54 protein-coding genes and 1 tRNA gene (2 of these 55 cut by a window edge) are annotated in these 57,671 nt (G+C 48.7%); 37 read left to right on the top strand and 18 right to left on the bottom strand.

Translation table 11 applies throughout. The features are described from left to right. From B2Q61_RS08580 to B2Q61_RS08535, 10 genes are all read left to right on the top strand, one after another. Positions 1-974: the end of an EAL domain-containing protein gene (locus tag B2Q61_RS08580; protein WP_290618704.1), read on the top strand. 3,583 nt of this gene lie to the left of the window's left edge; the window shows 974 of its 4,557 coding nt (coding positions 3,584-4,557); its start codon lies beyond the left edge, outside the window; its stop codon occupies positions 972-974. Between the two features lie 127 nt (positions 975-1,101). After that, positions 1,102-1,950 carry a DMT family transporter gene (locus B2Q61_RS08575; protein WP_290618706.1) on the top strand — a complete coding sequence of 283 codons (849 nt, stop codon included), beginning with the start codon at positions 1,102-1,104 and terminating at the stop codon, positions 1,948-1,950. Between the two features lie 144 nt (positions 1,951-2,094). Then, on the top strand, positions 2,095-3,519 hold the full coding sequence (miaB, locus tag B2Q61_RS08570) for a tRNA (N6-isopentenyl adenosine(37)-C2)-methylthiotransferase MiaB (protein WP_290618708.1): 1,425 nt from the start codon (positions 2,095-2,097) through the stop codon (positions 3,517-3,519). A gap of 25 nt (positions 3,520-3,544) precedes the next feature. Next, positions 3,545-4,549 (top strand): PhoH family protein, encoded by a 1,005-nt coding sequence (locus B2Q61_RS08565; RefSeq protein ID WP_290619494.1) that lies wholly within the window; start codon positions 3,545-3,547, stop codon positions 4,547-4,549. Then, positions 4,549-5,010, top strand: coding sequence for an rRNA maturation RNase YbeY (gene ybeY / locus B2Q61_RS08560; protein WP_290618710.1), 462 nt, complete (start codon positions 4,549-4,551; stop codon positions 5,008-5,010). Before B2Q61_RS08565 ends, ybeY begins: the two co-directional genes overlap by 1 nt. Positions 5,011-5,043: 33 nt before the next feature. Then, a complete protein-coding gene (locus B2Q61_RS08555; RefSeq protein ID WP_290618712.1) occupies positions 5,044-5,922 on the top strand; it encodes an HlyC/CorC family transporter in 879 nt (292 codons plus the stop codon). Between the two features lie 32 nt (positions 5,923-5,954). Continuing rightward, positions 5,955-7,481 carry an apolipoprotein N-acyltransferase gene (gene lnt, locus B2Q61_RS08550; RefSeq protein ID WP_290618715.1) on the top strand — a complete coding sequence of 509 codons (1,527 nt, stop codon included), beginning with the start codon at positions 5,955-5,957 and terminating at the stop codon, positions 7,479-7,481. A gap of 312 nt (positions 7,482-7,793) precedes the next feature. Continuing rightward, positions 7,794-9,464 (top strand): S8 family serine peptidase, encoded by a 1,671-nt coding sequence (locus B2Q61_RS08545; protein WP_290618717.1) that lies wholly within the window; start codon positions 7,794-7,796, stop codon positions 9,462-9,464. Between the two features lie 159 nt (positions 9,465-9,623). Beyond that, a complete protein-coding gene (locus tag B2Q61_RS08540) occupies positions 9,624-11,114 on the top strand; it encodes a bifunctional metallophosphatase/5'-nucleotidase (RefSeq protein WP_290618719.1) in 1,491 nt (496 codons plus the stop codon). Then, positions 11,111-12,718, top strand: coding sequence for a GGDEF domain-containing protein (locus B2Q61_RS08535; protein WP_290618721.1), 1,608 nt, complete (start codon positions 11,111-11,113; stop codon positions 12,716-12,718). Before B2Q61_RS08540 ends, B2Q61_RS08535 begins: the two co-directional genes overlap by 4 nt. A gap of 9 nt (positions 12,719-12,727) precedes the next feature. Here B2Q61_RS08535 and B2Q61_RS08530 read toward each other — a convergent pair whose 3' ends face one another. Both B2Q61_RS08530 and B2Q61_RS08525 read right to left on the bottom strand, forming a co-directional pair. Continuing rightward, positions 12,728-14,641, bottom strand: a complete 1,914-nt coding sequence (locus B2Q61_RS08530) for a TIGR00341 family protein (RefSeq protein ID WP_290618723.1) — start codon at positions 14,639-14,641, stop codon at positions 12,728-12,730. Continuing rightward, complete coding sequence (locus B2Q61_RS08525; protein ID WP_290618725.1) at positions 14,634-17,024, bottom strand: Lon protease family protein; 2,391 nt, start codon at positions 17,022-17,024, stop codon at positions 14,634-14,636. The genes B2Q61_RS08530 and B2Q61_RS08525 overlap by 8 nt, the downstream gene beginning before the upstream one ends. Before the next feature lie 170 nt (positions 17,025-17,194). Between B2Q61_RS08525 and B2Q61_RS08520 the strand changes: the two genes are divergently transcribed. The 13 genes from B2Q61_RS08520 (at position 17,195) to B2Q61_RS08460 (ending at position 25,567) form a co-directional block, all read left to right on the top strand. Then, entirely contained in the window at positions 17,195-17,470 is a 276-nt protein-coding gene (locus B2Q61_RS08520) for a hypothetical protein (protein WP_290618727.1), read from the top strand. 77 nt (positions 17,471-17,547) lie between these two features. Beyond that, positions 17,548-17,970 (top strand): hypothetical protein, encoded by a 423-nt coding sequence (locus B2Q61_RS08515; protein ID WP_290618729.1) that lies wholly within the window; start codon positions 17,548-17,550, stop codon positions 17,968-17,970. Positions 17,971-17,973: 3 nt separating this feature from the next. After that, the gene (locus B2Q61_RS08510) at positions 17,974-18,828 is read left to right on the top strand and encodes a DUF692 domain-containing protein (RefSeq protein ID WP_290618731.1); all 855 of its coding nucleotides are present in this window, start codon (positions 17,974-17,976) and stop codon (positions 18,826-18,828) included. Continuing rightward, positions 18,825-19,628: a DNA-binding domain-containing protein gene (locus tag B2Q61_RS08505; RefSeq protein ID WP_290618733.1), complete on the top strand. Its 804-nt coding sequence runs from the start codon at positions 18,825-18,827 to the stop codon at positions 19,626-19,628. The genes B2Q61_RS08510 and B2Q61_RS08505 overlap by 4 nt, the downstream gene beginning before the upstream one ends. Positions 19,629-19,733: 105 nt before the next feature. Next, positions 19,734-20,372 carry a DoxX family protein gene (locus B2Q61_RS08500; RefSeq protein ID WP_290618735.1) on the top strand — a complete coding sequence of 213 codons (639 nt, stop codon included), beginning with the start codon at positions 19,734-19,736 and terminating at the stop codon, positions 20,370-20,372. Positions 20,373-20,426: 54 nt separating this feature from the next. Next, entirely contained in the window at positions 20,427-21,029 is a 603-nt protein-coding gene (locus B2Q61_RS08495; RefSeq protein ID WP_290618737.1) for a sigma-70 family RNA polymerase sigma factor, read from the top strand. Positions 21,030-21,033: 4 nt separating this feature from the next. After that, positions 21,034-21,741, top strand: coding sequence for a DUF3379 family protein (locus B2Q61_RS08490; protein WP_290618739.1), 708 nt, complete (start codon positions 21,034-21,036; stop codon positions 21,739-21,741). Positions 21,742-21,767: 26 nt separating this feature from the next. After that, positions 21,768-22,169 carry a hypothetical protein gene (locus tag B2Q61_RS08485; protein WP_290618741.1) on the top strand — a complete coding sequence of 134 codons (402 nt, stop codon included), beginning with the start codon at positions 21,768-21,770 and terminating at the stop codon, positions 22,167-22,169. Between the two features lie 234 nt (positions 22,170-22,403). Next, on the top strand, positions 22,404-22,673 hold the full coding sequence (locus B2Q61_RS08480; protein ID WP_290618743.1) for a hypothetical protein: 270 nt from the start codon (positions 22,404-22,406) through the stop codon (positions 22,671-22,673). 170 nt (positions 22,674-22,843) lie between these two features. Beyond that, positions 22,844-23,572 carry a hypothetical protein gene (locus B2Q61_RS08475; RefSeq protein ID WP_290618745.1) on the top strand — a complete coding sequence of 243 codons (729 nt, stop codon included), beginning with the start codon at positions 22,844-22,846 and terminating at the stop codon, positions 23,570-23,572. 17 nt (positions 23,573-23,589) lie between these two features. After that, positions 23,590-24,366, top strand: coding sequence for an SDR family NAD(P)-dependent oxidoreductase (locus B2Q61_RS08470; protein ID WP_290618747.1), 777 nt, complete (start codon positions 23,590-23,592; stop codon positions 24,364-24,366). Between the two features lie 24 nt (positions 24,367-24,390). Beyond that, complete coding sequence (locus B2Q61_RS08465; protein WP_290618749.1) at positions 24,391-25,059, top strand: penicillin-insensitive murein endopeptidase; 669 nt, start codon at positions 24,391-24,393, stop codon at positions 25,057-25,059. Positions 25,060-25,108: 49 nt separating this feature from the next. Next, entirely contained in the window at positions 25,109-25,567 is a 459-nt protein-coding gene (locus B2Q61_RS08460; RefSeq protein WP_290618751.1) for a nuclear transport factor 2 family protein, read from the top strand. Positions 25,568-25,924: 357 nt separating this feature from the next. On the opposite strand, the gene pnuC is transcribed toward B2Q61_RS08460, so the two are convergent. From pnuC to B2Q61_RS08430, 6 genes are all read right to left on the bottom strand, one after another. Continuing rightward, positions 25,925-26,515, bottom strand: a complete 591-nt coding sequence (pnuC, locus tag B2Q61_RS08455) for a nicotinamide riboside transporter PnuC (RefSeq protein WP_290618753.1) — start codon at positions 26,513-26,515, stop codon at positions 25,925-25,927. 54 nt (positions 26,516-26,569) lie between these two features. Further along, positions 26,570-28,027 (bottom strand): NAD-dependent succinate-semialdehyde dehydrogenase, encoded by a 1,458-nt coding sequence (locus B2Q61_RS08450; protein WP_290618755.1) that lies wholly within the window; start codon positions 28,025-28,027, stop codon positions 26,570-26,572. A gap of 175 nt (positions 28,028-28,202) precedes the next feature. Continuing rightward, positions 28,203-29,630 carry a sodium:proton antiporter NhaD gene (nhaD, locus tag B2Q61_RS08445; RefSeq protein ID WP_414631468.1) on the bottom strand — a complete coding sequence of 476 codons (1,428 nt, stop codon included), beginning with the start codon at positions 29,628-29,630 and terminating at the stop codon, positions 28,203-28,205. 145 nt (positions 29,631-29,775) lie between these two features. Beyond that, entirely contained in the window at positions 29,776-30,630 is an 855-nt protein-coding gene (locus tag B2Q61_RS08440) for a universal stress protein (RefSeq protein ID WP_290618757.1), read from the bottom strand. Positions 30,631-30,694: 64 nt separating this feature from the next. After that, positions 30,695-32,179, bottom strand: a complete 1,485-nt coding sequence (locus tag B2Q61_RS08435; RefSeq protein ID WP_290618759.1) for a SulP family inorganic anion transporter — start codon at positions 32,177-32,179, stop codon at positions 30,695-30,697. Between the two features lie 311 nt (positions 32,180-32,490). Next, a complete protein-coding gene (locus B2Q61_RS08430) occupies positions 32,491-32,979 on the bottom strand; it encodes a zinc ribbon-containing protein (RefSeq protein WP_290618761.1) in 489 nt (162 codons plus the stop codon). A 133-nt stretch (positions 32,980-33,112) separates the two neighbouring features. Between B2Q61_RS08430 and leuS the strand changes: the two genes are divergently transcribed. The 14 genes from leuS to B2Q61_RS08360 all read left to right on the top strand — a co-directional run bounded on the left by leuS (position 33,113) and on the right by B2Q61_RS08360 (position 46,396). Continuing rightward, on the top strand, positions 33,113-35,701 hold the full coding sequence (leuS, locus tag B2Q61_RS08425) for a leucine--tRNA ligase (protein WP_290618763.1): 2,589 nt from the start codon (positions 33,113-33,115) through the stop codon (positions 35,699-35,701). A 1-nt stretch (position 35,702) separates the two neighbouring features. Continuing rightward, on the top strand, positions 35,703-36,176 hold the full coding sequence (gene lptE, locus B2Q61_RS08420) for an LPS assembly lipoprotein LptE (protein ID WP_290618765.1): 474 nt from the start codon (positions 35,703-35,705) through the stop codon (positions 36,174-36,176). Next, the gene (holA, locus tag B2Q61_RS08415) at positions 36,176-37,219 is read left to right on the top strand and encodes a DNA polymerase III subunit delta (protein ID WP_290618767.1); all 1,044 of its coding nucleotides are present in this window, start codon (positions 36,176-36,178) and stop codon (positions 37,217-37,219) included. The genes lptE and holA overlap by 1 nt, the downstream gene beginning before the upstream one ends. Beyond that, on the top strand, positions 37,212-37,865 hold the full coding sequence (nadD, locus tag B2Q61_RS08410; RefSeq protein WP_290618769.1) for a nicotinate-nucleotide adenylyltransferase: 654 nt from the start codon (positions 37,212-37,214) through the stop codon (positions 37,863-37,865). Before holA ends, nadD begins: the two co-directional genes overlap by 8 nt. 63 nt (positions 37,866-37,928) lie before the next feature. Then, the gene (gene rsfS / locus B2Q61_RS08405; protein ID WP_290618771.1) at positions 37,929-38,249 is read left to right on the top strand and encodes a ribosome silencing factor; all 321 of its coding nucleotides are present in this window, start codon (positions 37,929-37,931) and stop codon (positions 38,247-38,249) included. Between the two features lie 6 nt (positions 38,250-38,255). Further along, positions 38,256-38,726: a 23S rRNA (pseudouridine(1915)-N(3))-methyltransferase RlmH gene (rlmH, locus tag B2Q61_RS08400; RefSeq protein ID WP_290618773.1), complete on the top strand. Its 471-nt coding sequence runs from the start codon at positions 38,256-38,258 to the stop codon at positions 38,724-38,726. Positions 38,727-38,728: 2 nt separating this feature from the next. Continuing rightward, positions 38,729-40,597, top strand: coding sequence for a penicillin-binding protein 2 (mrdA, locus tag B2Q61_RS08395; protein WP_290618775.1), 1,869 nt, complete (start codon positions 38,729-38,731; stop codon positions 40,595-40,597). Beyond that, a complete protein-coding gene (gene rodA, locus B2Q61_RS08390) occupies positions 40,590-41,711 on the top strand; it encodes a rod shape-determining protein RodA (protein ID WP_290618777.1) in 1,122 nt (373 codons plus the stop codon). The genes mrdA and rodA overlap by 8 nt, the downstream gene beginning before the upstream one ends. Next, a complete protein-coding gene (locus tag B2Q61_RS08385; RefSeq protein ID WP_290618779.1) occupies positions 41,704-42,513 on the top strand; it encodes a septal ring lytic transglycosylase RlpA family protein in 810 nt (269 codons plus the stop codon). Before rodA ends, B2Q61_RS08385 begins: the two co-directional genes overlap by 8 nt. Positions 42,514-42,568: 55 nt before the next feature. Next, entirely contained in the window at positions 42,569-43,732 is a 1,164-nt protein-coding gene (locus B2Q61_RS08380) for a serine hydrolase (protein ID WP_290618781.1), read from the top strand. A gap of 184 nt (positions 43,733-43,916) precedes the next feature. Further along, on the top strand, positions 43,917-44,198 hold the full coding sequence (ybeD, locus tag B2Q61_RS08375; RefSeq protein WP_290618782.1) for a DUF493 family protein YbeD: 282 nt from the start codon (positions 43,917-43,919) through the stop codon (positions 44,196-44,198). Between the two features lie 134 nt (positions 44,199-44,332). Beyond that, on the top strand, positions 44,333-44,926 hold the full coding sequence (lipB, locus tag B2Q61_RS08370) for a lipoyl(octanoyl) transferase LipB (protein ID WP_414631471.1): 594 nt from the start codon (positions 44,333-44,335) through the stop codon (positions 44,924-44,926). Beyond that, on the top strand, positions 44,919-45,884 hold the full coding sequence (lipA, locus tag B2Q61_RS08365; RefSeq protein ID WP_290618786.1) for a lipoyl synthase: 966 nt from the start codon (positions 44,919-44,921) through the stop codon (positions 45,882-45,884). The genes lipB and lipA overlap by 8 nt, the downstream gene beginning before the upstream one ends. Positions 45,885-46,030: 146 nt before the next feature. Continuing rightward, positions 46,031-46,396 carry a PilZ domain-containing protein gene (locus B2Q61_RS08360; RefSeq protein ID WP_290618788.1) on the top strand — a complete coding sequence of 122 codons (366 nt, stop codon included), beginning with the start codon at positions 46,031-46,033 and terminating at the stop codon, positions 46,394-46,396. A gap of 61 nt (positions 46,397-46,457) precedes the next feature. Here the strand turns inward: B2Q61_RS08360 and B2Q61_RS08355 are convergent, their stop codons facing one another. The 10 genes from B2Q61_RS08355 to B2Q61_RS08310 all read right to left on the bottom strand — a co-directional run. After that, on the bottom strand, positions 46,458-47,651 hold the full coding sequence (locus B2Q61_RS08355; RefSeq protein ID WP_290618790.1) for a hypothetical protein: 1,194 nt from the start codon (positions 47,649-47,651) through the stop codon (positions 46,458-46,460). Next, positions 47,638-48,534 carry a lipoprotein NlpI gene (nlpI, locus tag B2Q61_RS08350; RefSeq protein WP_290618792.1) on the bottom strand — a complete coding sequence of 299 codons (897 nt, stop codon included), beginning with the start codon at positions 48,532-48,534 and terminating at the stop codon, positions 47,638-47,640. The genes B2Q61_RS08355 and nlpI overlap by 14 nt, the downstream gene beginning before the upstream one ends. Before the next feature lies 1 nt (position 48,535). Then, the gene (gene pnp / locus B2Q61_RS08345; RefSeq protein ID WP_290618794.1) at positions 48,536-50,665 is read right to left on the bottom strand and encodes a polyribonucleotide nucleotidyltransferase; all 2,130 of its coding nucleotides are present in this window, start codon (positions 50,663-50,665) and stop codon (positions 48,536-48,538) included. A 191-nt stretch (positions 50,666-50,856) separates the two neighbouring features. Then, the gene (gene rpsO / locus B2Q61_RS08340; RefSeq protein ID WP_046554052.1) at positions 50,857-51,126 is read right to left on the bottom strand and encodes a 30S ribosomal protein S15; all 270 of its coding nucleotides are present in this window, start codon (positions 51,124-51,126) and stop codon (positions 50,857-50,859) included. Positions 51,127-51,225: 99 nt separating this feature from the next. Next, the gene (gene truB, locus B2Q61_RS08335) at positions 51,226-52,179 is read right to left on the bottom strand and encodes a tRNA pseudouridine(55) synthase TruB (RefSeq protein WP_290618798.1); all 954 of its coding nucleotides are present in this window, start codon (positions 52,177-52,179) and stop codon (positions 51,226-51,228) included. Next, positions 52,179-52,595 (bottom strand): 30S ribosome-binding factor RbfA, encoded by a 417-nt coding sequence (gene rbfA / locus B2Q61_RS08330; protein ID WP_290618800.1) that lies wholly within the window; start codon positions 52,593-52,595, stop codon positions 52,179-52,181. Before rbfA ends, truB begins: the two co-directional genes overlap by 1 nt. Positions 52,596-52,676: 81 nt before the next feature. After that, positions 52,677-55,361: a translation initiation factor IF-2 gene (gene infB, locus B2Q61_RS08325; protein ID WP_290618802.1), complete on the bottom strand. Its 2,685-nt coding sequence runs from the start codon at positions 55,359-55,361 to the stop codon at positions 52,677-52,679. Between the two features lie 25 nt (positions 55,362-55,386). After that, a complete protein-coding gene (nusA, locus tag B2Q61_RS08320) occupies positions 55,387-56,883 on the bottom strand; it encodes a transcription termination factor NusA (protein ID WP_290618804.1) in 1,497 nt (498 codons plus the stop codon). A 34-nt stretch (positions 56,884-56,917) separates the two neighbouring features. Then, positions 56,918-57,373 (bottom strand): ribosome maturation factor RimP, encoded by a 456-nt coding sequence (gene rimP, locus B2Q61_RS08315; protein WP_290618806.1) that lies wholly within the window; start codon positions 57,371-57,373, stop codon positions 56,918-56,920. A 241-nt stretch (positions 57,374-57,614) separates the two neighbouring features. Beyond that, a tRNA-Met gene (locus tag B2Q61_RS08310) sits at positions 57,615-57,671 on the bottom strand; it runs 177 nt beyond the window's last position.

Genomic DNA, 57,671 nt, shown 5'->3' with positions numbered 1-57,671 from the left:
CACGGAAAATGTTATCTGTGGTCAGTGAGCCAATGCAGCTGGGCCCGCATACAGTTGGGGTGTCACCCAGTATCGGTATTGCCTTGTATCCGGATGATGCGCTGACAGCGCAGGAACTGCTGAAACATGCGGACGTAGCGATGTACCATGCCAAAGAAGCAGGACGCAATAACTTCCAGTTTTTTACCACTGAAATGAATGAAAAAGCGCATATGCAACTGGCGAGGGAAACCCGACTGCGTAAAGCGCACCAGAATAATGAGTTTTTCAACGTATATCAGCCCATTGTCGATAGCAGTAAACAGCAAATGGTAGGGGTTGAAGTACTGATGCGCTGGCAAAGCTCAGATGGGATTGTCTCCCCGGTCGACTTTATTCCACTGGCAGAAGAGTTAAGGCTGATCGTCAGCATGACGCAGCAATTGCTGGAGCGGGCGCTGGCCGATTTAAGCAAGTGGCGCCAGGATGGCATCGACATTTATTTGTCGGTTAATTTATCAACTCAGCATCTGGAGCAAAGCAACCTGGCCAGCCACACCTTGGCATTACTGAATAAATATAAACTCCCAGCCAGCTGTCTGCGTTTTGAGGTAACAGAAAGTGCCCTGATGAACGATCAGCAAAGTGCTATCGAAACCATGCTGGCGTTAAGCACACTGGGTATTCAGTTGGCACTGGATGATTTTGGTACGGGTTACTCGTCGTTAAAATACTTAAAGCAACTTCCGATAGATGCTATAAAAATTGATCGCAGTTTTGTCAGTGACATTGGCATTGATAAAAGTGACGAAACCATTATCGACGCGATGCTAAGTATGGCCAGCAGCCTGGGCATGTACTGTGTTGCGGAGGGGGTTGAGACCAATGAACAACTGGCTTTTTTCACTGAGCGACACTGTTACTTCATTCAGGGTTACTTTTATTCCAAACCCCTGACGGCCGAACAGATCCCGCCATTTTGGCATCAGAAATAACCCGCTGCGTTGCACCCTGATAAGATAAGCTGGCAGCTCGCTGCGACCAAAATTTGCCGCTCACTCGTTTGACACAGCGCAGGCCTGTTATACTGCGCTGCCAAACTACCTCGCTGCCAGGATTGTTATGCAACCTCACCTGCTCAAAGGCGCCCTGCTGTTACTGCTGGCTGAAGCCTGCTTTGCCGGTATTGGTGCTGTTGTGAAATACAGTAGCGACCTGGCCAGCGAAGTACAAATCGTTTTTTTTCGGAATCTGTTTGCGCTGGTTCTGATGTTGCCTTTCTTGTACCGCCATGGCTTTGCAATGCTGAAAACCCACCGTTGGTACCTGCATTTAAGCCGGGCGCTGACAGGTCTGATTTCGATGTACTGTTTTTTTTACGTGTTATCACAGTTGCCGCTGGCGCAGGCGATGATGGTAATAATGCTTTCACCCTTTATTGTGCCAATCCTGGCGCGTTTCTGGTTGAATGAACGGCCGAGCCGCATTACCCGTTTTGGCATCGCGCTTGGCTTTATCGGGGTCATTCTTGCCCTGCCCAGCCCGGATCCCAGTTTAAATATGGTATTACTGCTGGCGCTTTTTGCCGCATTTTTAGTCGCGATTACTAAAACCACCATCAGGGCCATGGCCACTACCGAATCCGCCGTGCGCATCGTCTTTTATTTTTCGCTGCTAACGGCCATGCTTTCGGCCATACCGGTGCCCTTTTACTGGCAACCCCTTGGCAGCGAAGTATGGCTGGCATTTGCGGCAATGGGCGTGCTGGCCGCTATTGGTCAGCTGGCCATGACCAGTGCTTTTGCCGTTGCCCCTGCCAGCGATATAGGCATGTGGACCTACAGCAGCGTGCTGTTTGCCGGTGCTTTTGGTTACTTATTCTGGCACGAGCCGGTAACCTGGAGTTGGTTGGCCGGCGTAATGGTGATTTTTTACGCCGGGTATGTTACCACCCGCCAGCGCCTGTTTTAGCAAGATTTAGCAAGATTTGGCAACAGGTATGGCGAGTAAAAAAGCTTAGTATAAAGCTTTTGCCATCGACGCTGGCACTGTGGCGCCGAACAGGCTAAAATACGCTCCCTTTTTCAGACGCGACAACACAGGTAACGACCACCAATGGGCAAAAAACTGCACATTAAAACCTGGGGCTGCCAGATGAACGAGTATGACTCTTCAAAAATGGCAGACCTGCTGGATGCAACACATGGCTATACCCTGACCGACGAGGCAGAAGATGCAGATGTTATTCTGCTCAATACCTGTTCAATCCGGGAGAAAGCACAGGAAAAAGTGTTTCATCAACTGGGTCGCTGGCGTCCATTGAAAGAAAAAAATCCGGATTTAATTATTGGGGTTGGCGGCTGCGTTGCGTCGCAGGAAGGCAAAGCCATTCGTGAGCGTGCTCCCTTTGTCGACATTGTATTTGGCCCGCAAACTTTGCACCGACTGCCAGAAATGATCAATGCCGTTCGTGGCTCTCATTCACCAGTGGTTGATGTATCCTTTCCGGAAATAGAAAAATTTGACCGTCTGCCTGATCCTAAAGCAGAAGGCCCGACTGCCTTCGTGTCTATTATGGAAGGTTGTTCAAAATATTGTACCTTTTGTGTTGTCCCCTATACCCGCGGTGAGGAAGTCAGCCGGCCGTTAGACGACGTATTATTTGAAGTGGCCCAATTGGCCGCACAAGGCGTGCGGGAAGTTAACCTGCTGGGCCAGAACGTTAATGGTTATCGCGGCGACACCCATGATGGCAATATTTGCCACTTTTCAGAGTTATTGCGCTTAGTGGCGGCGATTGATGGTATCGACCGTATTCGCTACACCACCTCGCATCCGATTGAATTTAGCGACGATATTATTGAAGTGTACCGGGACGTACCAGAGCTGGTAGACCATTTACATTTGCCGGTGCAATCAGGCTCTGACCGCATTTTAAACCTGATGAAGCGTGGCCACACCGCGTTGGAATACAAGGCGCAAATTCGTAAACTGAAGAAAATCCGGCCAAATTTAAGCATGTCATCCGATTTTATTATCGGCTTCCCCGGGGAAGACGACACTGACTTCCAGGCAACCATGGACCTGATCCAGGCCATAGATTTTGATATGAGCTTCAGTTTTATTTACAGCGCACGTCCCGGCACCCCAGCGGCAGACTTGCCAGATGATGTCAGCGACGACACCAAAAAACAACGCTTGTATATTCTGCAGGACAGAATTAATCAGCAGGCGTTGAAAATTGCCCGTAATATGCTGGGCACTGAACAACGCATTCTGGTTGAAGGCCCGTCGAAAAAGAATATTATGGAACTGACCGGCCGTACCGAAAACAACCGGGTCGTCAATTTTGAAGGGTCGCCTGAGATGATTGGCCAGTTTGTAGACGTTAAAATTACTGACGTGTTTAGTAATTCATTGCGGGGTGATTTACTGCGCACAGAAACCGAAATGGGCTTGCGTCGGGAAATTGCGCCGGCCCAGATATTAGCCAGACAACCTAAAGCAGATCCTTTAGGTGTTACCACTTTTACGCCCTGAACCGGCCTTAACCGCGAGCGCACTATTGAACACAGACAACCTGAATGTAACTGAACTGGTACTGGAACCGGCCGACAATAACAGATTAAGCCTGCTGTGCGGCCCTTACGACGATAACTTAAAACATATTGAACGGCGTTTGCTGGTTGATATCAGCTATCGGGATAACCTGTTCAAAGTTGCAGGTCCGGATGTAAATGTTGCCGCCGCCGCTGATATTCTGCGCCAGTTGTTTCAACTGACCCAGGGCAAAAAGCAACAGGCGGAAGCCATTACGCCGGAACAGGTGCATCTGACCATCAGTGAGAACTTTGATATTCAGTATCAGCATGATCATGGTAGTACCGGTGACTTCAGCCTGAAAACCAAAAAAGGCTTAGTTAAAGCCCGCAACCCGAATCAGGCCAGTTATGTGGCTAATGTGCTCCGGCATGACGTGTGTTTTGGCATTGGCCCGGCTGGCACTGGTAAAACCTACCTGGCAGTAGCCTGTGCCGTTGACGCGCTGGAAAGCGGTTTGGTAAAGCGCATTGTGTTAACCCGCCCTGCCGTCGAGGCCGGTGAAAAACTCGGTTTTTTACCGGGCGATTTAGCGCAGAAGGTCGACCCTTACCTGCGTCCCTTGTACGATGCGCTGTTTGAAATGCTCGGCTTTGAAAAAGTTGAAAAGTATCTGGAACGTGGCGTCATTGAGATTGCCCCGCTAGCTTATATGCGCGGCCGCACCCTGAACGATGCCTTTATCATCCTCGATGAAAGCCAGAACACCACAACTGAGCAGATGAAAATGTTTTTAACCCGGATTGGCTTCAGTGCTAAAGCAGTGATAACGGGTGACATTACTCAGGTAGACTTACCCCGCGGCCAGTATTCCGGTCTGAAACATGCCATTGATGTGCTAAGCGATGTGGCTGAAATCAGCTTTAACTTTTTTAATGCCAAAGATGTGGTGCGCCACCCTATTGTCCAGCGTATTGTGCAGGCATATGAAGCTCATGAAGCAGAAAAGCTCAGGAGTATAGCTGAATAATGAGCACCACTCTGGATCTGCAGTTAGCCAGTGATGCTGGCGGTATTCCAACTGAAGCCGACTTCCAGTGCTGGCTTAATGCTGCGGTGCAACCCTTCCAGGCGAAAGCCGAAGTCACGGTTCGCGTTGTTGATAATCCTGAAAGCCAGCAACTTAATCTGCAGTACCGTAGCAAAGATAAACCGACCAATGTGCTGAGCTTTCCTTTTCAGGCCCCGGCAGGTCTTGAGCTACCGCTACTTGGCGATCTGGTTATCTGCGCTCCGGTGGTACAGGCCGAAGCATTAGAACAACATAAAACACTTAACGACCACTGGGCCCATATGGTTGTCCACGGTTGCTTGCATTTGTTGGGATTTGACCATATAAATGACGACGATGCGGCAGAGATGGAGGCAGAAGAAATTCAAATTCTGGCGGCTCTTGGCATCAATAATCCCTATTTATTGGATGATAACTAGGTTTCTTATTACTAATGGAGCATAAGTTCACTAATGAGTGACGACAACCCCCACTCTAGCCGCGGTTCTGCCGGCAAAACCTGGTTAGAGCGTATCGCCAGTATTTTTAGTGCAGAGCCACAGGACATATCAGACCTGGAAGATATCATAAGTGAAGCGGCCAGCCGCGAACTTATCGATAGTGATACCAAAAGCATGCTGCAGGGCGTGCTGGATGTATCGAAAATGCGGGCCCGCGACATCATGGTGCCACGCTCGCAAATGGCTACCATCGATATTGAACAGCCGGTCAGCGCGTTCTTACCCATTTTACTCGAAAATAACCATAGCCGTTATCCGGTCGTCAACGAAGATAAAGATCACGTTGAAGGTATTTTACTGGTTAAAGATTTGTTGCAATATGCCCTGGATCCGAATCAGACAGACTGGCATATCGGCGAGTTTTTGCGCCCGGCAGTGATAATACCGGAAAGTAAACGGGTGGATGCCTTGTTAAAAGAGTTCCGCCAAAAACGCTACCATATGGCCATTGTGGTTGACGAATACGGCGGCGTGTCTGGCCTGGTCACCATTGAAGATATTCTGGAGCAAATCGTCGGCGAAATTGAAGATGAACACGACGATGAAGAAGATAATGATATAAAAAAAATGGCGTCCAGAGTATTTCAGGTTAGTGCGCTGACCCCGCTGGATGAATTCAACGAAAGCTTTGGTACCGGCTTTGACGAAGAAGATGCTGATACCATTGGCGGTATTGTACTGCATGCGTTTGGCCATATGCCTGAGCGTGGTGAAAGCATCCAACTGGGTGATCTTACCTTTAAAGTCAGTAAAGCGAATAGCCGGCGCCTGCTGCAGTTGCAGGTAATTAAAGCCAAGCAAAATGTTGCTGCTGAGGACAACGGATCATAAATACCGTCATCATCACGTCTACTACGGTTAAAATGGCTTGCACCGGGCTACTGCTGGTAGCTGCCGGTGCGCTGAATACACTGGCGTTTGCCCCATTCACCCTTTGGTGGCTGCCCTTTTTCACCCTGGCACTGTTAGTCATGGTGATCAGTCGGGTTAGCCATTGGCGCCAGGCACTGCTGGCAGGTTTTTGCTATGGCCTGGGCTGGTTTGGTGTCGGTATCAGCTGGGTGCATGTCAGCATTGATCAATTTGGCGGCCTACCCCTGATTGCCAGTCTGGGGTTAATGGCACTATTAGTCAGCTATCTGGCATTGTTTCCGGCACTCGCGGCGCTGCTGACTTACCGGTTTACAGGCCAGCACAATTGCAGCCGGCTTGCGGCATTAATCTTTGCCGGGGTCTGGGTTGGTGTTGAGTGGTTGCGTAGCTTCCTGCTGACCGGTTTTCCATGGTTGTCTCTGGGCTATAGCCAGACTAGTGCAGGCTTAGCCGACTTCGCGCCGTTAATCGGCGAAACCGGCATCACCTTTATTCTGGCGGCCAGTGCAGCTGCATTGGCGCGGCTGTATCAGGGTGGCCCGGTATTACAACGCGTTGGCCCGGCAGTATTAGCAGGTGTCATAGTGATCAGTGCCCCCTTGCTGCAACAGCTAAGAGGATGGGATTATCAGACTAACAGTGCCAATATCGTGATGGTGCAAGGCAATATTAAGCAGGATTTACGTTGGCAACCTGAGCAGGAGTGGCCAACAATGCTCAAGTATCTGGACCTGACCCGGCCGCATTTTTCCAATGCTGATATCGTGATCTGGCCTGAGGCGGCAATTCCCCAACTGGAACCGATGGCCGAAGCCTTTCTGGACAACCTGAACAAAGCCGCATTTTACAATGATGCCGCACTGATAACCGGGATACTGGACTACAATCTGGCAACGAGCCAAGCCTGGAACAACTTAATTGTGCTGGGCAAAGACAGCGCTACCGCCACCGAGGGCCAGTATTTCTATGGTCATAGTAACCGTTTCAGCAAACACCATTTATTGCCAATTGGCGAATTTGTGCCCTTTGAAAACTGGTTGCGGAAGCTGGCGCCGATCTTTGATTTACCGATGAGCTCTTTTACCCGCGGCAGTTATATTCAGCCTAATTTACGGGCCAACGATTATCAGCTGTTAAGTGCCATTTGCTTTGAAATTGCTTTTCCCCGGCAAATACGTGCCAACTTTACCGCCGCTACCGATTTTATTCTGACCGTTAGCAATGATGCCTGGTTTGGTGACAGTATCGGGCCACATCAACATTTGCAGATTGCGCAGATGCGAGCCCGCGAGTTTGGCAGACCAGTACTGCGCGCGACAAACAATGGCATCACAGCTTCTATAAGCCCCGACGGTAGCATAGCCCGGCAGCTGCCACAGTTTGAAGAGGCTATCTTGGCAGATACCGTAGTGCTGAGCACTGGCCGGACGTTTTACAGTATTTATGGTGACTGGCCACTGACCTTTATTGTTATATTGCTGCTGATTGGCGCTTTAAAAAAAGGCCGTTTACACTAAATACCAGCCAGACCCCTTCATGCCCCTTGGCACTGACCCGCTGCAAAGAATCAGTCTTAGTTATACCGTTAAATGAAACTAAGATGCAGGCTTATTACATTTAGTTACATTTATGCCGTTAACTACTTTCACCAAAATTACAATTAACAGCCGTTTTCGGGAAGCTGACATTTACTGTTTGCTTTGCCTGTTTTTCTATGGCAAAACTAATTTGTGTTGAAATAGAAATAGCAACGAGCTAAAGCGCCAAAAGAGCGCGACAGTCTACAAAAATCAGCTGCAATAACTGATAAATCCATAGGAAGTATTTGAATGAAACTAAATAGATTATCCACTGTAGCTACCGCTACCTTACTCGCCATGGGCCTAACTGCCACTGCCGTAGCCTCCGACAGAGTTATAATCCAGGTTGATAACAGCAAAAAAGGCGTCGTTAAAGCGCTGGCTAAACAGCTTGGCGGCGAAGTGAAAGTTGATGCTGATGGTTTTATCGCAGCGCAATTTAGCGGCAAAACATTAAGTGAAATTAAAGGTTTATTAAATAATCCACATATAAAGTTGGTTGAAGCTGATGTTAAGCGTTATTCGATGGCGCTGTTCAATGATGACGCTGGCAATCCGGCAACCCAGCAGTTAACTCCGTACGCGGTGTATCAGTCACAAGCCAATCAGGTTAGCCTGAACTTAGGCAATGCGAAACGGGTTTGTGTTATCGACTCAGGCCTTGCCCGCGATACCGGAGAAACCGGTGGTGGCAATAACGATTTCGACTGGTCAAACATTACCGGTACCAGTGATTCGGTCTCTGGCGACTGGTTCCGCGACGGTGGCCCGCACGGTACCCACGTTGCCGGCACAATTGCTGCTGCCGATAACGGTATCGGTGTAGTCGGCATGGCACCAGGCAACCCGATGCACATTATTAAAGTATTTAACGCTGCTGGCTGGGCTTACTCGTCAGACTTAGCACATGCTGCCAACTTATGTGCTCAGAATGGCGCTAAGATTATCAGTATGAGTTTAGGAGGGGGCGGAGCCAACAGTACTGAAGAAAACGCTTTTAACACCTTCACGGCTAATGGCGGTCTGGTTCTTGCTGCGGCAGGCAATGACGGTAACACCACCCGCTCGTACCCTGCAGGCTATTCATCAGTAATGATGATTGGTGCCAACGACGGCAATAATGCGATTGCCAGTTTTTCACAATTTCCTAGCTGCAGCAGTGGCCGCGGTAAAAATGTGACTAACGACGAAACCATTTGTGTTGAAGTTACGGCAGGCGGTGTTGATACCTTGTCAACCTACCCAGCAGGCGGTACGTCACTCGTTACAGCAACTGCTGACGGAATTGGTTTTAGTTCAGCGCCTTCCGATAACACGGGTAATCTGAACGGTGCAACGTACCACATGGGTACAGCTGAAGTGACTGATGCAGCTGCAAACGGTAAAATTTGTACTATTGACCGTGGTAATGTCTCTTTCGCTGACAAAATTAATAATTGTGCTAACTCTGGTGGTATCGGCGCGATTGTAATTAATAACGTTGCTGGCGAAGGTCCGGTTTATATGGACGTTACGGGTTCAGCTAATATCCCCTCATACGGTGCAGCTTTAGAGGCTCGTAGCGATATTATTGGCGCTGCGAACATTACTATTTCATCTTCAGCCAGCGATTACGGCTTCATGAGCGGTACTTCGATGGCTACGCCTGCTGTTTCAGGTATAGCGGCGCTGGTCTGGTCAAACTTCCCCAGCTGCAGCGGTACTGAAATTCGAAATGCCTTAAAAGCAACAGCGCAGGATGCGGGTGCGGCGGGTAAAGATGACTACTTTGGCTATGGTATTGTTAAAGCGAAAGCGGCATATGACTACCTGACGGCCAACGGTTGTGCCGGTGGCGATACCGGTGGTGGTGATGGCGGCGACGGTGGTACTGATCCGGAACCTACGCCATGTAAAGGCGGCCCGAAAAAATGTGGTTAAGGTATTAATGTAAACACCAAGCCGGCTCATTGCCGGCTTTTATTATTTGCAACACATTATTACGTACGCACACTTTCGCTATGACTTTATTTTGCTGATCGCCTGCAGATCCATTAGACTAATTGCCAATGCTGAGTTTCAGGTGAAAATTAACCACTTATGACAGTTTTCTTCAGGTTAACGCTGCTCGCATTGTTGTTTAGCAATCCACTGTTATTCAGTCGCGCAGAGTCTGAGTTCACGATAATATACGCTGCCGAAATGGCAGAAGCCAATCATCCTGAAGCCAACTTTTCGCACTTGGCTACCTTATTAAAACAATCCCGTAGCAACAGTAGCCCCACTTTTTTTCTGTTTGGCGGCGGCAGTATTGGCCCCAGCCCACTCGGTTTTTTTGACCGCGGCGCTCACATAATAGACATTCTCAACAGTTTAGAACCAGATGCGATGGCGGTATCGCACCGCGATTTTGCTTATTTGTCAGAGGAACTGTCACAGCGGGCCTATGAGGCCGCCTTTCCACTGGTGTTAAGCAACCTGTATGATCCAATGACAGAGGATAATCTTGATGGTCTGGTGGACAGTATTCTGGTGCAGCAGGCCGACATTAAACTGGGTGTGATTGCGCTGGTTGCGCCGTACGTTGTTCAGCAGTATGCCCTGAACAGATTACACGTAACACCGGCCGAGCAGGCCATTAGCCGGCAAGCAGCCAGGCTAAAAGCTCAGGGCGCTCACCTGGTGGTATTAATGCATACTATCGAACTGGATTTTTTACCCGAGTTACTGACAAACGGCACCCTTGATCTGGCATTTCGCAATAATTATGATGGCCAGCAATTGTTGCGAGACCATCCACGTCTTGTTCTGCAACAACAACTTAATCAGGCCGTAGTAGTTACAGCTGAAGTAGACCTTGATTATCAGCTGGACAAGCTAACAACAACATATATTGATCTGGCAACATTGCCAGCAGACCCGGATATTGCCAGAAAAATTGTCGATCATACTCAGCGTTTGCAACTGTTATTGCAAGAACCGCTGGGGCGCACTGCAGTGAGTTTTACCACCCTGCGCCAGGAAGTACGCAACACGGAAAATGCGTTTGCTAATTTTGTTGCCGATACCCTGAAAAATTATACCGGCGCCCAATTGGCCTTTTTCAACAGTGGCACTATCCGTGGCGTGCAAGATTACCCGGCGGGAAGCATGCTTACCCGGGGCGATATTCTGGCCGAGCTACCCTTTCGCAATACGCCGGTACTGCTGCAGCTTAGTGGCCTGGATTTGCTCAGTATTTTTGAACATGGGCTTAGTGGCTTAGATAACCAACGCGGTTTCTTTTTGCAAGTCTCCGGTTTTACTCTGCTTTTTGACAGTACCGCGCCGATAGGTAGTCGGGTTATAAAGCTGCTGGTCAATGGTGATCCTGTTATCAACAGCAAAATGTATAACGTCGCCACACTAGAGTATCTGGCCGAGGGTGGCGACGGTTTTGAGATCCTCGAGAAACGCAGCAAGCTGAACTACTTTAACCCCAGCGATCGCAACATTGCAGATATTGTTGCCGCAGCGATTAAAAAACAGCAGACCATTAAGCTGATAAAAGATGGTCGGCTGCAAGACATCAGCAAACAGGGACAGCCATGAGTTCAGTCTCTAAACGTTACTACTCCAGCGCCAGATTGTTATTTGGATCTTTACTGCTGATCCTGCTGTTGTTTATTTTACTAAGTTTATTGTTTTATCATCGCCTGCACCAGGCGCAGCAAATTGTCAGCGATGTGGCAGAGCGAGCTGTTCCGGCAGTGCTGGAAGCCAGTCAGGTACATGATAAAGTTAAGGAACTTAATCTGCAGTCAGAGCTATTGCGCAATGCTGTCAGTCAGGCAGCCCGCGCCAGAGCTTCACAGCAAATACGTCAGATTATTGTCCAGATTAGCAGCCTTGACCATCAGCAATACGTGCAACATCAATATCAGCAACAACGGCTGCAACTGATTGCCGATGAGGCTCGCAGCCTGGACATGCTGATTGCCGAACGCCTGGTGTTACAACAGCAAAGCCGCAGGTGGCTGGACACACTGAGCCAGCTGCAACAGCAAAGCCTGCAATTAAACGCCAGCCAACCCTGGCTGCTGCATTATTCAGGGTTATTGCGCGATATTACGGCCCTTTATAGCATTGACCGCCTCTATAACCTGCGTCAGAGTCGCACTGAACTGAATAAGGCTCTGGCAAGCAACAAAGAAATACTCAAGCAGTTGCGCAGCACCGAACAACCTGCAGCAGACGTCCTCTACCAGCAACTACTGGATGCTTTATTCGCTGAGCGAGGGATCCTGGCGTTGCTGGACGCAGAATTAACCAACATCGCCAGAGCCACCGGCAAAGCAAACTTCTTACGCAGTCTGGTTACGGATTATGCCAGCGAAACCGAGCTCAATGCTTATCAATCCGCCGCGTCACTGATGAAGTTGAGTCAGCAGTCTTCGGATTCTCTCGCCCGACAAAACCAACTAAGTGCAGCTCTGGCACTCACCGCAATATTGTTGCTGCTGCTGATTATGTTTCATACCCAAAAACGCGTAATTAAGCGTTTGAAATTGCTTAATATGAAAGTACTGGCTGGCAGTGATTTTGTTGAAGACGACCTTTTATTCAGCAGCAATGATGAAATTGCCGAAATTGCCCGCTCTTTTACCCAGTACCGAGATACGGTGCGGGCTCAGCAAACTGCACTGGAACGCCAGTCATTAACCGATGGTCTGACCGGTATCGCCAATCGCCGGCACTTTGACACCCACTTGCAAAGTACCGTGGCGATGGCCAAAAGGATTAAGCAGCCGTTGGCGATTATCCTGTTGGATGTTGATCATTTCAAGGCTTACAACGACAGCTACGGCCATCTTGCCGGTGACGACACCTTAAAGGCGATAGCAAATACCATGGCAACGACGTTACAGCGTCAGGTCGATCTGGTTGCCCGTTATGGTGGCGAAGAATTTGCCTGTATCCTGCCTAATACCAGCCCGGAGCAAGCACTTATTATGGCGGAACAATTGCGCCTGGAAGTATTAGCCTTAATGCTCCCCCACCAGGCCAGCCCAACCGCCGGCTTTGTGACCATTAGCCTGGGTATTGCCTGCCTGAAAACCGGCCAGGATATTAGTGACAAAGTATTGCTGAATCAGGCTGACAAAGCGCTGTATCAGGCAAAAAGTCAGGGCAGAAACTGTACCGTAATGTTATAAACATCACGTTTAGCGGATCACCTTAACGCCTATTTCCAGCTCAACGCTCTGCTGCAGTTTCTGCTCAATACGCTGTTTTACCCTGTCCATCGTTGCATCGTCAACGGCGCTGCCAGATACCAGGGTCAGGCTGATCCGAAGCGGTGTGCCAGGCCGCACACTGACATCCCGCAGTTTAACTTCGTCCAGTTCTATGCCATCCAGCTGCTGCACTATCTGGTGCTCTGCTACCATATGACCAAAACCAATCGCCAGTGGAATACATAAAATAGCGGCCAGGATCAGGGTTAGCGCTAAACCTCGCTTAGCGCGGTGAAACGGGCTGTATCCCAGAAACATAAAGGTAACTACCGCCGCCAGAATAATCCCTACCAGATTAGTCAGAAACAGTAAGAACGCGCCCCAGAATACGGTGAAATCCAGCCACCCCAAGCCAATACCGGCAACAGCTAATGGTGGCACCAGAGCAACCGCTATCGCAACGCCTGCTAAGCTTTTTGCCACCTCTGCCCTGGCATGAGCATAAGCACCGGCGATACCGGAAATTACCGCTACACCTAAATCCAGCAAGGTTGGGCTGATCCTCGCAGCAATTTCGCTGTTAATCGTTGTCAACGGAATAAACCAGGTCGCTACCATCGCGCAGCCCATGGCTAAACCGGTACCTACGGCAATACTACGGCTGCTGACCAGCATTAAACTTTCGTCCTGGCGCAGCGTACCCAGGGCCATTGATATAATAGGCCCCATTAACGGAGCTAAGATCATGGCGCCGATGATGACCGGCGTCGAGTTGGCAAATAAGCCAAATACTGCCAGTAAGGTAGCGAGCACCATCAGGGTCAGATAAGACGGCGAGGCCTTTGCGCTCTCGCGCATGGCCATAAATAACTCTTTAAACTCATCAGTTGCCGCATGATGGATCCAGGGCAGCGGATACGTCACCAATTCGGTCTTGGCTTTACCAGCAGGCAACGCTTTGGTTCTAACCGCTTCTTTGCTTTCGACTTCTGCGTCCTCAAGTGCCAGATAACGCCCCGGTGCCAGCAGCAACACCTGAGGTTCAACTCGCAGCTGCAATACACTGTTTTTTTCAATCAATCCGTCATGGGTGTAACTTATCAGTTTCGGGCTGCTGATACTCAGGCTGCGGCTTTTGATATGGCCGACAAATGACGGGCTGTGATTATTCCAGTAGTCGCGCAGAAACAGCGAGGCAAATAAAAACCGCAGCATTTCAAATACACTGCGTGGCGCCAATACCAGCGCATGCAGCATACCGTCATTAACGCTGGAGTCCGCCACCAACCGCCTGGACAATACAGAGCTGCGACCATGCTCAACCACCACTATACCCAGTGCGGCGGTATCAACTATTTTTTCTTTATGAGTGGTAATTTTAAAGGCATTAAAAGTAACCTGACCAATCCCTTTTACCAGCCGGACAAACCGTTTCAGCCGCTTCGCCAGCGGCTCGGAGAGCGCCTCGCCCGGAGTTAATGTTAATGCATCTCCGATCACCACCGAGTTAAACACCGGCACGTCATTGCAAAGCAGTAAGTCCGCCTCGGTAGCTTTATTATTTAGCGCGTCGGTCAGCGCGTCTTCCATTTTGCCGGCAATGCCAAACCCATAGCGGGCATGTTTCATTTCCGGGTGAGGTAATAGCGCCAGCGTTAAAGGCTGACGCTGAATTTGCAGCACTAACTCGCGCAGTAGCTCATCGCTCAGGTAACATAGCAAACGGCTGCCGGCGATAAACCCGGCAGGCTGTTCAGGGTTAAAAACCTGAATTTTCAGTGAAGCAAAATCCTGCCCCATCCGGGCCCGTAATAGCGGCAACAATTGCTGCTGCACCCGCTGTTCATCCAAATCGGCATACAGCACGACAATCGGTTCATTTAGCACGATATTGCTATTCATCCAGAGCGCCATTAACCAGCTCGGCAATCTCAGCCAAGCGCTGCATTGCCCGGCCATTAACCGACTTTTTCGGATACTGACCGCGTCGATTCAGCTCGCCGGCCTCTTCGCCGGTTAACAACGCAAGTGCTTCGTCCACGGTTTTTACCACATAAATATGAAACTTTTGCTCTGCCACTGCGGCAATCACTTCATCGCGCAAGACCAGATTAAGCTGATTACTGGCTGGTATAATAACCCCTTGCTCGCCGGTCAGTCCGCGCGACTGACACAACCGGAAAAAGCCTTCAATTTTTTCGTTAACCCCACCAATAGCCTGCACCTGGCCATGCTGGTTAATGGAGCCTGTTACCGCCAGGCTTTGCTCAATAGGTATATCGGTAATGGCAGAAATAAGGGCACACACTTCGGCCAGCGATGCGCTGTCGCCATCAATATGGCCATAAGACTGTTCCATCGCAATATTGGCGCACAATGTCAGAGGGAAATTACGGGCATATTTGGCTCCAAGATATCCGGTCAGCAACAACACGCCTTTTGAGTGAATCGCTTTGCCCAGCTCCACTTCCCGTTCAATATCAATCACCCCACTGGAGCCGGCAAATACCGTCGCACTAACCCTGGCAGGGGTACCAAAGGCGGTATCACCAATCTCCAGCACCGTCAGACCATTAATTTTGCCGACCGCCATGCCCTCGGTATCAATTAATATCTGGCCTTCCTGGATATCTTCAAGAAACCCCTCACTTATCCGGCCAGTACGGTGCTGCTTGCCCTGCAACGCTTGCTGTACGTGATTTTCATTCAGGATGTCGCTATCGGCTTGTGCCGCGTAATAACAGGATTCGCGCACCAGCTCCAGTACATCGGCAAAGCGGGCAGACAATTTACGCTGGTGCTCTGCCTGTCGAAAACTGAATTGCAATAGCTGCCGCAGACCACACTGGGTGAGCTTGTTAATATTAAGCTGCTGCATTTGCAGCTGAATTTGCCGCGACATGTAGCTAAGCGTTTGTTCGTTATACGGTAAGTAGTGCTCGAAATCAGCCAGAACTCTGAACAGCTCGTTAAATTCTTCGTCGACTTCCTGCACCAGATAGTACAGATCACGCGAACCTAACAGCACCACTTTGACATTAAGCGGAATGGCCCGTGGGGTAATAATGGTTGAGTTGGTTACCGCATGTTCGCTTAAGGTATCAATCACCACTTCGCCACTTTTCAGGGCCAGCTTAAGCGCATCCCATACCGATGCCTGAGAGAGCAAACGGTCGGCATCCAGAATTAAATAACCGCCGTTCGCTTTATGCAGCGCACCAGGACGGATCATCCGGTAATTGGTGTAAAGTGCACCGCTGGACGAGTTATATTCCACCCGGCCAAACAAATTGCCATAACTGGGGTTAGGCTCAAAAATAATCGGTGCGCCGGACATCGTTTCATGATGCACCAATACATTAGGTACAAACTCTTCGACAAAAATTTCCCGGCTGTCGATTTCTTCCTGTTTTTCCGCATCTGATTCATCAGGCAGCAGTTCCAGTACCGCTTTTACCAGATGCGGCCGCATTTCTTTTAAGTACTTCAGAACACCCAGCTCGGTGCTGTAATCATGTTCCATATGTTTAAGCATCGGCTTAATAGCCTGTTCGATGGTGTCTTTGCGTAAGGTTCTCAGGTTTTCTGACAGCTCGCGTTTCCAGCGGGGTAATTCCAGCAACGCATCATTTAGCACCGTTTCCAGCTCAGAGACCACCGAGTAAAAGTACTGTCGTTGCTCATCAGTCATTGTGCTGAATTCACTATCTTCCAGCGGTTTGCCATCAATAATAGGCGAGAAGCTGACTGCACCATTGTCTTCGAACAGCACCACTTTTTTTTCCAATGCTGTTTTTTCTACCCGCTCAATTGCCTGGTCGTAGCGATCGTCGAACTGTCGGGCTATAGATTTTTTCTTGCGTTGATACCCCGGATTATCAAAAGCCGCCGGGAATGTATCCAGCAACTCATCAATTAATGCCTCCAGTTTTTTTACCAGAATACGGCCATCACCGGGCAGCAGTCGCAAGGTATTAGGTACCCGTTCATCATCGAAGTTATTAAGGTAGCACCACTCACTGGCCGTTGCCTTTTCAGCTGCAGCATGCTGCAAAATGTCCTGCACCAGGGTAAAACGACCCAGTGCCGGTTCACCCATTACATACAAATTATAACCCGGCATATCCATACCAATGGCAAATGCCAGTGCTGATTTCGCCCGGTCCTGACCAATAAAGCCAGGTATAAGCTCAGCAGTTGCCAGTGCTTGTTCAATTTGGTCATCTTGTAAAATCGGGCCTAGCTGGGCAGGGTCGAGCGCTAAAGGCAAACGGCTATGGGTCATGTCATCCCTTATTAAGAACAAAATTTAATGCAAACGCAATTGCCGACATACTACCAAAAAACCTGCTGTGCTGTGCTGGCTATTTTATTTTTTCAGTTACCCGGTTAAAGAATCCGGCCATCAGGCCGATATAAGCTTAGCAACAGAAATTAACCTTCGCCGGGGGCATTATGAACGAGCAAAATTGTCTGCAAAAAATCCGCAATCTTGGTGTTCGTTTGCAGGAACTGGAATTAGTGCAATTAGAGCCGGGCAAATCTTACACCGCTACGGCGCTGAACTTTTTATTCGCCGACCATGGTGCAACGCGCCCTGCCGGGATCCCACTGGATCATACGTTGCGTGCGCTGGGAGAGATTATCGTCGCCAACAGAAAAGTTCATTTCAGCCGGCTTGACCCGGACAGCATCATTGACTTTTTCTGTCGTTTTTACCGGGTTCATTGAAATATTCAAATTTTTGAAATACCTTTGTTATTGGTCGGGTCTTATAACTGACTATGACAACCAAAAGGTAAAATCTGATGAAATCACTTAATAAAACCCAACTATCTCTTGCACTTGGCGCCATGGCGTTAGGCTCTGTTGCCGCCGGTGCTGCCCATGCCGATACCAATCCTTTTGCTGCTGCTGAGCTGAGTATGGCGTATCAGCTTGCCGCAACCGAAGGTAAATGTGGCGAAGGTAAATGTGGTGCGGATAAAGCCAAAGACAAAGCTAAAGACAAAGCTGCCGAAAAAAGTAAAGAAATGAAATGCGGCGAAGGTAAATGTGGCGCTGATAAAGCCAAAGCAAAAGCCGAAGATAAAGCTGCCGAAAAAAGTAAAGAAATGAAGTGTGGCGAAGGCAAATGTGGTGCTGATAAAGCCAAAGCAAAAGCCGAAGATAAAGCTGCCGAAAAAAGTAAAGAAATGAAGTGTGGCGAAGGCAAGTGCGGTGCGGCTTAAGCTGTGACTGTAACAACAACATTAACCGGAGCAGGCCTTGGCCTGCGCCGGGAAATGCTAAGTGAAGTGCTCTCTGCCGACAACCCGGTGGCTGATTTTTTTGAAGTTGCTCCCGAAAACTGGTTGCCTTACGGTGGCAGACTGGCCAGTCAGTTTAAAGCGCTGACTGAGCGCCATGCTTTTGCTTGCCATGGTTTATCATTGTCAATTGGCAGCCCCGACCCCCTCGATATTGCTTTTATTAAACAATTAAAGGTTTTTTTTCGGCAACACAATATAAAGCTGTACAGCGAACACTTAAGTTATTGCTCTGCTGGCGGACATTTATACGACTTAATGCCTATACCCTTTACCGAAGAAGCAGCCAAATATGTTGCCGCCCGGGTACGCACGGTGCAGGATATTCTGGAGCAACCACTGATCCTGGAAAATGTGTCTTACTATGCCGCCCCTGGCCAGCAAATGAGCGAGCTGGACTTTATCCATGAAGTTCTAACGCAGGCCGATTGTCAGTTATTACTTGATGTAAATAACATTTATGTAAATTCGGTGAACCATGGCTATGATGCCAACACGTTTTTGCGGGCGCTTCCCTCGGAGCGTATCGCCTATTATCATGTAGCAGGCCATTATCAGGAAGCCCCGGATTTACTGGTCGACACCCACGGTGCCGATATTCCGGACCCAGTGTGGCAATTACTGCAACAGGCTTACCTGCAGCACGGCGTAAAACCGACCTTATACGAGCGCGATTTTAATATTCCGGCGCTGAGCAGCCTGCAGCACGAGCTGGACATGATCAGAGCCCTACAACACCAAGTGCCCAGCGCAAATATGCAACAGAACCTCGCAATATGAGTACTAAACCCAGCCACTCTGACAACGACAATAGCAACAGCGACGATTTCAAACAGGTGCAGCTGCAGTTTGCGGCTTACATTCGTGATCCTGGCAGCACACCGCCCCCGGCCGGGCTGGAAGCACGCCGGTTAAAGATATACCGCGAATTGTTTTTTAATAATGTTAAAGGCTTTTTAGACACTGCTTTTCCGGTGTTAAAAACCCTGTATAGCGACAGCAACTGGACGGCACTGGCCCGACAGTTTTTTCGTCAATATGCCTGTCACAGCCCTTACTTTTTGCATATTGCCGAGCAGTTCGTGGCCTTTTTGCAAGACTACCCGCCTACTGACACCGACCCGGCTTTTTTAACTGAGCTGGCACATTACGAATGGGCCGAGTTGTATATCGCGACCCTGGTCCCCAGCCAGCCCCAGCCTTTACTTGAAGCCGGGCAATTAACTGGCGCACAGCTCGAAAGTATCCGGTTACGGCTGTCTGAACTGGCCATGCTCTGCGCGTATCAGTGGCCGGTACAACAAATATGCGTTGATTTTCAGCCAACTGTGCCGGGGCAGCCGGTATTTTTTCTGCTGTACCGTAACGCAGATCATCAGGTGAAATTTGTGCAACTTAATCAGGCAACGCTATTACTGCTAAATCATTTAGCTGAGCAACCCGGCCTGACATTCCCCGCGCTGATCACCGCCATCAGTGCCCAATTGCCCGGCTTAACTGAGCAGCAATTACAGCAGGGCGCCCTGCCCTTGTTGCAGGATCTGGCTGGCAAAGGCGCAATCTGCGGTTTTCAGGATTAACTTTTTAAAATAAACCACATGCTGACGCAAAATATTGAAATAACATTCGTCAGGCCACGGTCTGGTTCAGTATCAGCATTTGAGACAGGTTAATGGGCAAGGTTTATGTTTAAACAAAGTTATTCGTTGTATCTGCAAACCACCCGCCATCTGGCGCAGGTAAGTGGTTTGGCTCTCTTGCTGTTCCGACTTATTCTGGCCCCGGTACTGATCCAGGCCGGCTGGAATAAGTTCAGCAGTTTTGACAGTACAGTTTCTTGGTTTGGCAACAGTGACTGGGGCCTTGGCTTGCCTTTTCCTGCCTTGCTGGTTGCGCTGGCCATTGCGGCTGAATTAGTAGGCGGTGTTTTGCTGCTACTGGGGTTATTAACCAGGCTGATTGCTCTACCCCTGATGGTAACAATGCTGGTCGCGATTTTTACCGTTCACCTGCCCTATGGCTGGCCTGCCATAGCCGATACCAGCAGCTGGCTGACCGATGGTACCGTTATGCTTAACGAGCGGGTGATGGCAAGCGGCGAAAAAATAGCAGCTGCCCGTAATTTACTGCAGCAGCATGGTAATTACGACTGGCTAACCTCAAGTGGCAAACTGGTTATTCTGAACAACGGCATCGAGTTTGCGGCAATTTATTTTGCCATGTTGTTAAGCCTGTTTTTTAGTGGTGGTGGCCGTTACGTCAGCGCCGACTACTGGCTAAATCATTACTGCCAGCAGCGTTATTCCATAGCTGCCAGGCACTGAAGCTTTCGGCCACCATCGCTTATAGATTAAATGATTGCTTTACAGGCTCAGCTTATGTCAATTACGCTTACGACCCATGCAACCAAGCAAAAGTCCCGATTAATGTCTACATCACGAAAGACGCTGTTTACTTTGCCGGTCTCTTTATTTAAGCGCAAGGCCCAAAGCAACAGCCAGCGCTATGAGCAGCTGGTGCGGCTATACCATGCTGACTTATATCGCTATGCCTTCTGGCTGTGCCGGGATCAGCATATTGCTGAAGACATTGTACAGGATGCATTTTTACGGGCCTGGAAAGCGCTGGATACCTTACTGGACGATAACGCGGCCAAGAGCTGGCTTATTACAATTTTACGGCGGGAAAACGCCCGGCGTTTTGAGCGAAAACAGCTGGATTACAGTGATGTTGAACAAGATACCTTAGCCGACGACTTAAATCCGGCATTAGAACAGCAATACGATAACGCCTTGCTGCAACAACAGTTAATGTTGTTACCACCAGAATATGGCGAGCCTTTGCTATTGCAGGCCCTGGCAGGTTTTAGCAGCGACGAAATTGGCCAGTTACTAAGTTTAAACGTCAATACCGTGAATACCCGCTTATTTCGGGCCCGGCACTTACTGAAACAGCGTTTGACCGCGCAAGAAAAGGGGTAATGCGATGGCTGATTTATCAATACGACAGGCACTGATTGCTGATCCGCTGGCCCGCTCCGGTGAGCTCGCTGCTGCCGTTGCCGCCGATCCTCAGTTGCAACAACTGCAACGCCAGTTACTACTGGACCAGGCTCGTATCAAGCAAGCACTTAGCCTTGAGGTACCCGATACGTTACCGATAAAGCTGTTGCGTCAGCAAATGCAGTTGAGTCAGCGTACTCAGACCAAACGTTTCAGCGGCGCCATTGCCCTGGCGGCGTCTATTGCCTTTGTTGCCGGCCTTACCCTGAACTGGTTTAACTATGGTTTTCCTGATATGACCTTAGGCCAGCATGCCCTGGCGCATGTTTATCACGAAGCCCCCTATATGGACCAAATGCTGGCACCGCAACCGCTGACTCAGGTTAACGCAAAACTGGCCAGCTTTGGCGCTGAACTTAGCGACTGGCCGCAATCTATTGTTTATGCCAATTTTTGTGATTTTCGCGGTACCCGTTCTTTACATTTGGTGCTGCAAACCGAACAAGGTTTGGCGACGGTATTTGTGGTGCCGGCGGATAATCAGCTGAAATTTGAGCATCATTTCTCTGATGGCACATACCGTGGTCGCAGTTTGGCCCTAAAAACCGCCGATTTAGTGGTGATAAGTGAAAATGAGCAGGATTTACAGCAATTACCGGCTAAACTTCAGCAACAACTTAAGTTTATTTAACCGCAATATCCGGGCAAGGAAGCAATATGACCGACAAGAATCAGGCAGAGTGGCTGTTAGTTCAGCAAAGCTATGACAAGCAAGAGCAGCAGGCATTATGGCTTAAAGTCGTCACCATTCTGGTATGGCTGTGGCTATTAAAAAGTGGCGCCGCAATTGAACTGCAACTCGGTGTTATCGGCTTGTTCTGGCTGCATGAGGCCATTCTTAAAACCTGGCAGCAACGCGCTGCCAACCGTTTGCTGCAACTGGAGCAAGCAATACTACAGGCACAGGATATTGGTTGTCAGTGGCACAGCCAGTGGCAATATCAACGCCAAAACCCGCTACAGCTAATCCTCGGCTATGCCAAGCAAGCCGCCAAACCCACCGTCGCCGTTACCTATCTGGCGCTCATAACGGCCAGCCTGTTACGGCTTTGGTTGTAGCTACGCCTTTCCTCACTCGCCCGGGCAATGCTCCCTGATGCCTTACGGCAGGTGTTCAGACACTCCCCGGCTCCTTCAAAAGAGGTTCAGTCCTCTGTGCCCCGTGTACCCATAAGTTATTGAAATTTTTGCATTAGCGGTGTAGTGTTCTGTACATTAAATGCACAAAGGCAGCTTAGTCCGTATTTAAGTGCGGGTCGACCCGCCCAATAAGCGTTAAATTTCGGAGAGAACATGGGTTTAGCCCAAGAAATTACCGTTGAGTCAGCCTCCGAGGCCCAGTTAGAAGCATTTATTGTAGATTTTTGCACTGATTTTAAGAGCCATAAGAAAAATGATACTTGGGTCATAACTGAGCATAATTCACATAAAATGAGTTTTGCGATGAAGATTGATGGCTCAAGCATACTCTGCCACCGCTCAGGAGATTACCTTGAAGTGTTTGGAATGTTTATTGAGCTTCTTAGTGGCTCATTTCCTTCAATCAAAGTGAGTGATGCGTGAAAAAGTGAAAAAGGGGTCGGAGCTAATAATTACAATACCTTTGCAAGGCACTGAATTGCATAGGGTTAACCTGGCGCGATTTTAATTAGCCCCGACCCCTTTTTCTCCGACCCCTTTTTCTTCAAGGCTAGGCATGGCGACGTTACACATATCAGTACATGGAAATTTTTATGCAGGATAAATTACATAAGTTTCATAGGTATGCATTAAGTAGACTAGTATGGACTCTATCCATATTAATTGGGTTATTGCTAGCTTATTTATGGTCACTAGCACCCGACAATTTTCTTAAAGGAATACTTGCACCGTTAACTTCTGCAGCGGTAATTGGTGGAATATTCTTATTCTCTGAAAAGCTTGTAAGGCAATCATTATGGCGAATTGCCTATCCAGAACTCGATTTTCAAGGTACTTGGCAAGGACATACTGAATATTGTTGTCAGTACTTAGACAGCCAAAATGGCACTGAGTCAAAATTCTCCCCTTTCAAAAAACTTCATGACATAAGTTTCAAGCAAGATTGTCTATCAATTAGGATAGATTATGCTGAAACAGATGCATTTCATGGCTGGAATTCAACGGTCGCTACTATCTCCTATGACAAGGGGATACCCGGCCTTAGATACGCATATGAGGTACAGTATAAACAGGGCATTGATAAGGACGAGAAACTACCTAAATCGTCAAAAGGGTTCGAGGAAATTCTAGTTGTTGGGTCTGAAGAAGGGAAAAGACCCTCAAAGGTAACAGGTACTTTTTCTCACTCTTGTGATGGTCCTAGACCAATGTACAGTGGGACCGTATCGTTCAGCAGAAATCTTGATGAAACTAAAAAAAATGTATTGAGTTGTTTTTTGTATATACTTGTTAAATTCTGGCTCAAGCCCCCTGCAGAGTGATATAAAAGAGAGCAATAATGTTAAATAATTTATTGGTTACTGGCGCTACTTCAGCTTTGGCTTGTTCACTGATAGAGAGCATATCATTGAAAAAAGGATACAAGGTTTTAGCCGTTTCTCGTGGAAAGAGAAAGCTCCCAGAGTTAGATGGTTTCAAAGACTTCCAATATATTTCAGGAATTGATCTCACTGATAAATCAGATTTATTAAAACTTGAAAGGCATGTTTCGGAGTTTTTTAATGACGGCTTTAATGTTGTTCATTTTGCAGGGGATTTTTGGAGGCACAAACCTCTCGTTTGTACTGATTTCGAAGAAATTACTAGTATGATAAATAGCCATTTCGTTTCCCTTTGTGGAGTAGCTAAAGCAGTTACACCTTCGATGATGAAATTCAAGTCTGGGCGGTTGGTTGCTTTTAGCTGTAATTCAGTAGGGTTTAACTACCCAGATATGTCTCCTTTTACTTCTTCCAAGGCCGCTGTAGAGGCATTTATTAAGTGCTATGCAAATGAAAAGGCTCCATATGGGATATCGGCTACAGCTATTGCTCTTCCTACTATGAAAACTGCGGAAATTCTCGAAGAGAAGCCTGGCGGCGATCATCAAAATTATATTGAGCCAAGTGAGCTATCGAAGTTCATATTGGAGAATGTTTTAGCACAACCAAGGATTGCCACAGGCAATATCGTTAGGTTAATCAATCATAGCCCTACCTTTTACGGACAGGGTTATTTTGAACGAAATCCTAGAAACGAAATGCATAACAAAACATTGCAGCAGGCAAGCAGCTGAATGCAGCGTTAGCGGTACGAATAAATGAAGTATCTATTTCTAATATTGGTCGTCGTGGCATTCTCGGTAACGGCACAAGAGAGTACTTGCTATGGCACTACTTCAGATGGAAGGTTAGCAAATGGCGTTAAGCTCTCTTATGCAGGTCCCAATTTCGTTGGGTATAGCACCGTCGCCAGGTTAGCAGGACGAACTTATGTTCACTCCCAGGTAGACAAAATCATAGTCGCAGCCTATAAAGATCTCGAAACAAGTCAGCCCGGAAAAGTTTTTAAATATGCAGAAACTGGCTATAAAGAAGGCGGACGGTTTAAGCCTCATAAAACTCATAGAAATGGGCTGTCGGTCGACTTCATGGTCCCGGTGATTGATGAAACCGGACAATCGGTTCATTTGCCAACCAGTCCATTGAACAAATTCGGCTATAACATTGAGTTCAGCAGCAATGGCGAGTACAAGAACTACACCATAGACTATGAGGCGATGGCAGCACACATAATTGCGCTTCATCGCGCGGCAAAGCGGCAAGGTCATGACCTATGGCGTGTAATATTTGATTCTGAGTTACAGCCTAATTTGCTCAAATCGAAGTATGGTGAGTACTTGGCTCAGAATATACAGTTTTCCAAAAAGCGTTCCTGGGTTAGGCATGATGAGCATTACCACGTGGATTTTGAAATACCTTGCAACTAAGCAGAGACGCGTCCTTTGGGCTGGCGGATCATCCAACTTGGAGTTACTTATGAGAAGTCTGGTTTTAATATTTATCATTTTATTTGCTAGACAAGTTGCAGCAGATGAACTTGATCTTAAAAAATTCGCTCAAATTTATTTTGATACCATGGTTGCAACTCAAGCGCCAGGCGCAACAAAGAGCGATTTAGAAAATTACTTTGCTTTACTCACTGATGACGTAGGACACTCACATTTACCGTGGGTAACTGATGATTCCAGATCACCCGATGGCAAAGAAGCCATGCGTAAAGGAATGTCTTTTTATTTGGGGGCGCATACTGAATATAGTGCTGAGCTGCTTGATGTATTTACTTTTAATAACTCAGCTATCGCTATTCGGTACAGCAACAGCGCAAAAGGTATTCACCCTGAGAGTAAGCAACCTATTGCTTATAATCAGGTAATGATGGAAGTTTTGGAAATTGAAAATGGCAAAGTTGCGGTAATTCGTAAATATCACGAGTAAAGTTCACATAACACAAATTAATCCTCCCGGAGTCAAAAAGTAACACCGCTTCTCTGGTCGCCCCAGCGGCAAGGCCCTTGCCCATCAGCACGACAAACTGTTTCATCTGTCATCATGGTTGCCAGGCAATAGCCTGCAACAACACTTCCGATGCCAAGTGTTAATAATTTGGGTAAAGGTTCTGGCAATACGTTGATTTCGCAGGGTAAGATACAGTCACCATTGGCATCCATAATACAAACATACAAAGAGCGGGCATGCAACTCAGTCGCGCAATAGTAAGGATGTTGTGCAGTTTAAAATTGCGTACCAATAGAAAGGACTCTGTTAGATGCTACCTAAGTGCTCAGGCCTTCGTTACTCTCGCACCAAGCGGGTAGTTGCGCGGCTTAACTTACGCCACAGATATAAACCATACCAGGCATTAAACCAGAAGCCGCAATAGACAATAGCGGTGACATACAACTCGCGGGAAATATACAGCGGGATGGCGATGGTATTGACCAGCAACCAGAACCACCAGGTTTCCAGTTTTCGGTTCATCAGCAAAAACTGAGCGATCAGGCTGAACATCAGAATGGCAGAGTCAACATAGGGTGCATAGCCATTGGTCAGGCTGTGCAACATAAAACCATGCGCAGCGGTAACAAACAGCGCCAGGCCGGTAAAGCGCAGTAATTTTTTCTGGCTGGTGGTGGTGACGTGCTTAATACCCCGTGCCCGGCCCCACTGATACCAACCGACCACATTGGTAATAATAAAAAACAGCATTAGCATGCTCTCGGCATACAGCTGCACCTGAAAAAACAACACTGCAAACAAGGCACAACCAATAATACCCAGCCACCAGGTGTGAATGCTGTTACGTGCAGCCAGAAACACCGCCAAAAGATAAAAGCCATTGGCGGCATATTCCAGATAATGAAGATTAATACTACTTAGCGTCATGTCAGCGCGCGCCATGACATTTACTAGCAATCCATTTTAGTGTTGGGCGGCAGCTCACTTATCTAAACCACCCAGGCACAGGTATTTAATGTCCATATAATCATCCAGGCCGTACTTAGACCCTTCGCGGCCATAGCCAGATTGCTTAACCCCGCCAAAGGGTGCAGTAGGGTTAGAGACCATGCCTTCATTGATGCCAACCATGCCATATTGTAATGCCTCGGCTACCCGCCAGATCCGGCCAATATCACGGCTGTAAAAATAGGCCGCTAAACCAAACTCGGTAGCATTAGCCAGTTGTATTGCTTGTGTTTCATCAGTAAAGCTTTGCAATGCAACCACCGGGCCAAATATCTCCTGCTGCGCAATATCCATCTGGTTAGTTACTTTGCTCAGCACTGTCGGCAAATAAAACAAGCTGTTATCAGATTGCCGCTTACCCCCGCACTTTAGCTGTGCCCCTTGCGCTACGGCAGTACTAATCAGTTCATCGACTTTGGTACAAGCCTCTGTGTTAATCAGCGGGCCTATGTCTACTTCGTCGTGCGTACCGTCGCCTATTTTTAGCTTACTGATGGCTTGCTGCAACTTTGCCGTAAACTCGTCCAGCACATTCTCTGCGACTAACACCCGGTTAGTGCAGACACAGGTTTGGCCGGCATTGCGAAACTTAGACGCCATCAGGCCATCAACTGCTGCATCCAGATCAGCGTCGGCGAATACGAGAAACGGGGCATTGCCACCCAGCTCCAGTGATACCCGCTTGACCGTGCCGGCACACTGTTTTGCCAGTTGCTTACCGATTTTGGTGGAACCGGTAAAACTAAACTTAGCAACTCTTGGATCTTCAGTGAGTACCTTACCAATCGCTTTTGCATCGGTACTGACCACCACATTAAATACCCCGGCCGGGATCCCGGCTCGTTCAGCCAGTTCCGCCATGGCAAGTGCCGATAAAGGAGTAAGTTGGGCAGGTTTAACCACAAAGGTACAGCCTGCGGCCAGCGCCGCGGCGGCTTTACGGGCGATCATCGCGTTCGGGAAATTCCAGGGGGTAATCGCCGCAACCACGCCTACCGGCTGTTTTATCACAATAATCCGTTGGTCACTGCTTTTAGCGGGAATAGTATCGCCGTACACTCGTTTGGCCTCTTCAGCAAACCATTCCAGATAAGATGCACCATACGCAATTTCGCCCTTGGCTTCTGCTAAGGGTTTACCTTGCTCCAGGGTTAACAGCAGGCCTAAATCGTCCTGATGCTCTAACATTAATTGCTGCCAGCGCATCAGTAACGTTGCGCGCCCGGCTGCAGGCCGTGCTGCCCAGTCAGCCAGAGCCGCATCGGCAGACGCCACCGCGTTCTCGGCGTCGGCAGCCGTGGCATCGGCTACTTTACCAATGACCTCACCATTGGCCGGGTTGGTAACAGTAAACTCGTTATCGGCCTTATGCCATTCACCTTGCCAGTAGGATGAAACTTTCAGCAAACCCTGATCGTGTAATTTGGTCATAACACCTCCTTATTCGAATAGCTGATACCTTAAACTTAACCAGCAGACACCTTAACAGCCACAGAGGTTCAGTCAGTCTGTGTATTACAGTGTAGCAGCTCTTAAGGTATTCAATATAAACAGGAAGGCTGACGCCTGATGCTACCGCAGCAGATCAGACGTCAGAAAGTGATAACTAGGTAAAGCTGGCCGCATTTAACCATAAATGCGTTGCGACGCTGGCAACGTAACCGAGCAAAATAACCGGGGCCCATTTCAGGTGCCCCATAAAGGTGTAGTAACCGCGGGCTTGTCCCATCAGTGCCACCCCGGCAGCAGAACCGATTGATAATAAACTACCGCCAACCCCGGCAGTCAGCGTTATTAACAGCCACTGGCCATGTGACATATCCGGCTGCATGGTCAATACCGCAAACATTACCGGAATATTGTCGATAACCGAGGACATTAAACCCAGCACCACGTTAGCAATCGTCGGGTTACCATTGGCGTATAAACTGGTCGATAACATTTCCAGATAACCGATATACCCTAACCCACCCACACACATCACTACGCCATAAAAAAACAGTAAGGTATCCCACTCGGCGCGGGCAATCCGGTTAAAGACATCAAAAGGAACTATCTGGCCCAGTGAGCGAATTCGCTCCTGATCGCCCTCCCGTTCTGCCATTGCCCGCTTACGCGCCAGCGAACCCGGTAAGGTTTTGCGCAGAAAATAGCCAAAAAACTGCAATAAGCCTAAACCGGTCATCATGCCAAGCACCGGCGGTAAATCCAGCCAGGAATGGTACAGCACGGCCAATGCAATCGTAGCCAGGAACAAGGTTAAAATTCGAAGGGCACCGCGCTTTAGTTCAACATCTTCCTGCAGTGCTGCCGGATAACGGCGCTCGACAAAAAAGCTCATAATAATTGCCGGTAGCAGGTAATTGACGACTGCCGGAATAAACAAGGTAAAAAACTCGTTAAAGGTGATAATACCGGCTTGCCATACCATCAGGGTGGTAATATCGCCAAACGGAATAAAAGCGCCGCCGGCATTAGCAGCGATAACGATATTGACGCAGGTAAGATTTATAAAGCGCTTGTCACCTTCGGCCACTTTCATCACCACCGCACACATCAACATGGCCGTGGTCATATTATTTGCAAAAGATGAAATCACAAACGCCAGCACACCACTGATCCAGAACAAGCTGCGATAGCTGAAACCTTTGCGGATTAACCAGGCACGCAAGGAATCAAACAAACGCCGCTCTTCCAGGGCATTGATATAGGTCATTGCCACCAGTAAGAATAACATCAGTTCGGCAAATTCAAGCAGAGTATGGCGAAACGCATCGGCGGTAACGCCGCTAAGATCGTCCTGCATATAACGCCAGGCGACCAGGGCCCAGATAATCCCGGCGGCAACCAGCACCGGTTTGGATTTACGCAGGTGGAGTTTTTCCTCTGCCATTACCAGCACATAGGCCAGTACAAACACGACCAGCGAAATAATACCCACCGGAGACAGGGTTAAATTAAGATCGCCGGTGACGGCAAGCGCCGCCGGAGAAAACACAGCACAAACTATCAGACACAGCAGCCACTGTCTCACACTTCTATCCTCAGTTACGTAACAGCATAAGATGTGGCAGACACCACACCACTTTTTGAATATTGATTTTTAAAAACGTTAAAGCACCAGGCATCACGTTGCGCATTCGAAAAAAAACCCGGGGATTAGCCGGGCATGTTGTCTGTCAGCGAAGGATCAGTAGGGAACACTTTGCCTTGCTAATCATAGCAGTAGTGGTACTGCCCACAATGAACTGACGAATACGGGAATGGCCGTAAGCGCCCATCACCATCAGGTCAATATGATGCTCTTGCTGGTATTGGTTTAATACCTCTTCTGGTTCGCCTCCCACTATAGCAACCCTGGTATCAAAACCGGCATTACGCAGAATTTGTGCTGCGGTTTCCATCTGCTGCTGCGCGGCCTCAATATTGGCGCCTGCCATCACCAGATGCACAGGTAACCCCTTACCCAACGGACTGGCAGCCAGCATCTCCAAACCTTTCAGCGCCGTGGCGCTGCCATCATAGGCCAGCATAATGCGTTGCGGTGCTTTGTAACTTTGCTGGGTTAACAGAATGGGTTTATGTACGCTGCGAATAACCCGCTCAACATGCAACCCCAGGTGACCATGGGCGTCGGCACTACTAAAGCCGCGCTTGCCCAATATCAGAAGCCGGGTTTCCTCTTCCAGTTCAACCAGGGTTTCGACCAGAGTGCCGTGGCGCAGCCGTTCATCAACAGCATCTACCCCGGCCTGCTCGGCCCGGCTTTTCGCTGCATCCAGCATCAGGCGGCCACGCTCCAGCGCCAGCTTGCCATGTTTTTCATCCAGTTCGGCTAACTGTTGTAACAATACCTCCTGCGAGCCAAGGCCAATACTGCCACTTAAATCCGGAGTATGGGTATGCTGTGCTTTGTCTAGCACATGAATAACGGCCATCGGCACCGACAAACGGTTAGCGGCCCAGACGGCATAATCACATACAGCTTCGGCATAAGGTGAGGCATCAATACACGCCATTACTTTTTTAGTCATTGTTTTTATCTCCTGTTGCCTGCAGCAATTTAGCCCGCACTAATGTTAATAACCTTACCTGAGATCAATGTCCCATCAACTTTTCTACTGCATCGGGTTGATTGTGCACCGCAAACTTATCGACCAGAGTGGCGCTGGCTTCATTCAGACCCGTTAATTCCACTTCAGTGCCTTCGCGGCGGAATTTCAACACCACTTTATCCAGAGAACTAATGGCGGTGATATCCCAGAAGTGCGCCCGGTTTAAATCAATTTTCACTTTCTCAACCGCTTCCTTAAAATCAAAGGCGCCAATAAACTGCTCTGCCGAGGTGAAAAATACCTGGCCGACAACCGTGTATTCACGTTGATGACCATTGGCCGACAGGGTAGAACCAATATACAAAATCTGGCCCACTTTATTGGCAAAGAACAGCGCACTTAATAACACCCCGACCAGTACACCATAAGCCAGATTGTGGGTCGCCACTACCACGATAACGGTCATGATCATCACTACTGACGAGCTTTTCGGGTTTTTGCGTAAGTCTTTAACGGAAGACCAGCTAAAGGTACCAATCGATACCATAATCATAATGGCGACCAGCGCAGCCATTGGGATCAGACCGACGTAATCACTGACAAAAACGATCAACATCAGTAAAAACACCCCGGCAAGCAAGGTCGATAAACGGGTGCGGCCGCCTGATTTGACATTGATAATCGACTGACCAATCATCGCACAACCGGCCATACCTCCAATTAAACCTGAGCCAATGTTGGCGACACCCTGGCCGACACATTCGCGGTTTTTATCGCTACTGGTGTCGGTTAAATCATCTACAATAGTGGCGGTCATTAGTGATTCTAGTAACCCCACCACTGCCAACGCTAAAGAATAAGGGAAGATGATTTGCAGGGTGGTAAAATTCAGCGGTACGTCTGGCCACAGAAAAATCGGCAGGCTGTCTGGCAACTCGCCCATATCGGCCACGGTGCGGATATCCATGCCAAAATATAAGGCCAATGCCGTAAGCACTATGATGCACACCAGCGGTGATGGCACTGCTTTAGTGATATAGGGAAATAAATAGATTATGGCTAACCCCAATGCCGTCATACCATATACGGTTGCCGTGCCATAGCTGCCACTTAATTCAGGTAGCTGAGCCATAAAAATCAGAATAGCCAGCGCATTGACAAAGCCGGTAACCACAGAGCGCGAGACAAAGCGCATTAAGTCGCCTAGCTTAAATAAGCCAAAAACAATCTGAATAACACCACACAATAGGGTTGCCGCCAGCAGATATTCCAGGCCTTGGTTTTTCACCAGGGTTATCATTAACAGCGCCATTGCGCCGGTAGCGGCTGAAATCATCGCCGGCCGGGCGCCAACGAAGGCGATGATCAAACAAATAGCAAAAGAAGCATACAAGCCGACTTTAGGGTCAACCCCGGCAATAATAGAGAACGCTATGGCTTCAGGAATTAGGGCAAGTGCTACCACAATAGCAGACAGAACGTCTCCTCTGATATTAGAGAACCAGTTCTGTTTCACGTTATTAATCATTTAGATGTCCAACAAATTATTTTACGACATTCAGCACAGACGCAATGTATAAACTGCGTTTAAAGTGATTTACCCAGGCAGCATCTTTCGCTATGCGCCCCGAACTTTATTTGCAATCTATTTGTGGTTCCGGGAGTTACAACAGCCTTACCTCATTGATTGTTTTTTATACAAGCCTGAAAAAACAGCGAGCATTATAAGGTTTCTAACGCGACAAAACCAGCTAAAACAACGTTTAGCTGGCTTGCAAGCCAATAAAATCTAGGTTTTAACAATTTTGCTCTGCTGCGGCTCTTCCTGCATGCTGTCGATTAAACCGGCAAACCTTCCCGGTAAAACTGCACTGCGCCACAATGGCTACAGGGTAGCAATTCACCAGGATGGGTGTAATCTATATGCTGATAACAGTTGCTGCAGCGATAGCGGCCCATCCCCACCATTTCGCCTTGGAAATACACGCCCTGATGTTTAAAGTCCTGAGCCAGTTCCTGCCATTCCAGCTGGGTTTTATCAGTGATACCGCTTAGTTCCTGCCATAATGCCTCTGGCCATAACGACGGCGCCTCCGAGGCTGACTCAGCATTTTTCACCTCACCTTGCTGTTGTTCATGCCACTGGCGTTTCAGCGTTTCAATAAACAGACGGGTTTCGTAAGCGCTGAGATCTTTACCCGCTTGCAGGTAATGTTTTAAGGTATCAATAAACTTAACCAGCTGATTATCGTAATTGTTCGGGTTTTGCTGCAAATTCTGGTTAAAGTCAGCTAACCATTTTTGATATTTCTTATTAAAATCACTCATATTGACTCCTTGCTGCTTTTTCCTAGTATAGACAACGCGCTTGCTTATTGTTGTCAAAACCGCGCTGCGGTATGCTATAGCCACTTTTCCCGGCATTGCCGGCCCTGCCAGAACTTATTCGTGGATGATGTAAATGCAACAACAATATGACCCGCAGCAAATTGAAACCGCTTTGCAACAACAATGGGAAGCAGATGACACCTTTAAAGTGACGGAAGATCCCAGCAAAGAAAAGTTTTATTGCCTGTCAATGTTCCCCTACCCCAGCGGGCGCTTACACATGGGTCATGTCCGTAATTACACTATTGGCGATGTGGTTAGCCGTTTTCAACGGATGCAGGGCAAAAACGTGATGCAACCGATGGGCTGGGATGCGTTTGGTTTGCCAGCTGAAAATGCGGCCATTAACCATAAAACCGCCCCTGCGAAGTGGACATACGAAAATATTGATTACATGAAAAATCAGCTGAAACGGCTCGGTTTTGGTTACGACTGGAGCCGGGAAGTGGCGACCTGCAAACCTGACTACTATCGCTGGGAGCAATGGTTTTTCACCAAGTTGTACGAGAAAGGCCTGGTTTATAAGAAAATGGCTACCGTTAACTGGGATCCGGTTGACCAGTGCGTGCTGGCAAACGAGCAGGTTATTGACGGTCGCGGCTGGCGTTCAGGTGCGGTGGTAGAGCAACGTGAACTGGCTCAGTGGTTTATTAAAATTACGGCGTATGCCGAAGAACTGCTGGCAGACTTAGAGCAGCTTACCGAATGGCCAGAGCAGGTTCGCACCATGCAGAAAAACTGGATTGGTCGTTCTGAAGGCGTCAATATCCGCTTTGATGTGGCGGCAGCCGAGACCAGCGAACTGGAAGTGTATACCACCCGCCCCGATACCCTGTACGGCGTAACCTATCTGGCAGTGGCTGCCCAGCACCCGTTGGCACGTCAAGCTGCCGCTACCAATCCGCAACTGGCCGCCTTTATCGAAGACTGCAAGGGCGGCAAGCTGGCCGAAGCAGAATTGGCCACTATGGAGAAAAAAGGCTGTGCCACCGGCATATTTGCTATTCACCCGCTAACTGGCGAACAGTTGCCGGTCTGGGTGGCCAATTTTGTGCTAATGGATTATGGCTCAGGTGCGGTGATGGCAGTGCCAGGCCATGATCAGCGTGATTATGAATTCGCCTCAAAATATGGCCTGAAGATTAAACAGGTTGTGGCGGCCAGCAGCGGCGAAGGCGCCGACTTAACTCAGGCAGCCTACACCGAGAAAGGCACCCTGATTAATTCGGCTGAATTTGACGGCCTGGATTTTGCTGCGGCCTTTAAGGCTATTGCTGACAGGCTGGCCAGCCTGAACAAGGGCGAAGTTAAAGTAAATTACCGGTTGCGGGACTGGGGCGTATCGCGTCAGCGCTACTGGGGTACTCCCATCCCGATGCTCAACCTGGCTGATGGCTCGGTTGTGCCGGTGCCAGAAGATCAATTACCCGTACGGTTGCCCGAAGATGTGGTCATGGACGGTGTCACCTCGCCGATTAAAGCGGATCCCCAATGGGCAAAAACCGAATATAACGGCGCGCCCGCTTTTCATGAAACCGATACCTTTGACACCTTTATGGAATCAAGCTGGTACTATGCCCGCTACTGCAGCCCGGATCACGATAAAGCGATGCTGGATCCGGCAAAAGCCAATTACTGGCTGCCGGTAGACCAATATATTGGCGGGATTGAGCACGCTATTTTACACCTGTTATACGCCCGGTTTTTCCACAAGTTGCTGCGTGATGTTGGCCTGGTGCAATGTGACGAACCGTTTAAGCGCTTATTATGTCAGGGCATGGTGCTGGCAGAGACGTTTTACCGCGAAACTGAAAACGGTGGCAAGCAGTGGTTATCACCACAGGATGTCAGTGTTGAGCGCGACGATAAAGGCCGGATAACCCAGGCTATTTTGCAAAGCGATGGTCAGAGCGTGCTGTCGGCAGGCATGAGCAAAATGTCTAAATCGAAAAATAATGGTATTGATCCGCAGCAGGTCATTAACCAGTATGGCGCCGATACCGTGCGCCTGTTTATGATGTTTACCGCCCCGCCAGAGCAAACCCTGGAATGGTCTGATTCTGCTGTAGAAGGCGCGCACCGTTTTATTAAGCGGGTTTATACTCTGGTAAATGACGTAAAAGCCGCTGGCGCACCAGGTGTGCTGGACATCAGCGCGCTGAACGGCGAGCAAAAAGCCTTGCGTCGTGAATTACACAAAACCATCTTTAAAGTCAGTGATGACATTGGCCGGCGTTACACCTTTAATACGGCAATAGCCGCCATTATGGAACTCAGTAATAAACTGCAACGGGCCCCTCTGGAAACCTTACAGGATAAAGCAGTGATGCACGAAGCTGTGCTGGCGTTGCTGCAATTGTTAAATCCGATAACGCCGCATGTTGCCCAGTATTTATGGGCTCAGATGGGCCAGAACCAGGGTATAGAACAAACGCCATGGCCACGGGTTGACGAGCAGGCCATGATAGAAGATGAAAAGCTGGTGGTGGTGCAGATAAACGGTAAAGTAAGGGCTAAAGTTACCGTACAGGCCGCGGCCGTGCAGCAACAGGTGCTTGATATTGCGATGCAGGAAGAGAATGTTCAGCGTTTTCTGGAAGGTGTTACTGTGCGCAAGGTCATCTACGTACCAGGCAAACTGCTGAATCTGGTGGTTGGCTGATATGGCCAGAGCTGCGATCGTCATTGCGCTGGCTTTTATGCTCAGTAGCTGCGGTTTTCATTTACGTGGCAATTTACCACTGAGTCAGTTTCCGGCTATTTATGTGCAAAGTGAAGCACATTCGCAACTGGCTGAGCTGTTAAATCAACGATTGCGTCAGAACAGCGTGCAGTTACTGGACAGTATGCAAGCTGACGCCCCAACCATTCAACTGGTAAGTGATACCCTGGAGCGGCGAACGTTATCGCTGTTCCCGAGCGGTCAGGTCGCGGAATATGAGCTGATTTACAAGGTGAGCTACTATTTGATTATGCCCGGCAGCGAGGCGGCGTTTAATCAATTTGAACTGTATCGGGATTATCAGGACGATCCGAATCAAGCCCTGGCCAAAGCGCGTGAACTGGATTTATTACTTAGCGAACTACGGCAGCAGGCTGCAAATCGAATTATCCGGCAGCTGGCCCGGTTAGACTGATGCAAAAGTTGTATGCTAACCAGCTGACCTCCCAGCTTTCGCAAGGGTTAGCGGCATGTTATCTGATATTTGGCGAGGAACCGTTACAAAAGCTCGAAGCCATTGATGCCCTGCGCCAGGCAGCCAAAGAACAAGGCTTTGACGAGCGACTGAGTTTTACCCTGGATAGCCAGTTTGACTGGGCGCAATTGCATAATGAACTAGGCGCCATGTCGCTATTTTCAGCGAAAAGGCTGATTGAACTGGAACTTTCTCAGAAACTCACGCCTGCCGCCAGCGACCAGCTAAAACAGTTGGCGCATTCGTTGTCGGCGGATATTGTTCTGGTATTACATGGCCAGCGCGGGTTTGGCGAGGTAAGCAAACTGGCGTGGTTTAAGCAATTACAACAGGTTGGAGTACAAGTTGCGATTTATCCGCTGGACGACCGCCAGGCCAGACAATGGCTGCAGCAGCGTGCCAGAACCCTTAGTTTGCAATTGACAGCAGATGCATTCAGTCTGTTGCAACACCACAGTGCCGGCAATCTGCTGGCGGCACGCCAGGAACTGGAAAAGCTGGCATTAACCCATCCCAACCGAATGGTTGATGCCGATGCGCTGGCAGATTTTTTAGCTGACCACTCCACCTTTACCGTATTTCAACTGGGCGATGCGATTCTTGCCGGCGAGGGCCAACAGGCAATGCACCGGCTATATCGCTTACTGCAGCAAGATATAGAGCCCGCTATTATTATCTGGCAGTTGCAAAAAGACCTGCAACAACTGCAGCAATTGCAACACCATCAGCAACAAGGTATTGCCCCAGCCCAGAGTTTTAAACAACTGGCTATCTGGCCGAAACGCCAGCCGTTATATCAACAGGCATTGCAACGGTTGTCGTTAAATTATCTGGATTACTTATTGCAAGAATTGGCTGCATTTGACCGCTTGTATAAGGGCGGTCAGCTGGCTGATATTACCACCGCGCTGAGCCACCTGGTGTGTTTGTTTATCAAACCCGTGCCCCGGACTTACAGCTTGCAACAGCATCATAATGAGTAGCAGCAACCCCAGCTCCCGGCCGTTAATCGGTGTTTTTGGCGGTACCTTTGACCCGGTACACCAGGGACATCTGGCCTGCGCCCGCTATGTACTGGAGCACTGCGCGCTGGACCAACTGCAGTTTATGCCATGTCATATGCCACCCCACCGCGCCAGTCCGGGAGTGAGCGCGCAACAGCGTGCGACAATGGTGGAACTGGCAATAGCAGATGAGCCTGCAATGCTGTTGCAACCGCTGGAGCTAAACCGCGATAGTGCCTCCTATACCGCCGACAGTCTGTCACTACTGAAACAAAGCATGCCGGCAAGTACCCTGGCGTTTGTGATAGGCATGGACTCGCTTTGCTATTTCACCAGCTGGTATCACTGGCAGCGTATTCTTGAGCTGAGTCATCTGATCGTGTGCCAGCGCCCGGGGTACAGTCGTATGGACGGTGACGCACCTGCGTTGCTAAAGCAATATGCTGCCGCACCGTCTGCTTTACGACAGTATACTCATGGCAAAATAATCGAACTGAATAATCCCAATTTCAGCCCCAGTGCCACCGCTATCCGCGAAGCGCTTGCCCAAAACCAGCAAAATATCAGCGAACTTGCGCCATCAGTACTGAACTATATACAGCAACATCGACTCTATCAGAGCTAAGCGCTATAACCGCGGAAAAACTGTGGTAAAATAGCCGCTTTTAGTCAGTATTGAGGAAAATAGGTGCAAACGAACGAACTGGTCGCCTTTGTCACAGACAAAATTGATGATATGAAAGGTCGCGATATCATAACCCTGGATGTCCGGGGTAAATCTAGCGTAACTGAATTTATGGTGGTGTGCTCAGGCACTTCTACCCGCCACGCTAAATCTGTTGCCGGATATTTAGCCGCAGAATGCAAAAAGGTCGGTGTTCAGCCATTAGGAATTGAAGGTGAAAGTAGCGGTGAATGGGTATTACTCGATTTAGATTCGGTAGTGGTTCACGTTATGCTGGATGAAACACGCAACTTTTATCAGTTGGAAAAACTCTGGAGTGCCTGATCCGGTATGAAGCTTAGTCTGATCGCTGTTGGCACCAAAATGCCTGATTGGGTGCAAACCGGCTTTAATGAGTATGCCCGACGCTTTAACCGCGACATGCCGCTGGAGCTGATTGAGATTGCCGCTGGTAAACGCGGTAAAAATGCGGATATCAAGCGGATCCTTGAACTGGAGGGTGAGAAAATGCTGGCCGCTGTGAGCAAAGGCAGCCGTATTATTACCCTTGAGGTAACAGGAGACAACTGGAGCAGCCCACAACTGGCACAGCGACTGGAGCTATGGCAGCAGGATGGCCGCGACGTTGCGTTGCTGGTTGGCGGACCGGAAGGGCTGGCGCCGGCATGTATTGCAGCCAGTGAAGCAAAATGGTCATTGTCAGCGCTTACCCTGCCCCACCCTATGGTACGGGTGGTGTTGGCGGAGGCTTTGTATCGGGCCTGGAGCATCAGTACCAATCACCCTTATCATCGCGAGTAGTTATGCTGAAGAAACGCGTTGCTATGCAGGATATCGCCGCCGAAACCCGTCTGTTCAACAGTAGAGCGGTGGTGGCAATACTAGTAGTATGCTTATTGTTCACGACTATTTTAATTAATATGTACAATTTGCAGGTACGCTCGTATCAGGATTATCAAATCCGTTCCGAGGGCAACCGCATTAAAGTATTACCGCTGGCGCCCAATCGTGGCCTGATAAGCGACCGCAATGGAATTCTGCTGGCCGAGAACAAACCGGTGTTTTCGCTCGAACTGGTGCCGGAACAAATCGACGACATTCAAACTACCCTGGATAGTCTGGCAGAGTTAATTGAAATTTCTGATCAACAGCAACAGGAGTTTCTGCAACAAGTCAGGCACCAGCGGCGCTTTAACTCTATTGCGTTAAAAGAACGTCTGGATGAACAGGAAGTGGCGGTGATCTCTGTCAATCTGCATCGCTTTCCCGGGGTGACGGTAGAGGCGAGATTAAGCCGACATTATCCTTTCGGTGACTTATTTACCCATGCGCTGGGTTACATTGGCAAGATTAATACCGATGACTTACGCCGTCTGGATGAGCAGGGACAGTTGGCAAACTATGCGGCGAGTCGTGAAATTGGCAAGCTCGGGCTGGAACGCTATTATGAAACCGAATTGCATGGCACCATGGGTTTTCAGGAAGTAGAAGTAAATAACCGCGGCCGGGTGATCCGGGTTTTACGTTCAGTAGCCGCCAGTTCCGGAAAGAATATCAAACTCAGCCTGGATGTCGGCTTACAACTCACTGCCCAGCAAACACTTAGTCAACACCGCGGAGCTATTGTGGCAATGGACCCGCGGGATGGCGCCGTACTCGCCTTTTACTCCAACCCAAGTTATGACCCTAATCTGTTTGTCCACGGCATTAGCAGCACCAACTATAACGCCTTACTGCATTCACCGGACCGGCCTCTGATAAACCGCGCGACCCAGGGCATTTACCCCCCTGCATCGACCATTAAACCCTTAATGGCACTACTGGGGCTTGAAACAAACACGGTACAACCGGATACCCGGGTTTGGGATCCGGGCTATTTTACCTTACCCAATAGTGACCACCGCTTTCGAGACTGGAAACGAGGTGGTCATGGCTGGGTTGATGTCTACAGTGCTGTAGCGCAAAGCTGCGATATTTACTTTTATGATCTGGGGATTAAACTCGGTATTGACCGTATTTCAGACTATATGCGTCAATTTGGTTTTGGTGAACGCACCGGCATCGACATTCATGAAGAGGCCAGTGCCAATATGCCATCCAGGGGCTGGAAGCGGGCGCGCTATAATCAACCATGGTATCCCGGCGATACTGTACCGCTTAGCATCGGTCAGAGTTTCTGGACCGCCACACCGCTTCAGCTGGCGTTATCGACTGCTGTGCTGGTTAACAAAGGTTTGCTTCCCACCCCGCATATGGCCGCTGAGCTAAGTTCAGAAAACAGCAGTGAATTAGTCGACCCTGGCCTCAGACCCAGTGTTAATGTCGTTGATGAAGATAACTGGCGGGTAATTACCGATACCATGGTGCAAACCGTGGCAACATTAAAAGGTACGGCGCATCCCGCTTTTAAAACAGCTGATTTCAGTTCAGGTGGTAAAACCGGTACTGCACAGGTGGTCGCAATAGCTCAGGATGCCAAATACGATGCTAAATCACTTGATGAACGACACCGGGATAATGCCATGTATATTGGTTATGCGCCTGCCGAAAACCCAACAGTAGTATTTGCGGTTGCCGTTGAAAACACCGGAGGTGGCAGCAGTGTCGCCGCGCCCATAGGCCGCCAATTGCTGGACTATTATTTTTCTGCCGGAGTTAATGCCAATGAATAACAGCATGGTTCATCCGGCGCAGCGCAGCGGCAGGCTGGCAGCGTTTCACATTGACCTGCCGTTGCTACTCGGGTTGTTAACCTTGCTTGGCTTTGGCCTGGTTATATTATTCAGCGCCACGGGCCAGAGCGAAGCCATGATGAAAGCGCAGATCATTCGGCTGGGGGTTGCCCTGGCCGTTATGGTGGGTATTGCGCAAGTCAGCCCGCAAACTATCCGGCGCTGGGCGATTGCGCTTTTCGGTGTCGGGTTGTTAATGCTGGTGGCAGTATTGCTATTTGGCTATGTTGGCAAAGGAGCACAACGTTGGCTTGATTTAGGTTTTATGAAATTTCAGCCCTCAGAAATTATGAAGTTAGCAGTGCCTATGGCGGTGGCCTGGTTTATCGCTGCTGACAATTTACCACCCCGTATCTGGCGCCTGGTTGTTGGTTTTATCATGTGTGCTGTACCAACCCTGTTAATCGCCAAACAACCCGATTTAGGTACGTCGCTGTTAATCGCGATGTCAGGCGTGTTTGTGTTATTTCTGGCTGGGATGAGCTGGCGTTTGATCAGCGTTATTGGCGTGCTGGTTTCTGCTTTTGCGCCCGTGATGTGGTTCTTTTTAATGCATGATTATCAACGGCAACGGGTATTAACGTTTCTTAATCCGGAGACAGATCCCTTAGGCTCGGGTTATCATATCATTCAGTCTAAAATTGCTATCGGCTCGGGTGGTGTGGATGGCAAAGGCTGGTTACAGGGAACGCAATCACAACTGGAGTTTTTGCCAGAGCGCCATACCGACTTTATTTTTGCGGTATTGAGTGAAGAATTTGGCTTGATCGGCGTGATTCTGTTGCTGGCTATTTATTTTTTTATCATCGCAAGGGGCCTGATAATTGCCAGCCAGGCGCAAGATAATTTCAGTAAACTGGTCGCTGGCAGTTTTACCCTGACCTTTTTTGTTTATGTTTTTGTTAATATTGGCATGGTTTCGGGGTTATTACCGGTGGTTGGCGTGCCGCTGCCCCTGGTCAGTTATGGTGGTACCTCTATGGTAACCTTAATGGCCGCCTTCGGTGTTTTAATGTCGGTCAGTACGCATAAGCGGATGTTGGCAAATGTTTAAATTCTATTGGGTTACGATGATGGCGGGGATACTGACGCTGGCCGGTTGCAGTAGTCAACCAGAGTATACCTCTCCAAATGCCGGCCGCTATCAGCAACAACAGGACAGCACACCGGCACGATTACCTACGCTGCTGGAGACTACCGACCCGGCGCCTGTTGCTGAACCATTAAGCCGCGGTGGTAACCGGCCGTATCAGGTATTCGGCCAGCATTACTCACCTATAGCTGATATTACCGTATTTCAGGAAACCGGCATTGCGTCATGGTACGGCAGCAAGTTTCACGGTCATCTTACCTCTAATGGCGAAACTTATAATATGTTTGCCATGACCGCAGCACACAAAACCCTGCCGCTGCCTTCTTATGTTAAAGTAACCAATCTGGACAATGGTCAAAGTGCTATTGTCAGGGTGAATGACCGCGGGCCCTTTCACCGGGATCGGATAATCGATTTGTCCTACTCTGCGGCCAGTAAAATTGGCATGTTAAAGCAAGGTACAGCCAGAGTTCAGCTTGAGCTTATAAAATCTCCCGCCATGCTGGCGCAGGATTTAGCCAGTGCGAATCAACCCTGTTATATCCAGATATTTGCCAGTACCGACAATGTAAAACTAAATCAGTTAAGTGCACAAGTGCAACAGAAATTGGCGGTTCCTACCCAAATTCAGGCTGGCGATGGAATTTTCCGGCTGCTGGTGGGTCCGAGTAAAGATAACCGGCAAGCGCGGAGCTGGCTGGCAAAATTAAAAGCCGACCAGTACCCGGGAGCCTACTTTTTTGACAGCACCGTATGCAGTTAGCCAGCATGTGCAGTTAAATATATTTTGTAATTTTAATAATAAAAGAACGGGTCTCATGAATAGTTATCGACGCATCGTTACTTCTGGCATTGTTGCCATCAGCAGTTTTTGTTTTGTAAATAGTTCTCAGGCGCAGGTCGTGGTTCCGCAGCCCCCTGCCGTTGCAGCTAAAGGCCATATTCTGATCGATTACGATACCGGTGAGGTGTTATCAGAAGAAAACGCCGATATGTCTTTAGCCCCTGCTAGTCTTACCAAAATGATGACCAGCTACGTAATTGGTACTGAATTAAAAAATGGCAATATCAGCCTGGATGATAAAGTTACTATTAGCGAAAAAGCCTGGGCAAAAAACTTCCCGGGCTCATCGTTAATGTTTATCGAAGTAGGCACTCAGGTCTCGGTTGCCGATCTTAACAAGGGAATTATTATTCAGTCAGGCAACGACGCCTGTGTCGCAATGGCCGAACACATAGCCGGTAGCGAAAGCGCCTTCGTTGATTTGATGAATGCCCATGCGAAGCGCCTGGGAATGCACAACACAACCTTTAGCACCAGTCATGGTTTACCGGCGGCAGAGCAATACACCACACCACGGGATATGAGCAAACTGGCGGTGGCGTTGATCCGCGATGTCCCGGAAGAATATGCCATTTATGCAGAAAAAGAGTTCACCTATAACAGTATCCGCCAGTACAACCGCAACTCATTGTTATGGGATCGTAGTCTGGCCGTAGATGGTATTAAAACCGGTCATACCAGTGAAGCAGGTTATAGCCTGATAACCTCAGCCACCCGCGACGACATGCGCCTGGTGTCGGTAGTAATGGGCACTGAAAGCGAACGTGCCCGCGCTAATGAAAATAAAAAGCTATTAAGTTACGGGTTTCGTTTTTTTGAAACCTTCGCCCCCTACCAAAGTGGTGAACAATTTGCTGAGCAGCGGGTATGGCAAGGAGACAAAGAACAAATCCAGCTGGGCTTATTGCAAAGCACGCCGATTACTATTGCCCGTGGCCAGCGCCGCAACCTTAAAGCAGAAGTTAGCTTGAATGAGCAACTCATCGCCCCCATTACTAAAGGCCAGGTAGTCGGCACCATTTATTTAAAACTGGAAAACCAGGATATTGCAGAATATCCGTTGGTGGCGCTGGAGGATGTCGGCCGTGGCGGCTTCTTCAGCCGGATGGTCGATTACGTGAAAATGCAATTCAATTAATTACCGGTATTTATGCTGTGACAAGTCCCGGCAACTGCCGGGATTTTTTGTTACACTAAGCCCTTTTCCAGGCAAGTTTAAGCAAATAGCGACGACCTGAGACAACAAATTTTACCACACCCTGTGCCTGTAGTATCGCGCAGCAGGTTGTGAGTAGTACATTAGCGTCTGTGAGAATAACGATATGGCAAATGAAGTAAAAGACACCAAATTTGATCAGTACCTCGAGTTTCCCTGCCAGTTCAACTTTAAAGTGTTAGGGGTAGCTGAGCCAGCACTGGTAGACGAAGTGATGACAGTGATTTGCCGCCATACTGATGCTACCGATTACAGCCCGACGGTAAAACCCAGTGCCAAAGGAAATTATCACTCAGTATCGGTAAAAGTAACCGTAACCAGTAAAGCCCATATTGAGTTGCTGTATACCGAACTTGGCAAAATAGCATTGGTTCGTTACGTTCTTTAACAGCCTGAACTCGCATTGGCCAGATAAATCGCTATAATGCAGCCAGTTTTTCAGCGGAGTGACCTTTGAGCATCAGCCAGCAACTTGTGATCCGTGATTTAGGTAGCCAGGACTATACGCAAGTATGGCAGGCTATGCAGCAATTCACCGACCATCGCAATGCGCACACCGTCGATGAGCTTTGGTTGCTGGAACATCCGGCAGTCTTTACCCAGGGCCAGGCCGGCAGAGCAGAACATTTGTTACAGCCAGGTGATATACCGGTCGTTAAAGTCGACCGAGGTGGCCAGGTTACCTATCATGGACCGGGCCAGCTGGTGGTCTATGTGCTGCTAGATATCAAACGTCGTAAGCTTGGCGTGCGCGAACTGGTTACTATGCTGGAACAGGTATTAATTGAATTGCTGGGCCAATATGGTGTTGCCGCTAACGCCCGACCTGACGCACCAGGGGTATATATTGATGGTAAAAAAGTGGCGTCGTTGGGCTTAAGAGTGCGCAAAGGCTGCACTTTCCATGGTCTGGCGCTGAATGTTGATATGGACCTGAGCCCCTTCAACCGAATCAACCCCTGCGGTTATGCCGGCATGCAAATGATTCAAAGTAAAGATTTTGGTGGTCCGCTGAGTATCGCTCAGGCCAAAACAGACATCTGTAACATCTTCAAACGGCTTCTGGCCGTAACCGAACTACGTTTTAAAACAGGGTTAGAGTGGCAACATGACTAAGACAGCGCGAATGGAACCAGGTGTTAAATTGCGTGACGCCGATAAAATGGCGTTAATTCCGGTTAAGGTATTGCCGACCGAGCCTGAACAAATGCTACGTAAGCCTGCCTGGTTAAAGATTAAGTTACCGAAAAATTCAGAGCGGATCGATCAGATTAAAGGTGCTATGCGCAAACATGGTTTGCATTCAGTCTGTGAAGAAGCTGCTTGCCCTAACCTGCCTGAGTGTTTTAATCATGGCACGGCAACCTTTATGATCCTGGGTGCCATTTGTACCCGACGCTGCCCGTTCTGTGATGTTGCTCATGGCCGGCCACTGCCGCCAAGCGCGGAAGAGCCAGAAAAACTGGCACTTACCATTCGCGATATGAAATTAAAATACGTGGTTATTACCTCGGTAGACCGCGACGATTTACGTGATGGCGGTGCCCAGCACTTTGCAGATTGTATTGATGCCATCAGGAAATACTGTCCGGATATAAAGATTGAAGTACTGGTACCGGATTTTCGTGGCCGGATGGATGTCGCCCTGGAAATTTTAAGCAAAAGCCCACCAGATGTGTTTAACCATAATCTGGAGACCGCGCCGCGGCTGTATAAACTGGCCCGGCCGGGTGCTGATTATAAATGGTCACTGACCTTACTGAAGCGCTTTAAACAAGCGCACCCGCAGGTGTCTACCAAATCGGGCCTGATGGTGGGCCTCGGTGAAACAACCGAGGAATTGCTGCAAGTACTGCAGGACTTGCGCGATCATGATGTGGATATGCTGACGGTAGGCCAATACCTGCAACCGAGCAAGCATCATTTGCCGGTAAAACGCTATATGCCACCAGCTGAATTTGATGAAATTAAGCACTTTGCTAACAGCATCGGTTTCAAACATGCAGCTTGCGGCCCATTCGTCCGCTCGTCATACCATGCCGATCGCCAGGCAGCCGGTGAAGAAGTCAGTTAACTCCAGCTACTCAGAGTTTCTGAGAAGTTATCAGTAATTATTAAGGCTGCAGATTGCAGCCTTTTTTAATTGTTACATCTGGATCCAGAGTTGTGCTATTCGCAGTTAAAACAGCTACACTTATTGCAAATAACATTGGGGGATATATGGAGCAACGACGTTTTAGCCGGGTGAATTTTCAGGGGAAAGCTCATTTAGAAACCGCTGAGCAGAGCTACCCCACCAACGTGCTCGATTTATCGCTAAAAGGCGCTTTAATCAGCATTCCTCCGGGTTGGCGACCCGAGGCAGCGGGCCCACTGATATTGCGGGTTCATCTGAGTGACTATCCGCTTGATTTTAGTATGCAGGTTAGTGTTGCCCACCAGCACAATGACGTGATTGGCGTGCACTGCGATAAAATTGATCTGGAAAGTGCCGGTCATTTAAAAAGGCTGATTGAGCTTAATTTAGGCGATAGTCAGATATTAAGCCGCGAATTGTCCGAATTGTCGGTTGAAGAGCCGCTTTAAAACGCCCCGTTACTAATTCCCACTCGATAGTTCTGCCACGTATTACCTTTATGTATTAACCCTAAAGGTACTGTAGCGCTTCTACGGCTTCATGATAGCCATGGCTAGCGGCAACTTGCATTAACGCATGCCAGTGCTGCCAGGCCTGCTGCTGCCGGGCCAGATGAGCGAAATAATACTGCACCGGCATTATATGCTCGGTTTGCTGTAATGCCCGGACCATTAACTGATGATAAAACGCCGGCATAGCGCTTTGATAAGATTCCATCGGATTAACCGTAGCCACCACCCGGTAAGCTTGTTGCCCGCTTGCGTCACAGGTGCTAACAGCCTGCAGCTTTACCTTCTCTGCAATTGACTGCCATCTTTGTTGCCAGGCGGCAACAGTAGCCTGACTGTTATCGAATAACAGATTTGTGGCAAAGGTGCCTGGGTGGCAGACAGTTTCAGCCGCGACAAGGCTTAACGGATATTCATCTATAAAGCCCAGTACATGCATAAACTCATGTTGTAACAAGGCCAGAGTGGCGGTATCAGGTAACTGGATGATGCCATTGTTATAACTGGCCAGTCCCTGACCGGCAATAACCAGTAACTGGCTGAAGTTGCCTGCCAGCACCTGTTCGGTTAACGCAGTATAATTGCAGCTAATTCTACTGGCAGCCTGCTCAGAGCAACTGAGCACTGGCGCATTCACTTTTACCAGATCGTTGAAACATACTGGCAAACTACTCAGCAAAGGATCCTTTGCCCAGGCGTCTTGCAGCTGCTGCCAGCGCATAACACCTGCCTGCTGGCTCGCCACGGGCTGGATGGTAAGACGGCAGCCACTCGCGGCCAGATAACCACTATTGGCAACGGCGATCGGGGCAGCTTGCCACAGGCCCAGGGTCGCCCGTTGTGCGCGGCTAATTGCTGACGCCGGCAACAGGTCACTATCAACTGATTGTTGCAGCCATTTTGCCGTGGCTAAGCGCCCTTCCAGACGCTGTTGTAATTGAATCGCGTGATTTAAGCCCTGAGTATCACCGAGTTTTGCGGCCTGTCGAAACCATTGCAAAGCAGCACTCAGTTCGTTATCAGCCAACCGCTGGCGAGCAAGCTGCATCGCCGCTGCTGGTTCGACTTTTGCCTGATCCATCAACTGTTGTTGGGTAACGGAATTGTTATCCGGTGAACAACCGCACAGTAATAATGCAAAAAAGCCAGCGAGCTGGCTTTTAACTAATATTTCGCGAAAACTAATGAAACTCATCACTCTCGCCAGACAGCGTTTCACCTCTGAGTCTGGCTATCTCCAGTCGGGCATAACGATGCTCAACAAACTCATAAACATTGGTTGAAAGTACTTTCTTATAGTATTCAATAGCCTGCTCAGGTTGTTGCTGTGCTTCATGCCACTTGGCCAGATAAAAATAGACTTCACAAAGGCGCTCTGCCAACACCCGCGGGCTACTTAGATCATCAATAACTGAGTTTAATAATTGTTGCTCAGAAAGTTTACCCAAATAAAAAAGTGGGATCTTTGTCGCCCAGTCATCTGCGGCCAACACAGCGGTATTACTCGCTAATCGTGCCTTTGCTGCAGTGCCTGATAAATCAAGCTCAGCCAGATAGAGCCAGACTACCCGATAGGGATCTGCCGGCTGCAGTTGCAGAAACTTGACAAAATCAGGCACGGCCAGATCAGCGCGACCGGCATAATACAAAGCGATGCCACGGTTCAGGTAGGCATATTCGTATTCAGGGGCCAGCTCAAGCACGGAATCAAAAGCTTCATACGCCTGATCAAAGTTGCCACTGAGAGTATAATGAATACCGACAAAATTGTAGGCATCGGCCATATCGGGCTTTAGCCGTAGCGCGCGCATAAAATCAAGCCGGGCCAGTGAGCGCAAGCCCGCGCTGTCATACATAACACCACGGTCATAATATAAGCGTGCCGACTGCTCTTCTGATAACTCAGCACGATGTAATATTTCGGTCAGGCGGGCAATAGCCAGCTCAGTACGGTAAGGTACCGCCAGCGGCTCTGGCGTAAGCCAGGCCGCAGACGATGACGGTTGTGTTAAAGCACAACCGCTTAAGGTTAACAGCGCCGTTAACAGCGCTGCGATACCGGATTTAGCCCGACGCATATTACGCGTCTTGCTCAGCGTTAGCGGCATTTTCAGCAGGTTTAGTATTGGCTTCTTTAATACTTAACCGTACCCGGCCCTGCTTGTCTACTTCCAACACCTTAACGGCCACTTTCTGACCCAATTGTAAATGCTCAGAGACGTTGCTTACCCGCTCATCAGAGATTTGCGAGATATGCACTAAGCCATCTTTGCCTGGCAATACGTTAACAAAGGCGCCGAAGTCGACAATCCGTACCACTTCACCCTGGTAAATCGCACCCACTTCAATGTCAGCAGTAATGGCATTGATTTTATCAATGGCAATCTGCGCGGCTTTAGCTGTGGTCGCAGCAATTTTTATGCTGCCATCATCTTCCAGCTCGATTGTAGTACCAGACTCTTCAGTGATTTGACGAATAACTGCACCACCTTTACCGATAACTTCACGGATTTTCTCCGGGTTAATCTTCATGGTGTAGATGCGAGGCGCGTATTCAGACATTTCTTCACGGTGACCGCTAATTGCCTGATCCATCACATTCAGGATATGCAAACGGGCTGCTTTAGCCTGTTTTAACGCAGTTTGCATTATTTCCTGCGTAATACCGTCAATCTTAATGTCCATTTGCAGCGCCGTAATACCTTCAGTAGTACCGGCCACTTTAAAGTCCATGTCACCTAAGTGATCTTCGTCACCTAAGATATCTGACAGTACAACGTAATCATCACCTTCTTTAACCAGGCCCATAGCGATACCGGCAACAGACGCTTTAATAGGTACACCGGCATCCATCAGCGCTAATGATGAACCACATACCGATGCCATAGAGCTTGAGCCGTTAGATTCGGTGATTTCAGACACGATACGCACGGTGTACGGGAAGTCTTCAAAATCAGGCATTACAGCCAGCACGCCCCGCTTAGCTAAACGACCATGGCCGATTTCGCGACGCTTCGGCGACCCAACCATACCCGTCTCACCGACGCTGTAAGGAGGGAAGTTATAGTGCAGCATAAAGGTATCGGTTTTCTGACTTAACAAGTCATCAATATTCTGGGCGTCACGGGCAGTACCCAAGGTACAGGTAACCAGCGCCTGTGTTTCACCACGGGTAAACAGTGATGAACCATGGGTACGAGGTAACACACCTGTCATTACACTTAAACCACGGATCATTTCCGGGTCACGACCGTCAATCCGCGGCTCACCTTTGGTAATACGGCTACGCACAACTTTACTTTCCAGGTCGTGGAAAATATCACCGAACTCATTCTTATCCAGCGCTTCATCTTCGGCCAGCTCTGCCAGTAACTTATTGTGCAGGGCCGTTTTAATTTCTGCGATGCGCTCATAACGTTTTGCTTTTTCAGTAATCTGATAAGCTACGCCAATGTCTGCGGCGGCAAGTTCGGTCACTTTAGCAATTAATGGTAAGTTTTTCGCAGGTGCCTGCCAGTTCCAGGCTGGCTTAGCGCCTTCAGCCGCTAGCTCATTAATGGCAGTAATGGCAGTTTGCATTTGCTCATGGCCATACATTACCGCGCCTAACATGACGTCTTCTGACAGAATATTCGCTTCAGATTCAACCATCAGTACCGCGTTATTGGTACCGGCTACCACTAAGTCCAGTTTTGAGCTTTTCAGCTCTTCTTCTGACGGGTTCAACACATACTGATTATTGATATAACCTACGCGCGCAGCACCAATAGGGCCGGCGAATGGAATACCTGACAAGGCTAACGCCGCTGAGGTACCAATCAACGCTACGATGTCTGGCTGAATTTCAGGTTGGACCGATACTACGGTAGCTATAACCTGAACTTCATTGGTAAAGCCTTCCGGGAATAACGGACGGATAGGACGGTCAATTAACCGGCAAATTAAGGTTTCACCCTCACTTGGCCGGCCTTCACGCTTAAAGAAGCCACCCGGGATCCGGCCAGCTGCATACATTTTTTCCTGGTAGTTGACGGTTAACGGAAAGAAATCCTGACCAGGTTTAGGTTCTTTTTTACCAACAACGGTTACTAAAACGGAAGTATCTCCCAGGCTGGCCAGCACTGCGGCATCTGCCTGACGGGCGATGACGCCGGTTTCTAAAGTAAAGGTATGTTGGCCAAACTGAAATGATTTTACGATGGGAGTCACGTGTGTATTTCCTTAATCTTAATCGCCGAATTGCGATGTTTTTCTCTGTGTTTTCTGCCTGTACAGTATACTCTGTAACCTGTTACAAAAGATAGTTCAGTAAAGAGCTCAGTAAAAATAGTGTTTAAAAAAATTCCCATAAAAAAAAGAGGCTTGAAAGCCTCTTTTTCTGCTGCGTTATCGCTTAGCGATTAACGACGTAAACCTAAACGACCAATCAGGGTAGTGTAACGGCTCTGATCTTTGCCTTTTAAGTAATCTAACAGCTTACGACGCTGGCTAACCATGCGCAACAAACCACGACGGGAATGGAAGTCGTGCTTGTGTTCAGCAAAGTGGCCTTGCAGGTGAGTGATTGACGCAGTTAACAGGGCAACCTGTACTTCTGGTGAACCGGTATCGCCTTCTTTAACAGCGTAGTCAGCAACAATTTTTGCTTTATCAGCAGCGTTTAATGACATATTTAACTCCAATGTGAGTGAACTAAAATAAGGGTATCGCCGATCACTCATCCAGCAGACCCCAGAAAATCCGGCGTATAATAGCACTTTGCCTGCTTTTTACAAGGCGTTTATCACGGTAGCTGGCTGCTGCACAGCACTGGTGTTAAGTAAGCGACGTGAACTCAGCACACCCTGCTGTATCTGGCCAATGCCAATAAATACCTCAGCTGGGCCGAGCAATTTAATCGCGGCAATATCATCAGCTACCACATTACAATTTTGGCCATGCTGCAGCTGATGTTGCTGATCTTTACTAAGTGCAATTGCTGGCATAGCCACAATACCGGCATCTAAAGGCAGTAACAAGGCATCTAACGGTCCAAAATCAGCAGTGCTATGGCATTGTTCTGCCATGGCGTCTAACTGAACTGGCTTTACCATTTGCGACGCAGTAAAAGGCCCGACCTGAGTGCGATGCAATTTGCTGACATGACCACCACAGCCTAACAGCTCGCCTAAATCGTCTATCAGGGTGCGGATATAAGTGCCTTTGGAGCAATGAACAATAAAATCTGCCTGGTTGCCCCTGCGCTGCAACAGTTCAAACTTAAATATGGTAATAGGCCGGGCTTCACGTTCAATGGTAATGCCCTGCCTGGCATATTTATATAAGGGCTGGCCCTGATACTTTAATGCAGAGAACATAGTGGGCACTTGCATAATATCACCGCGAAAACTTTGCAGTGCCTGTTCCAGGTCGGTGTCAGTAAAGCTGACCGGCCGCTCACTGATTACCTCGCCTTCTGAGTCACTGGTACTGGTGCGCACCCCAAAACTGGCGGTCACCAGATAGGTTTTATCGGTATCCAGTAAAAACTGACTGAACTTGGTCGCCTCACCAAAACAAATAGGCAATAAACCAGATGCCATCGGATCCAGTGCGCCGGTATGCCCGGCCTTTTGTGCCTGATAAAGCCAGCGAACCCGCTGCAAAATACCATTACTGCTTACTTCAAGCGGCTTATCCAGTAACAGAATGCCATTAACTGCTCTGGCATTTTTACGCGCCATTACTCATCAGCTCCGTCGTTATCTGTTGGCTCGAGCCCGGCGTCTTTACGTTTACGTTCATCTTCCTGACGCACTGATGCCACTAAGCTGGCCATGCGGATGCCTTCATTTAACGACTGGTCAAACGCAAAACGGATATGCGGTACAATCCGGGTTTGAATACGCTTACCTATTAAACTGCGGACATAGCCAGCAGCATCATTCAAAATTTTAAGGTTGTCTTCAACCTTACTGTCATCCATACCTAAAAAAGTTACAAACACTTTGGCATGTGACAAATCGCGTGATACTTCGACGTCAGAAACAGTGATCATTGAGTGCAAGCGCGGATCTTTAATTTCGCGCTGCAAAATAACCGCCATCTCTTTCTTAATGTGTTGAGACAACCGGTCAACGCGGGAGAATTCTTTTGCCATTTTAAGCATTCCAAATTTGAGGTCAGGGAAAACACAACAGGGGCACTAAAGGCCCCTGTACTATGTATTGCCAGCGGTACTTTATAAGGTACGTTCAACCTGAATGGTTTCAAATACTTCGATCTGATCGCCTTCGCGAACATCGTTGTAGTTTTTCACACCGATACCACATTCAAAGCCGTTTCTGACTTCGTTTACATCGTCTTTAAAGCGACGCAGTGATTCCAGCTCACCTTCGTAGATAACCACGTTATCGCGCAGTACCCGAATAGGCGCATTACGTTTAATCAGGCCTTCGGTAACCATACAACCAGCGATCGCGCCAAACTTAGGTGAGCGGAACACATCACGCACCTGAGCTAAGCCAATGATTTGCTGTTTAAACTCTGGTGCCAGCATGCCGGTCATCGCCGCCCTGACTTCGTCTAACAGCTCATAAATAATGCTGTAATAACGTAAGTCGAGACCTTCGTCTTCAATCATTTTCCGGGCTGAAGCATCAGCACGAACGTTAAAGCCGATAATGATGGCCTGTGATGCAGCTGCAAGCGTTACGTCAGTTTCGGTGATACCACCTACGCCGCTACCGATAATTTTAATTTTAACTTCATCAGTAGACAGTTTAGCCAGTGATTCAGAAATCGCCTGTACTGAACCTTGCACATCACCTTTTAATACCAGGTTAAGTTCAGATACATCGCCTTCTTCCATGTTGGCAAACATGTTTTCAAGCTTGGCTTTTTGCTGACGCGCCAGCTTAACATCACGGAATTTACCCTGGCGATATAACGCAACCTCACGCGCTTTACGTTCATCTTTAACCACGGTAACTTCGTCACCAGCCTGTGGCACACCTGACAGCCCCAGTATTTCTACCGGAATAGATGGCCCTGCGACTTTAACTTCGCGACCATTTTCATCGCGCATCGCACGAACGCGGCCATATTCAAAGCCACACAATACGATATCGCCCTGATTCAGTGTACCTTCCTGCACCAGAATGGAAGCAACCGGACCACGGCCTTTATCTAAACGCGATTCGATAACTGCACCACGTGCCAGACCATTTTTAACTGCTTTTAATTCCAACAGTTCAGCCTGGTTGAGAATCGCTTCCAGTAAGTCATCTATACCAATACCAGACTTAGCCGAAACCTGAACAAACTGGGTATCGCCGCCCCACTCTTCCGAGATTACGTCAAACTGGGATAGCTCATTTCTTACTCTGTCCGGATCAGCTTCTGGTTTATCAATTTTGTTTACTGCAACAACCAGTGGTACACCCGCTGCTTTCGCATGCTGGATAGCTTCTTTGGTTTGTGGCATTACACCATCATCCGCAGCAACAACCAGGATCACGATATCGGTTGCTTTGGCACCACGAGCCCGCATTGAGGTAAAGGCTGCGTGACCCGGTGTATCCAGGAACGTTACCATCCCGCGCTCGGTTTCAACGTGATAGGCACCAATATGCTGGGTAATACCACCCGCTTCGCCATCAGCAACTTTCGCTTTACGAATGTAGTCCAGTAACGACGTTTTACCATGGTCAACGTGACCCATTACAGTAACAACCGGTGCCCGCGGCTCCAGTTCGCCTTCACCTTCACGGTCAGACATTACTGCTTCTTCTAACTCATTTTCTTTGGTCAGAGTAAATTTGTGGCCCATTTCTTCACAGACAATGGCTGCCGTTTCCTGATCAATCACCTGATTAATGGTCGCCATCGCACCCATTTTCATCATGGCTTTAATAACTTCAGAAGCTTTTACTGCCATTTTCGAAGCAAGCTCGGCAACCGTAATAGTTTCGCCAATTTTCACTTCCCGCTCTACCGGCTGTGCTGGCTTATTAAAGCCATGCTGCATACTGGTTGGCGTTTTCTTTTTCTTGGTATGACGGTTGGCACGGTTAAAGGCTTCTTTATCATTGCCGTCATCTTTCTTTTTACCTTTGGCTGGCGGGGCTTTTTTACCCACACCACGACGACCGGCGCGCTCTTCTTTCGCGTCTACTTCGTCTTCTGCCTGTTTGGCAAATTCATTGCTCGTCAGGTGGTAATCATCTTTTTCAGTTGACTTGGCTTTTTCTTCCTGAGCCCAACGTTCACTGTTTTCTTCAGCCAGTTTACGGGCAGCTTCAGCCTGCTTTTTGGCTTCTTCTTCCAGCTTACGCAACGCTTCAGCTTCCTGCTGCTGCCGCATATGCTCAGCTTCACGCTTGGCTTCTTCTTTCGCCGCGCGACGTGCTGCTTCTTCCGGATCATCTTTTAGCAGCTGAGCCTGCTTAGCCTCTTCACGTTTTTTTGCTTCGACTGCTTTGCGCTCGGCTTCTTCTTTCGCTTTAGCTGCAGCAATTTCCCGCGCTTTGTGTTCAGCTTCCTGCTTGGCGCGATTCGCTTCTGCGTTAGCTTGTTCTTCAGCCAAACGGGCTTCTTCCTGCGCTTTTAACGTTGCCTCGTCGACAACCGGCTTTTTGATATAGGTTTTTTGCTTACGCACTTCAACCTGAATTTCCCGGTTGCGTCCGGCACCGCCGGCCACACTTAAGGTGGATTTTTCTTTGCGCTTCAAGGTCAGCTTTGAAGGTTCTGAGGATTTACCGCCATGCTGCTTGCTTAAATGCAACAACAGGGTTTTCTTCTCATCTTCAGATACCTGCTGCCCTGCAGCTTTAGTAATACCTGCATCAGCAAATTGTTGTACTAACCGATCAACAGTTGTACCGACATCACTGGCCAGCTTCTCTATGGTGACTTCTGCCATTTGTGTTGTTACCTCCGTTGACTACTCAGTTACTTTCACTAAACCAAACAATATTGCGGGCAGCCATAATAAGCTCTGCTGCTTTTTGTTCAGTTATATCTGCTATATCTAATAAATCGTCGACACCTAAATCGGCCAGATCGTCCAGGGTAGTTATACCTTTGCTGGCAATCACATATGCGGTATGGGTATCTAAGCCTTCTAACGCTAATAGCGCTTCGGTAGGTTTGGCATCTTCTAATGATTCTTCGCTGGCCAGGGCACGGGTGGTCAACACCGCTTTTGCTCTGCCACGCAACTCTTCAACAATTTCTTCATCAAAACCGTCGATAGACAGAAGTTCACTAATTGGCACGTAAGCCACTTCTTCTAAGGTAGAGAAACCTTCGTCAACCAACACGTCAGCAAAGTCTTCATCGATTTCCAGCGCGTCCATAAAGGCCTGCCGTACTTTCTCGGTCTCTTCCTGATGTTTCTTCTTCATATCCGAAACTGACATCACGTTCAGCTCCCAACCTGTTAACTGGCTGGCTAAGCGCACGTTCTGGCCATTACGACCGATAGCCATTGCGAGGTTAGAATCCTCAACGGCGATATCCATCGAATGGGCATCTTCATCAACAATGATCGAGGCAACTTCGGCAGGCGCCATGGCGTTGATAACAAACTGGGCGTCATTATCATCATACAACACGATATCTACCCGTTCACCTGCCAGTTCGTTTGATACGCCCTGTACCCGTGAACCACGCATGCCAACACAGGCACCCACCGGATCTATGCGCCGGTCATTACTTTTAACAGCAATTTTTGCGCGTGACCCAGGATCACGGGCTGCGCCGCGCAGTTCAATCATTTCCTCGCCAATTTCCGGCACTTCAATCCTGAACAACTCAAGCAGCATTTCCGGACGAGCCCGGCTTAAAAAAAGCTGAGCGCCACGTGCTTCTGGCTTCACATCAAATAATAACGTACGGATCCGGTCGCCAGGACGGTAAGTTTCCCGCGGCAGCATTTCTTCGCGCGGTAACATCGCTTCGGCGTTATTGCCTAAATCAACAATAATGCTATCGCGATTGACTTTTTTAACGATACCGGTTACCAACTCGCCTACCTGGTCAATATAAGCTTCCACTACCTGCGAGCGTTCAGCTTCACGTACTTTTTGTACGATAACCTGTTTAGCCATCTGAGTAGTAATCCGGTCAAACTCGATAGAATCGATTTGTTCTTCGTAAAAATCGCCAATCTGCACTTCTGGTGCATCATATTGCGCAGCTGACAACGTAATTTCACGGGTAGGATGTTCCTGCACCGCATCATCTGCGACCACTTCCCACCGCCGGAAGGTTTCATATGACCCGGTTTTACGGTCAATATTTACCCGAACTTCTATATCGCCTTCGTTTTTCTTTTTAGTGGCTGCAGCTAATGCAAACTCCAGTGCCTGGAAAATTTTCTCCCGTGGTACTGATTTTTCATTTGATACTGCATCGACAACCAATAATATTTCTTTTGCCATTGTATCTGCCTCGTTCTGACGCGACCCGAATACCTTAAAAAACCGGTACCACGTTTGCTTTGTCTATATTATCCAGCAGCAAACGATAGGGTTTGCCATCGACTTCCATAACGAGCATGTCAGCGTCTAGCGCCTGCAACATGCCTTTGAATTTTCTTCTGTTATCTTGCGCAATTGTCAGTTTCACTTCAATTTGCTGGCCAACAACCTGCTTAAAGTGTGCTTCGGTAAACAGCGGGCGGGCTAAACCCGGCGATGAAACCTCCAGGGTGTATTCGGCTGGGATTGGATCTTCAACATCCAGTACAGCGCTGACTTCACGACTTACCAAAGCACAATTTTCTACCGTAATACCGTCGCTGTGATCAATGTACAGCCGCAATGTGGTATGCCGGCCAGCACGCAGCAGCTCAATACCCCACAAATCAAAACCGGCAGCGATTACTGTCGGGCTCAACAACTCAACCAGTTGTTGTTCTTGTTTAGTCAAAAAAGACCTCCGAATACACCAATAAAAAATGGGCATAGCGCCCATTACTGCTTAAAACTGACACGCCAGATACGAAAACGCCCCGAACAAGCGGGGCGAAGTAACATCCAAACAACACCCATATCGCCAATGAAGTATCGTTGAAAATTTGGTTGCGGGAGCCGGTTTTGCGACCTTCGCCCTGTGGTTATAAAGAGGAGCCCGGGGGCACAATCTCGATACAACTGTTCAACCTAAAATTTGGTTGCGGGAGCCGGATTTGAACCGACGACCTTCGGGTTATGAGCCCGACGAGCTA

The sequence above is a fragment of the Arsukibacterium sp. UBA5043 genome, from assembly GCA_002415085.1.
In the GTDB taxonomy this organism is placed as follows: Bacteria; Pseudomonadota; Gammaproteobacteria; order Enterobacterales; family Alteromonadaceae; genus Alishewanella.
The sequence above is the reverse complement of the archived record's forward strand: the minus strand, read 5'-3'. Positions and strand labels throughout refer to the sequence as shown.

Coding starts and splice junctions, on each gene's coding strand:
- B2Q61_RS08575 (WP_290618706.1), top strand. CDS start 1,102: ATGCAACCTCACCTGCTCAAAGGCGCCCTGCTGTTACTGCTGGCTGAA.
- miaB (WP_290618708.1), top strand. CDS start 2,095: ATGGGCAAAAAACTGCACATTAAAACCTGGGGCTGCCAGATGAACGAG.
- ybeY (WP_290618710.1), top strand. CDS start 4,549: ATGAGCACCACTCTGGATCTGCAGTTAGCCAGTGATGCTGGCGGTATT.
- B2Q61_RS08555 (WP_290618712.1), top strand. CDS start 5,044: ATGAGTGACGACAACCCCCACTCTAGCCGCGGTTCTGCCGGCAAAACC.
- lnt (WP_290618715.1), top strand. CDS start 5,955: ATGGCTTGCACCGGGCTACTGCTGGTAGCTGCCGGTGCGCTGAATACA.
- B2Q61_RS08545 (WP_290618717.1), top strand. CDS start 7,794: ATGAAACTAAATAGATTATCCACTGTAGCTACCGCTACCTTACTCGCC.
- B2Q61_RS08540 (WP_290618719.1), top strand. CDS start 9,624: ATGACAGTTTTCTTCAGGTTAACGCTGCTCGCATTGTTGTTTAGCAAT.
- B2Q61_RS08535 (WP_290618721.1), top strand. CDS start 11,111: ATGAGTTCAGTCTCTAAACGTTACTACTCCAGCGCCAGATTGTTATTT.
- B2Q61_RS08530 (WP_290618723.1), bottom strand. CDS start 14,641: ATGAATAGCAATATCGTGCTAAATGAACCGATTGTCGTGCTGTATGCC.
- B2Q61_RS08525 (WP_290618725.1), bottom strand. CDS start 17,024: ATGACCCATAGCCGTTTGCCTTTAGCGCTCGACCCTGCCCAGCTAGGC.
- B2Q61_RS08520 (WP_290618727.1), top strand. CDS start 17,195: ATGAACGAGCAAAATTGTCTGCAAAAAATCCGCAATCTTGGTGTTCGT.
- B2Q61_RS08515 (WP_290618729.1), top strand. CDS start 17,548: ATGAAATCACTTAATAAAACCCAACTATCTCTTGCACTTGGCGCCATG.
- B2Q61_RS08505 (WP_290618733.1), top strand. CDS start 18,825: ATGAGTACTAAACCCAGCCACTCTGACAACGACAATAGCAACAGCGAC.
- B2Q61_RS08500 (WP_290618735.1), top strand. CDS start 19,734: ATGTTTAAACAAAGTTATTCGTTGTATCTGCAAACCACCCGCCATCTG.
- B2Q61_RS08495 (WP_290618737.1), top strand. CDS start 20,427: ATGTCAATTACGCTTACGACCCATGCAACCAAGCAAAAGTCCCGATTA.
- B2Q61_RS08490 (WP_290618739.1), top strand. CDS start 21,034: ATGGCTGATTTATCAATACGACAGGCACTGATTGCTGATCCGCTGGCC.
- B2Q61_RS08485 (WP_290618741.1), top strand. CDS start 21,768: ATGACCGACAAGAATCAGGCAGAGTGGCTGTTAGTTCAGCAAAGCTAT.
- B2Q61_RS08480 (WP_290618743.1), top strand. CDS start 22,404: ATGGGTTTAGCCCAAGAAATTACCGTTGAGTCAGCCTCCGAGGCCCAG.
- B2Q61_RS08475 (WP_290618745.1), top strand. CDS start 22,844: ATGCAGGATAAATTACATAAGTTTCATAGGTATGCATTAAGTAGACTA.
- B2Q61_RS08470 (WP_290618747.1), top strand. CDS start 23,590: ATGTTAAATAATTTATTGGTTACTGGCGCTACTTCAGCTTTGGCTTGT.
- B2Q61_RS08465 (WP_290618749.1), top strand. CDS start 24,391: ATGAAGTATCTATTTCTAATATTGGTCGTCGTGGCATTCTCGGTAACG.
- B2Q61_RS08460 (WP_290618751.1), top strand. CDS start 25,109: ATGAGAAGTCTGGTTTTAATATTTATCATTTTATTTGCTAGACAAGTT.
- pnuC (WP_290618753.1), bottom strand. CDS start 26,515: ATGACGCTAAGTAGTATTAATCTTCATTATCTGGAATATGCCGCCAAT.
- B2Q61_RS08450 (WP_290618755.1), bottom strand. CDS start 28,027: ATGACCAAATTACACGATCAGGGTTTGCTGAAAGTTTCATCCTACTGG.
- B2Q61_RS08440 (WP_290618757.1), bottom strand. CDS start 30,630: ATGACTAAAAAAGTAATGGCGTGTATTGATGCCTCACCTTATGCCGAA.
- B2Q61_RS08435 (WP_290618759.1), bottom strand. CDS start 32,179: ATGATTAATAACGTGAAACAGAACTGGTTCTCTAATATCAGAGGAGAC.
- B2Q61_RS08430 (WP_290618761.1), bottom strand. CDS start 32,979: ATGAGTGATTTTAATAAGAAATATCAAAAATGGTTAGCTGACTTTAAC.
- leuS (WP_290618763.1), top strand. CDS start 33,113: ATGCAACAACAATATGACCCGCAGCAAATTGAAACCGCTTTGCAACAA.
- lptE (WP_290618765.1), top strand. CDS start 35,703: ATGGCCAGAGCTGCGATCGTCATTGCGCTGGCTTTTATGCTCAGTAGC.
- holA (WP_290618767.1), top strand. CDS start 36,176: ATGCAAAAGTTGTATGCTAACCAGCTGACCTCCCAGCTTTCGCAAGGG.
- nadD (WP_290618769.1), top strand. CDS start 37,212: ATGAGTAGCAGCAACCCCAGCTCCCGGCCGTTAATCGGTGTTTTTGGC.
- rlmH (WP_290618773.1), top strand. CDS start 38,256: ATGAAGCTTAGTCTGATCGCTGTTGGCACCAAAATGCCTGATTGGGTG.
- mrdA (WP_290618775.1), top strand. CDS start 38,729: ATGCTGAAGAAACGCGTTGCTATGCAGGATATCGCCGCCGAAACCCGT.
- rodA (WP_290618777.1), top strand. CDS start 40,590: ATGAATAACAGCATGGTTCATCCGGCGCAGCGCAGCGGCAGGCTGGCA.
- B2Q61_RS08385 (WP_290618779.1), top strand. CDS start 41,704: ATGTTTAAATTCTATTGGGTTACGATGATGGCGGGGATACTGACGCTG.
- B2Q61_RS08380 (WP_290618781.1), top strand. CDS start 42,569: ATGAATAGTTATCGACGCATCGTTACTTCTGGCATTGTTGCCATCAGC.
- ybeD (WP_290618782.1), top strand. CDS start 43,917: ATGGCAAATGAAGTAAAAGACACCAAATTTGATCAGTACCTCGAGTTT.
- lipB (WP_414631471.1), top strand. CDS start 44,333: ATGCAGCAATTCACCGACCATCGCAATGCGCACACCGTCGATGAGCTT.
- lipA (WP_290618786.1), top strand. CDS start 44,919: ATGACTAAGACAGCGCGAATGGAACCAGGTGTTAAATTGCGTGACGCC.
- B2Q61_RS08360 (WP_290618788.1), top strand. CDS start 46,031: ATGGAGCAACGACGTTTTAGCCGGGTGAATTTTCAGGGGAAAGCTCAT.
- B2Q61_RS08355 (WP_290618790.1), bottom strand. CDS start 47,651: ATGAGTTTCATTAGTTTTCGCGAAATATTAGTTAAAAGCCAGCTCGCT.
- nlpI (WP_290618792.1), bottom strand. CDS start 48,534: ATGCGTCGGGCTAAATCCGGTATCGCAGCGCTGTTAACGGCGCTGTTA.
- rpsO (WP_046554052.1), bottom strand. CDS start 51,126: ATGTCATTAAACGCTGCTGATAAAGCAAAAATTGTTGCTGACTACGCT.
- truB (WP_290618798.1), bottom strand. CDS start 52,179: ATGGCGCGTAAAAATGCCAGAGCAGTTAATGGCATTCTGTTACTGGAT.
- rbfA (WP_290618800.1), bottom strand. CDS start 52,595: ATGGCAAAAGAATTCTCCCGCGTTGACCGGTTGTCTCAACACATTAAG.
- infB (WP_290618802.1), bottom strand. CDS start 55,361: ATGGCAGAAGTCACCATAGAGAAGCTGGCCAGTGATGTCGGTACAACT.
- nusA (WP_290618804.1), bottom strand. CDS start 56,883: ATGGCAAAAGAAATATTATTGGTTGTCGATGCAGTATCAAATGAAAAA.